Here is a 43,320-nt window from a genome sequence, read left to right as displayed (position 1 = left end):
CTGGTTTTTGCTCAGCAGGCTTTTGAGCTTCTGGCTTAGCTGTTGGTTGCTCAGTTACAACATTTTCAGTAGGTTGTTGACCAGGAATGAAGCAGTTTGGTTGGAAGTTTCCTTGTTGCCATTGTGCTAATGATTCAACTCCCATAGATTGTAAGAATGCTTGTAATTCTTGTTGGCTCATTTGCTTCATCATCATTTTTGAATGCTGAATATTTTGAACCTTTATGTTAGATGGTTGTACTGTTGCAGCTTGTGCATCTAGAGAAGATACTCCTAAAGTAAGAGCCGTTGCAGCAGCTACAGATAATAAAACACGCTTTTTCATGATGTGTGTCCCCCTATATAAAGTTTTAATTTGTTTTCACACGATTTGTTTTTGACAGCCTGTCTGACTGACAAATTCATCGTAGCATACAATTTGCAAGAAAAAAGATGGAAAAAAATTCATAGGCTTTAAAATTACCTAATTTATCCTAAGAGAAGAAGGGAGCAAAAATAAGAGAAATATAGAGTATAAAAGGAATTTATAGTGTTTTTATACTTGGTTTTAAGAGGGTGTTTTTGGATAAAGTTACCTAAATAGAAAATGAAGAATCCTATTGTATCAATGGTTTGAGCGATTTTTTGAGGAATATAATGGATTGATTTTTACAAAACTGTAATGTTTCTGTTGTTCTTTTTTATAATAAAGTAACATATTTTTAATGTTGTAGCAGACAAAAAGCGGCTATCTCTTTACATAGACGAAGGAGATAGCCGTTTTCCTATTATTACGTATGTTACGAGTTATTACGAGTTAGTTTCAATTGCTTCTAATAATAAATCCACAATGTGAATTCCTCTCATTTTATGAGAAAGCCCTTCTCGCTCAATGCCCAATTTCATTTGTAATAAACAACCTGGATTTGCAGTAACAATGGTTGCTGCGTCTGTTTCATGCACACGGTCCATTTTGTAATCTAGAAATTCCATTGATAACTCTGAATGAACAATATTGTAAATACCAGCAGAGCCACAGCAGCGGTCCGCATCTTTCATTTCTCGATATGTTGCACCTTGGATAGCCTCTAGTAACATACGAGGTTCAGAAGATGTGCGCATAACATTGCGTAAATGACAAGAGTCTTGATACGTAATAACCTGCGGCGTGAGTCGTAAGTCAGTTCGCTTATGGAAGTCTAGTTCTACTAGTATAGCAGTAATATCTTTAATCTTAGAAACAAACTGCTTAGCACGTTCAGCCCAATCCGGATCATCCTTTAAAAGATAATCATAGTCTACGAGGTAAGCTCCGCAACCTCCTGCATTCGTAATAATATAGTCGATGTTTAAATCTTCGAATGCTTTTATATTTCGCTTTGCTAATTCTTTTGCTCCACTCTTTTCACCAGCATGTCCATGCAATGCACCGCAGCAACTTTGTGTTTTCGGAATAACAATATCACAACCAGCTAATTGGAGAAGTTTCATCGTTGCGTTATTTGTTTCTAAAAACATCGTATCCATTAAGCAGCCTGTGAAGAATGCAACTTGTTTTTTCTTTGTACTTTCTGCAGGTAAAAATGAAGGACGATCTTTCATTGCTTTCATTTTAGGGACTTTTGGTAAAACGAGATCCATCGTTGCAAGTGTTTCAGGGAATAACTTCATAATACCTGTTTTATGTGTTAGCGTTTGTAAACCAGAACGTTGATAAAATCCGATTAGTCCGGTTAATGTTCGCATTCGATTTTGATGGGGGAATAATCCTTCAAAAACGACTTTTCGAACAGCTTTCACTGGCATTGAGAATTTTTTATTTTGATTAATAATATCTCGAGCTTCTTCTAATAAATGTCCATAATTTACACCAGATGGACAAACAGGCTCACAAGCACGGCAACCAAGACAAACGTTTAATGTATTTTCAACATCTTCATCTGGTTCGATTAAACCATCAACGACTGCTTTCATTAATGCGATACGTCCGCGCGGTGAATGTGACTCTTTATATCCGGATTGAATGTAGGTAGGACAAGTAGGTAAACAAAAACCGCATCGCATACAGTTTAGTAGCTCATCTTCACTTAATCGTTCTTTAAATTCTTTTTGAATATTTTCTTTATTTAATGTGGTCATCGCTCAACCACCACTCTTTTTCGAGTGTCTTTCGCGAACATTTTTCCAGGATTCATAATGTTATTTGGATCAAAAGCTTGCTTTATTCCTTGCATAGCTGCAATACCTTCTTTACCTAATTTCATTTCTAAATATGGAGCTTTCATCGCACCAACACCGTGTTCACCAGTAATTGTGCCACCAAGTTCAATTGCTTTTGCAAATATTTCAGCAAAAGCTTGTTCAGCTCGGTGCATTTCTTCTGCATTACGAGCATCTGTCATACAAGTTGGATGTAAGTTACCATCACCAGCGTGTCCAAACGTACAAATAGGAATATTATATTTTTTTGCAATGGCATTAATTGCTTCAACCATCGGAGCGATTTGTGAACGTGGTACAGTCGCATCTTCTAATATTGTAGTAGGTTTTAATCGTGCGAGCGCTGATAGAGCACTACGGCGAGCAGTACGAAGCGCATCTGCTTCTGTTTCATCTTTTGCAATGCGAACATCAACTGCATTCATAGAGCGGCAAACGTTAGCCATGTTTTCAATATCTCGATTGACTACTTCGGGCGGGCCGTCTTGTTCGATTAATAAAATTGCTTTTACATCTGTAGGTAAACCGATTTGCGCAAACTCTTCTACTACTTCAATTGTCGGTTGGTCTAAAAACTCCAGGGTTGCTGGAATGATTTTATTTGCAATAATAGAAGAAACAGCACGTGCAGCTTCATTAATATCTTCATATAATGCAAGCATTGTTTTCTTTGTTTCAGGTATAGGAACAAGTTTTAATATAGCTTCTGTTACCACACCAAGTGTTCCTTCAGAACCGATAAATAAACGAGTTAAATCGTAACCTGCTACATCTTTTGCTAATTTACCGCCAGTGCAAATAATATCACCATTTGGTAAGACAAGTTCAAGCCCCATTACATAATCACGTGTTACGCCATATTTCAAACCGCGTAATCCACCTGAGTTTTCATTAATATTGCCGCCGATTGTAGAAATTTTCATCGAGCTTGGATCTGGTGGATAAAATAAACCTTTTTCTTCTACCGCTTTAATAATATCAAGTGTAATGACACCAGCTTGTACAGTAATTGTTAAGTTTTCTTCATCAATTTCTAAAATATTGTTCATATGGCGGAAAATAAGGACGATACCGCCTTCAAGTGGACATGTACCTGCGCAAAGGTTTGTTCCAGACCCGCGCACATATACAGGAATTTTGTGAGTGTTACATATTTTTAACACTTCAGCTACTTCATTTGTATTACGAGGAGCAATGACTGCATCAGGCATTGCTTGGAAGTTTGGAGTGGCATCATAACTATAAGTTAAACGACCCATATTGGATGTATCTACATTATCTTCGCCAACAATAGATACGAATGAATGAATAATTTGCTTTTCTAACATTGGAAATCCCCCTCAAACTGTTAACGTTTTTAGTTATAATAAACAACGTGGTAACAGTGCTTTCATTATAATGATAAAAAAGTCGAGGGATTCTTTCTATGTGTAATCATCTGAAGATTAATCTGTTTTATCCTTCTTTTTTGTATGATTATCTAATAGGAGGAGTGCGAAGTATAAAACGTTTAAGTCTTTGAATTGCTTTGGATCAAGTCCTGTATGTTCTTCAATCTTTTTTAGCCTGTAATGTAATGTGTTAATGTGTATATGTAATTGTTTAGCCGTCTGTTTATAAGATTGGTTATAATCGATAAACAAGCGTAAAGTGTGCATAAGCTCAGGAAATGATAGTAAGTTCGCGATGGTACGCTCTAGAAATTGTTCGCGCGTTTCGGCAGAAATATCTTGTAAACACATTTCTAAACGTAAATCTTCATTAAATACAATTTTTTTCGTTTCCAATGATACAGAAAGAGCACGTAATGCTTGTTCGTAACATATGTTCATATTGTTTGGGGTAACTGTTTGTCCAATCCCAATATATAAAGGAATCGAAAATAAAGTTTCGCAGTCTTGTTTTAACCGTTTTAAAAATTGATAAGTTTGCTCTTTGGAGCTCATCGCTGTAAATAAAATAAAACGATCATTTCCCCAGCGAACAAATAGATGCTCTTTTGTTAAAATATTACGTACATGTTGCCATATTTTACGCTGGAGCATCGTGTCATTTTTGCCAATAGAAAACAAAATAAGTTGTTTCTTCTTATATAAATCAATGCCAAGTGTTTTGGCGCGATCGAGAAAACTCGGGGACCACTCTGTATTTTGAAGCCAATCAAAGACGAAAGCTTCATAGGAGCGGTGCTCAAGTTCTAGTTGCTCTAAAAAGTAGTTTTCATGAATTAATAATTCGGTCATCTTACGCAATATTTCTCCGTAGCGTGAAATATTTTCAGGTTCTCCTGTAATTCCAATGACACCAATTACTTCATCATGAAATAATAAAGGAAGATTCATCCCAGCCTTTACACCTTGCAATCGCCTTTCATCTTCTTTTGTAATTATGACGGTTTTCTTTTGTTTGGCGCAGCGGAGTGCACCTTCATGAAATTGACCAATTCTTTCTGTATCTGTACTTGCGATAATAACGCCTTCTATATTAATGATAATAATATTTTCTGTAATTAGTCTGCGTACTTCTCGTACAATTTTATTCGCTAAATCAGGAAATAGCATAATTGACACACCTCAAATTCTATTTGTTGTACATTATATATGTAAATGCAGTAAGAAAGGAAAATTTCACACTTTCCACACATTTATTTGTTATTTTACAATTATAACGAAATCATCCGAAGATGGAGGGAATCTTTTGAGAAAGTATGTTTTTCTTCTCTGTTTTTTATTTCTATTAGTAGGGTGTCAAGGAAGTTCATATACACCAATTGCTAAAGATAAAAATGTTATTATAACAACGAATATAAAAGAAGGCAGTATTAGTTTTATTGATAAAAAAGATAAAAAGTTAATCACGACATGGGAACTAAATGAGCCAATGGCCGGAATCACACTGCTTCCAAACGGTGAGGAAATACTTGTATACGGTAAGCAATTAGAATATATGTATGTATATTCACTAGCGGAAGGAAGGCAAGTAGGAAAATATAAAACTGGAAAGGGCATTGTAAATGTGGTCGTATCAGAAGATAAAAAACAATTATTTGCTGCCGATCAAAATGTTCAAAAGGTAAGGTTCTTTACGATAAATGGGAAAGAGACAGGAAATGTTTCAACAGGCAAAGGACCTATAACGATGGTAGAGTATCATAATCGGTTATCTGTATTAAACTTTTATGATACGAAACTAACGACAATTGATACGAAGAAAAAAGAGGTTGTTCAATCCTTTATGATTCCACCAGCATCAACAGGAGCAACGATTAGTCCTGATGGGAAAGAAATATGGATTGGCGGACATGGTGATGGAAATCAAGTAAATGAGAAAGTGTTAGTGTATTCTTTGCAGGATGGAGAAATGGTACGTTCTTTACATGCTCCATTTATGCCTGTGAATATAACGAAGGATAGTAAGTACGTATATGCATTAAGTCATGGGTCGAATACACTTAGAAAGTTTGATATTAGCACATATAAAGAAATAGCTTCTGTAGAAGTAGGGTCGAATCCATTTGCATTTTTGGAGAGCGGAGCAGAAGGATATGTAGCAAGTTATGATAGTGATGAAGTGTGCGTTATGGATATGAAGAATTTAAAAATAAAACAAACAATTAAAGTCGGAAAAGGACCGTTTCAACTCATAGAGAGGGAAGGGAAGGACAATGAATAAATATAGAGTGCTAGTTGTAGATGATGAAAGTGATATGAGGCAGCTTGTTGGAATGTATTTGGATAACTTCGGATATGAGTGGGGAGAAGCTGAAAATGGAAAAGAGGCTCTTAAAAAAATAGAAACGGATCATTATGATTTCGTTGTATTAGATATTATGATGCCAGAAATGGATGGCCTTTCAGTTTGTAAAGAAATTAGAAAAACGTCAGATGTGCCGATTATATTTTTAACCGCAAAAGGTGAAGAGTGGAATAGGGTGAACGGCTTACGTATGGGAGCAGATGATTATATTGTAAAACCGTTTAGTCCTGGTGAATTGGTTGCCCGTATGGAAGCTGTGTTAAGAAGATATACAAAGCAAGAACAGCAAGAAGAGATTCAATTCGGACCAATTCTTATCAATGAAAAAAGTAGACGAATCGAGGCGGATGGTGAGTCGATTTCTCTTACTGTAAAAGAGTTTGATTTACTATATTTTCTTTGCCAGCATACAGGACAAGTATTTAGCCGGGAGCAATTACTTGAAAAGGTATGGGGATATGATTATGCCGGAAGTACAAGAACAGTAGATACGCACGTGAAAACGATGCGCTTGAAGCTTGGAGAAAGTGGAAACTACATTCAAACTGTTTGGGGTGTAGGCTATAAATTCGAGGTGTAACGTATGTTTACGATGGTACAAAAACTTTGGCTTACAGTAGTATGTGCAGTATGTGTAACAGTGTCCTTTCTTTATTTCGTATCTTTATACTCGTATGAAAAACTATACGTTGATAATTTAAAAGGCTCATTAGTAATGGAAGGAAAAAATCTTGCTGCTCAATATGATAAGCACGAAGGAATATCAACTTTTGAAGAGAAAGTAAGGTCGTTTGATCAAATATCTAGTTCAGACGTTATTTTCGTGTCTAATCCGCGTGATTTAAGCGCATGTTTGCCTTTTGATGTGCATCATCATTCCCTTATAAGTGAAGGAGATAGGCAAACACTATTAGATGGGAAAACTGTGACAAAAATAGGATATGAAGAACATTTTGACCGTAATATTATGGGGGTTGTCATCCCTGTATTGGAAAATAAAAAATTAGTCGGAATTGTCTATTCGTATATTCCTTTAAAAAGTATAAAAGACTTAATTTATGATATGGGTCTTATTTTAGCACCATTAGCAATTGCTATGATTTTAATTACTATATGGGTTGGAAGAAAAATTATAATTGCAATTACGAAGCCACTTTCGCAAATGGAACGGGTTGCAAATCATTTGGCTACGGGAGATTTCTCGGAGCGGATTACAGTTTCTTCAGAGGATGAAATTGGACGATTAGGAAAAGCATTTAATAAAATGGCCAATTCATTAGAAACAGAAGATGTAAAGCGTAAGGAATTTTTAGCAAATGTTTCGCATGAACTTAGAACACCACTTAGTTATATAAAAGGGTATAGCGAGGCTATTTTAGATGGCGTTGCCAAGGGACCGCAGCAGGAAAAAGTAACGCAGCTAATTCATAAAGAAGCAGGTCGTATGCAGCGTCTCGTTCATGACTTGTTAGACTTAGCACAATTAGAAGGTGAGCACTTTCCGTTAAAGAAGCAACCTATCGTTTTTTCACAGCTGATTGAAGACGTATTAGATACGTATGAGATTAAGTTTATAGAAAAGGAAATTCATATTTCAACCAATTTAAATCCAGAGGTCATTGTCATGATTGATGAGGATCGTATGCAACAAGTGCTTCATAATGTGTTAGATAATGCGATACGGTATACAAACGAAAACGGAAATATCGTTATAACTTTAGAGCAAATCGATGATTACTGTGAATTGAAAATACAAGATACAGGAATTGGAATTGATATAGAGCATTTAGAAAATCTTGGAGAGCGCTTTTACCGAGTTGATAAAGCGAGAAGTCGTCAACATGGTGGAACAGGCTTAGGCCTTGCTATTGTGAGACAAATTGTCCATATACATGGTGGACAGTGGCGAATTGAAAGTGAAAAAGATAAAGGAACAACGGTTATTATTAAACTGAATGTACAGGATGAGGTGGGCATGTTCTAATTTTTAGGACATGTTCTTTATATTGAAGGGAATATTCCTCTCGCTATTTGCCGAGCAGTAAGATCCCCACCTCAAAATTCAGCGGAAGCAAAGAAGTTAGGTGGGGAATGAACAAGACCCCTACTGATTAAAGTTTCACTTTATACGTAAAAATATAAATTAATATGTAATAAATATCAAAAATTTGACTATTTTATGAACAAAACATTTGTACTTCTTATCAATTCGGTCTAAAATAGTTATGATGCAAAGTTCTTATAAATCGTTTCAATTGTTGTTTGGAAGATACTGAGGTGATTTAACTGGAGTACAAATCTATTAAACCGAAAAAAATTTACGAAGAAGTATCTGAAGCTATTTTAACAATGATTAAAAATGGTACGTTAAAACCTGGTGACAAACTACTCCCTGTGCATCAATTAGCTGAGCAGTTTCAAGTTGGCAGATCTGCTGTTCGTGAAGCGCTAAGTGCGCTAAGAGCGATGGGCTTAATTGAGATGAAACAAGGAGAAGGTACATATGTGAAGAACTTCGATTCTTCTTCATTAACGAAATCATTAAACAATAGATTATTAATGAAGAAAGAAGATATTTTGAATTTATTAGAAGTGCGAAAGGTGCTTGAAGTGGGGGCAGTTCGAGTAGCGGCGGCAAAACGTACGGAAGATAATTTACAAAATATGAAACATTGGTTAGATGAAATGGCAAAGAGCATTGGAGATGAAAAGGCTGGCGAAAAAGCCGATTTTCAATTCCATATGGGAATTGCAGAGTCTTCGCATAATAACATTTTGCTTGAACTCATGAATCATGTTTCAGAGATGATTGCTGAAACGATTGGTGAATCAAGACGCATTATTTTATATGGTGAACAAACGACATCAGAACGACTTATAGAAGAGCATCAAGTTATATATGATGCGGTGTTAAAACAAGATGTAGAATTAGCGCAGCAAGCAATGCTAGATCATTTAACAAATGTAGAACATATTGTCACAGGTAAAAACGATATAAATTCGTAATTTAATCTTTTAAAAATTTAATTTTCTGATAAAATAGAGAAAGATTAAGTAAGCGTTTTCTTTAGAAGAGGGAGAGGATAGGCCATGGTTGAGCCTATTTCTTCTCTACTCAGTCATCTGATGACCATATGTTTGTTGGTGAAGTTGTAAAAAGGGGGAGTAATAGTTATGAAAGTTACTTTATTTGTTACTTGTTTAGTCGATATGTTTGAAACAAATGTCGGCAAAGCAACAGTTGAAGTGTTGGAGCGTTTAGGTTGTGAAATTGAATTTCCAGAAGCACAAGTTTGTTGTGGCCAGCCTGCTTATAATAGTGGCCATGTAGAAGCAGCAAAAGAAGCGATGAAACATATGATTGAAACTTTCGAAGATGCAGAATATATTGTTACGCCATCTGGTTCGTGTGCGACAATGTTTCATGAGTATCCGCATGTTTTCAAAGATGATCCAAAGTGGGCTAAACGTGCACAAAAAGTTGCTGATAAAACTTATGAATTTACACAGTTTATTGTAGATGTTTTAAAAGTTACAGATGTTGGTGCAAGTTTACCAGGGATAGCTACTATTCATAAATCATGTCATATGACACGTATGCTCGGGATAAAAGAAGCACCAGGAATTTTATTATCAAATGTAAAAGGATTAACTGTGAGAGATTTGCCAAACGTGCAAAATTGTTGCGGGTTTGGGGGAACGTTTTCAGTTAAGATGACTCCAATTTCTGAGCAAATGGTAGACGAAAAAGTAGATAGTGTAATGGAAACAGGTGCAGATTATTTAATCGGTGCAGATTGTGGGTGTTTGTTAAACATTGGCGGACGTATTGAGCGTTTAGGAAAAGAAGTAAAAGTAATGCATATTGCTGAGGTACTGAATAGTCGCTCATGAAGGGGGAACATAAGCTATGTCTATGAAAATCAGTGAGAAAAAATTTAATGATCGCGTTGGTGATGGAATTCAAGATTCGTTTATGCGCGGAGCAGTTTCTTCTGCACAAACGCGTTTATATACGAATCGCTTAAAAGCCGCAGATGAATTAGGAAACTGGGAAGAGTGGCGAGAACTAGGTGAACAAATTCGTCAACATACATTAGAAAATCTTGATTATTATTTAATGCAGTTAAGTGAAAATGTATCAAAAAGAGGCGGACACGTGTACTTTGCGAAGACGAAAGAGGAAGCAGCAAAGTATATTCAAGACGTTGCCAAAAAGAAACAAGCGAAAAAAGTAGTAAAATCAAAGTCGATGGTAACAGAAGAAATCAGTATGAACCATGCGCTTGAAGAGATTGGCTGTGAAGTGTTAGAGAGTGACTTAGGAGAGTATATCTTGCAAGTAGATAACGATCCACCTTCACATATTATTGCACCTGCACTTCATAAAAATAGAACGCAAATTCGCGATGTATTTAAAGAAAAACTAGGATATGAAAATTCTGATGACCCGTATGAAATGACAAAGTTTGTTCGTAAACAACTTCGTGAGAAATTTATGGATGCAGAAATTGGTGTAACTGGTTGTAACTTTGCTGTTGCAAATACTGGCTCTCTTTGTTTAGTAACGAATGAAGGTAATGCAGATCTTGTTATGTCAATTCCGAAAACACAAATTGCGGTAATGGGTATGGAACGTATGGTTCCGACAATGGAAGAATTAGATGTTTTAGTTGGTTTACTATGTCGTAGTGCAGTAGGCCAAAAATTAACAAGTTATGTTACAGTAGCAGGACCAATTCAAGAAGAGGAAGTTGATGGACCTGAAGAATTCCATTTAGTTGTTGTTGATAATGGTCGCTCTCAAATTCTTGGATCTGAATTCCGTTCAGTATTACAATGTATTCGTTGCGCTGCTTGTGTTAACGTATGTCCTGTATATCGTCACGTTGGTGGACATTCATATGGATCGATTTACTCAGGGCCAATCGGTGCGGTATTAACACCGCTTCTAGGTGGATATGATGATTACAAAGAGCTTCCTTATGCATCTAGTTTATGCGGAGCATGTACAGAAGCTTGTCCAGTAAAAATTCCATTGCATGATTTATTATTAAAACATCGTCAAGTCATCGTTGAGCAAGAAGGTCGTGCACCACTTGCAGAAAAACTAGCGATGAAAATGTTTAGTATGGGTGCTTCTTCAGCTGCTTTATATAAAATGGGTTCAAAAATGGCACCAGCGGCAATGAGTCCATTTACATCTGGTAATCGTGTATCAAAAGGTGTTGGACCACTTAAAAACTGGACGGATATTCGTGAATTTCCAGCTCCAAGTAAAGAACGATTCCGTGATTGGTATAAAGATCATAAGAAAGGCGGGGATAAATAATGACAGGATTAATTCAAAACCGTGATGCCTTTCTAGATAACATTGCAAAAGAACTTGGACGCGCGCGTAAAACAGAAGGTGTAGAGCGTCCAGTATGGAAAAGTAATGTGAATATAGAAACGTTAAAAGATTATTCACAAGAAGAATTACTAGAAGTGTTTAAAAAGCAATGTACAAACATTCATACAACTGTAGTAGAAACGACAAATGACCGTTTAGGTGAAGACCTTCAAAAAGTAATCATGGAAAACGGCGGGGGACCTATTTTATTATCAGCAGATGAGCGTTTTGATGCATATGGTTTAACATCTTTATTTAAAGAAGAACTTCCAAAGCGAGACATTGAAGTAAACGTATGGGATCCAGAGAGAAAAGACGAAAATATGCGTTTAGCTGAAAAAGCGAATATTGGTATTGCATTTAGTGATTATACATTAGCTGAATCTGGTACAATTGTTGTACAAAGCCATAAAGGGCAAGGACGTTCTTTACACTTTTTACCGACTGTATATTTTGCTATTATTCCACGTGAAACACTTGTGCCTCGTATTACACAAGCGGTTCAGGATATGAACTCACGTGTAGAAAATGGGGAGACAGCGGCATCTTGTATTAACTTTATTACAGGGCCAAGTAACTCGGCTGATATTGAGATGAATCTTGTTGTCGGAGTACATGGACCATTAAAAGCAGTATATTTCATCGTATAAAAGAGGGGAAAGCAGGCCGGAAAATGGCCTGCTTTTTTAGTAGAATAAAGGATAATATGAAGTAGAAGTTCTCTCCTTTTTTTGCTATGTTTTTTGGGAAAGGAGAGGAAGGGATGTTCACTTATTTATATGCACTGTTAGCAGGGATGGTGTTTGGTTCTTTTTTTATGTTAGTTGCGATGAGGATTCCATTAGGTGCGTCTATCATTACCCCGCGTTCACATTGTTATTATTGCAAATATGTGCTAAGGCCAAAAGAATTAATCCCCATCATTTCATTTTATATACAAAGAGGCTGTTGTACGAATTGTAAGAGAAAAATTCCAATTATGTATGTAGTATTTGAATGTATAACAGGAAGTATATTTCTTCTTACCGTGTATATGATTGGAATAGAACGAGAGCTTATTATCATTTTATCCCTTTTTTCGCTACTTCTTATTATTTCAGTTACAGATTACTTATATATGTTAATTCCTGATTGTATTTTAATTTCGTTTGCCGTTTTACTCATTCTTGAAAGTGTTTTTGTACAATTAGTTACTTGGACAGATAGTATAGTTGGTAGTGGTGTTATATTCATTTTGTTATATTGCATGCAAAAGATATATCCAGAAGGGCTTGGCGGAGGCGATATAAAACTACTTTCGTTACTTGGGTTTATAGTAGGAGTGAAGGGAGTTTTTATCGTTTTATTTTTAGCGTCTTGTTTCAGTCTTTGTTTTTTCGGAATTGGTATCGTATTAAAACGTATAGAAGTAAGAAAGCCAATTCCATTTGGTCCTTTTATTAGTCTTGCGGCAATATGTTATGTATTGGCCGCGTATTCAAATTAGAGAGGGAATAGAAAATGAACGTATATATGGATGATCAAAGAAGTTGCCCGTTCGGGTATGTGCCCGCAACTACAGTAGAATGTGCCTTGCAAATGGTTCAGGATTATGATGTGAATATTCTTTCCCTTGATTTTAATATGGGGTGGGGAGCAAAAAATGGACTGGATTTTGTAGAAGCTTTTTGTACAGAGGGGTTATATGTAAATGAAATTCACCTTCATACGAATGATATCATCGGTATGCACAAGATGAAACAGAGAATGGATAAGGGAAAGGAAGAAGGAGAAATTAATCCTCACCTTGTTGTTAAATACGTGGGAAGCTAAAAACTCCAAAGTAAAACTTTGGAGTTTTTAATGTTTCATATGTGCTTGTAAAGGAATAATCTCTTCTTGTTGAGTTGCTGCGATTTCAGTTTCTTCCTGTTGAACTTCAGGTGTTTTCTTTGTTAAGTAGTGGTATACCATACCGACAAATACTGATCCGCCAATAATGTTACCGATTGTAACAGGAATTAAGTTATGAATAGCACCTGAAAAAGAAATTGTCTCAGGATGCGGTGAAACTAAAGATAAAGCAAAGAGTGACAAGTTTGCAATACTATGTTCGTAACCAGATAAGAAGAATGTGAAAACAAGTAGCATCATGACCATTATTTTTGCTGTGTCGCCTTTAACCTGAGATGGTAAGAAGCAAGCAAGACATACGAGCCAGTTACATAAAATGGCTTTAAAGAATAGCTGCATTGTAGGTGTGTTCATCTTTCCTTCAACGACTTTATTCATTAAGTGACCGTGATCAATTGCTTCAAAAATTCCAGTTGCGTAAAATAGTAAGGCAAAGAATAACGCGCCGGCTAAGTTACCTGCATAACAAGCAACCCAGTTACGAAGTGTATCAGAAATCGTTGTTTCTTTCCTTAAAGTTGCTACAGTAAAGTACATTGTGTTTCCAGTAAACAATTCAGCACCGCCATATATAATAAGTACGAGAGCAATCCCGAAAAACATAGAAGCAGCTAAATAAGTTGCTGGTGAATCTGCAATGTGAAAAAAGTTACCTAATTTAAAACATAGTACAATAATAAAACCGATATAAATACCCGCAAGTGCAGCACGAATGAAATATTGCATTGGGTTTGTATCTAGCATTTTCTTTTTGCTTTTAGCCAGTTTGACAACATAATCTAGTCCTTGTTCTAGCATGAGTAATACGCTCCTTTAGTAAATCTTCTATAAATACTCCTTATATGAATAAAGTACATGGAATTGTTCTCACTTTCAATAAGTTTGTGCAATGTTTCACAAAAAGGACATACATATGTTAAGAAAACGTTTACAAAAGATAGTATAATGGAATTTTTTCTGGACATTGAGAGGAAGAAAGGAAAAAGAAAAAGCGCTGTAATTACAGCGCTTTTTCGTCTAAATTCTTTTCTACTTTTACTTCTACTTCTTTTGAGAAGAACCAACCACCAACTGCGATTCCGACTAATACAATCCAGAATGTAAGCTTCCACGGAGTGGATTCTGGGAATGAATGTGGAATTACATTTAATGCAGGGTGTGCTAATGTATAAACTGCTAGCTTCACACCAACCCAACCTACAATTAAGAATGCTGCAGTTTCAAGTCCTGGTTTACGTTTTAAGATTTGTACGAAAGCAGTTGCTGCAAATCGCATAATGATTAATCCGATAAGTCCACCTACAAAGATAACAACGAATTGCCCAGTATCTAGACTACCAATTGTACCTAATCCTGTTTTTGGTAAAGTCATTGCTAGTGCAACCGCAGCTAAAATTGAATCAACTGCGAAGGCGATATCAGCAACTTCAACTTTAAATACAGTCCACCAAAAGTTCTCTTGTTTTTTCTTTGCTTCTTTTTCTTCTGTTTCTTCATCTGTATTCTTTTTAACATATGTTTTAAATAAGTGATTACCAGCGATAAACATAAGGTAGATGGCACCGATTGCTTGCACTTGCCATACATCGACTAAGAACGAAATCATAAATAACGATCCAAATCGGAAAACAAATGCCCCCGCTAATCCGTAAAATAGTGCTTTCTTTCGTTTTTCTTCTGGTAAATGTTTTACCATAATTGCAAGAACAAGAGCGTTATCAGCCGCTAAAATCCCTTCAAGTGCAATTAGGATGAGTAATACCCAACCATACTCCAATAATAATGATACATCCATGTACATTCTCCTCTCATCTCTATAAGTTCTAAATAAGTGAAGAATTTCCCCACTATTTAGTTTCCCCATACTCCTGCCTATTAACTTTGGAAGAATTTGGAAATGAATACAAAAAAGACCTCTGCCGTTAATAGGCAAAGGTCTTGCTAGACATATGTAATAAAAATGCCAACAAAGCCGGAAGAACTAAGTTCTACGTAATGACGACTTTGTTTCCAAGAAATATTCTTGGACGCTACTCCCCTTTGGAGATATGTTATTGTATTCTCATTATATGGATAATTTATACGGTTGTCAACCTGTTAAAATATCTTCATTAGGATATTTTATTTTCCGGTTCTTTTTACGAGCAAATGAAAAAGCCAATGTTAAAGGACCCATTTTCCCAAAAAACATCATAAAGATAATAATAGCTTTTCCGATTATAGTTAAGTGAGGTGTTAAGTTCATACTGAGGCCAACAGTCCCAAATGCTGAAAATACTTCGAAAGCACTCATCAATAGAGGAACTCGCTCAGTAATACTCAAAATTAAAATAGCAAAAAAGATAAATGAAATGGAAATAATAGTAATGGTTAATGATTTGACAATGAGAGTATCTTTAATGGATTTTTTAAATACGACAATATCCTCTTGTTCTTGTAAAAATTTAAATACGCCAAAAAATATGATTAAAAATGTTGTTAACTTAATCCCACCACCCGTTGAAGCACTACCAGCACCAATAAACATAAGGAGCATCATTAATAGGAGGGAAGGTTTTGACAATGTAGAAATATCAACAGTATTAAACCCGGCAGTTCGTGTTGAAATTGCTTGAAAATAAGAGGCCATTCCTTCTTCAAATGGGGTAAAACCTCTCATAGAAAGGGAGTTATGGAACTCGAATATAAAAATAAAAAGGGTAGCAATAATGTTGACGATTAGAGTAGAAGTGAGCATAAGTTTTGAATGTAGTGTAAGGTTTTTAAAGTTTTTCTTTCTTTTTATGTCTACAATTACTGTAAAACCAATTCCACCTAAAATGATGAGAGAGGAAATGACGAAATTGACAAGAATGCTATGAGAATGGGACATTAAATTATCGCTCCACACAGAAAAACCAGCATTGTTAAAGGCTGAGATTGAATGGAAAAAACTATAATAGATCCCTTTGGCAACCCCATATTTTGGTACCCATTCAAAAGAAAGAATTAAAGTAGCGATACATTCGACTGTAAAAGAGAATAAAAATAATGCTTTGGCAAGACGGATAACGCCGCCGATATTCGTTTGATTTAATGCTTGTTGCAATAAAATACGGTTTTGAAGACCGATTTTTCTTCCGAGCATAATGGCAATTAAGACCGCAAAGCTCATAATGCCAAGCCCGCCAACTTGTATAAGCGTTAAAATGACACATTGTCCAAATAAAGTAAACACTTTTCCAGTATCCACAACACCAAGCCCAGTAACAGTACAAGCGGAAACGGTTGTAAATAAGGCATCGAGCCATGAAATGGACGTTGTCGTAGCAATTGGCAGTTTTAATAAGCATGTGCCGACAACTGATAATACAATAAAAGATAAAGTAAGAACGCGGGGAGGGCTCATGCTAATATTAATCCGTTTCATGTCACATATTGCTCCTTTCGTTTTGCTTTGATTAGTATGTGAAAAAGCACTGTTATGTATGTTGAAAATAGAAAGAGGCAGATAATATCTGCCTCTAAGCCATATGTTATATTATTATCCACGTAATTGTTGTTGAGCTAAAGCAACAAGACGTTTTGTTACTTCACCGCCAACTGAACCGTTAGAACGAGATGCTGTATTAGAACCTAAGCTTACACCAAATTCTTGTGCAATTTCATATTTAAATTGTTCAAGCGCTTGTTCTGCACCTGGAACTAATAATTTGTTTGTTTTTACCATGTTGATACACATCCTTATGAGTAGTCCAGTTGAGCTAAGTTCTTATCTAAACTGGTAACGTTATTTTATGTGGAAACGACATACTCATACGCGGAAGTAATCGGTGCGATTAGAAGTTCTTGGATAGAAAAAAAGAGTAGCAAATTTGCTACTCTTTTTTCAGTATTGTCGCTGTACCTTCCACGACAATATCATCCGATTGATTATATATGTTTGTTTGCAACGTAATGATTTTTTTATCGTCACGCTTCTTAATAACCTCTGCCACAACGCGAAGTGTATCACCGATTTTGACAGGGGCACGGAATGAAACGTTTTGGGATAAATAAATCGTATTTTTGCCCGGGAGTTTCGTTCCAAGGATGGTAGAAATAAAACTCGAAACGAGCATACCGTGAGCAATACGTTCTTTAAACATTGTCGTTTTTGCAAAAGAATCTAAAATATGAATAGGATTCACATCTCCAGTCAATTTTGCAAAATTGATAACATCTTCATCTGTAATTGTTTTTGTAAGGGATGCTTGATCACCGACTTGAATCTCATCATAACGAAGCTCCGGAACAGTTTGTGCTTCTTGAAATGGATTCATTTTGTCCTCCTTCTTTTCCATATCGAAAAATGTTAGCCATCTTGATGTAGTAGGAGGAAGAAAGAGTTTTGTTTGTGCTGCAGTTAGCTCCCACATTTTTCTTACTTGATGGAAGTAAATAGATTTTTTGAGTTTTCCTCGAACTTTTTTGCGAGTTCCAACTGTTTTGACTTGAACTCTTCCAAAAAACCCTCTAACTGTTTTTGAGCCTCTTCACGTTGTAATTGTTGTTGCTCAATAAATTGTTTTGTTGTTTCTTCAAATTGACCGCTTGTTTGTGTAAGAATTGACAAAGATGTTTTTGTAGGAGAAACAGTAAGCTGCTGCATATGAGCAGAAAGTTCCTTCCACTTGTCTTGCCACTCGTTAATTTGATCATTTAAGGAGTTACCAGTTAATTGTTTCACGTAATCTGTATATTGGTTATTGAACTGAGCAGTGATTTGTTGTAGTTCTTTTTCTAGTTCATCTACTCCTGATGTTAATTTATGCAAAGCGTCTTGTTGTTGTTTTAATGTTTCTAAAGTAAGTTGCTCTAATTGTTTCCCAGCTGAAGAGAAAAGGGAAAGTGATTGAGACCAGTTTTTCCAAAATGCATCGACTAATTCGTATGGTTTAGTTTCCATTGTTTGACCCCCAAATGTTTTTTTGCATATTGTGAACGCAGATTACTCTGCTGTACCACCAGGTGAAGATGAAGAATCCTTTTCATCCTTTTCTGGAGAAGTAGAAAATGGAAAGAATGCATTGGTGTATAACGTGAAAAACGTTCGCAACATATTTTGATAATGTTCAAAAGAAGTCGCACATGTTGTTAAATATTGCTCTCCATATTCAGTTAAAGAATAAATTCTTTTTGCCGGCCCTCCATCGCTTGTATCCCAAGTAGAAGAAATAAGGTTTTCTTTTTCTAATTTGCGTAGTGTTCTATAAACATTACCTTGGTCAACAGAAGAAAAGCCGATATCCATTAGCATTTGAATAAGTTTGTAACCATGAAGACTCCAGTCTTTTAGACAGAGAAGTAAGAAGGGAACTAAGAAGTTTTTTGGCATGGAGTTTGGTTGTTTCGCTTGGTTGTTCTCCAAACTTTCGCGTTGTTCTGGTTCATTTTGTAGCATGATTGTGCATCACCTCATGAATCAGTTAGATGGAATTTTTTGCTTATAAGTGCAATTTACACCTATCTGTTTTTAAAGTCAACACATTTGTTAGAAAATAGAAAAAAATAAAATATAGACTTGAAGTTTTATTCAGAATATTAGAAAATAGTGAATAGGTTGAATTGTTTCAAAAACGAAAAAGGGAGTGTAGGTAAAGTGATTGATCAAAAATTCGATCCACTACAAGCATGGAAAAATGCTTATGAACAAACCGAAACATTTTGGGGAAAAGCGCTCAATGAAACAATTAAAACAGAAGAATATTCTGCTTGGATGGGCAGCGTTCTAGATTTGAATTTGTTTTATCAAAAAGCATTAAATGATACGACAAAAAACTATTTAGAACAAGTAAATGTGCCGACGAAAGAGGATATCGCAAGAGTGGCTACGCTTGTTATTAACTTAGAAAATAAAGTAGATAACATTGAGGAGTTTCTAGAGGAGAAAGTAGATTCTTTAGGACAAGCTCCTACATTAAAGCGTGATGTGACGAAAGTGAAACAAGATATTCGTACGCTTGAAACAAAAGTAGATCAAATTTTAGAATTGCTAGAAAAGCAAAATGCAGTACTAGCTAAACTACAAGTACCTGTAAAAGAAGAGATAAAGCCTGCGAATAAGCCGGAAAATAAAAAATGATAAAAGCGCTTGTTTATAACAGGTAAAAGAGAGAGGGAGAATCTCTTTTCACGTGTAAACAGCGAAACATAATTATATAGGGACTCTACAGTATGAGTGCCAAAATGATTCATAACAATCGTTCACAAATTCATTTAAGGGGGAAAAGAAATGGTTCAATTAAATGGCAAAGTAGCAATCGTAACAGGTGGAGCAAAAGGGATTGGAAAAGCAATTACAGTAGCATTAGCACAAGAGGGAGCGAAAGTAGTTATTAACTATAATAGCAGTAAAGAAGCAGCTGAAAACTTAGTAAATGAACTAGGAAAAGACGGACATGACGTTTATGCAGTGCAAGCGGATGTTTCTAAAGTAGAAGATGCAAACCGACTTGTAGAAGAAGCTGTGAATCATTTTGGTAAAGTTGATATTCTTGTTAATAATGCTGGTATTACAAGAGATCGTACATTCAAAAAGTTAAATCGTGAAGATTGGGAGCGCGTAATTGACGTGAATTTAAGTAGCGTATTTAATACGACAAGCGCGGTTCTTCCATACATAACGGAAGCGGAAGAAGGAAGAATTATTAGCATTTCTTCTATTATTGGTCAAGCAGGTGGATTTGGCCAAACAAACTATTCAGCAGCAAAAGCGGGTATGTTAGGATTTACAAAATCATTAGCGTTAGAACTTGCAAAAACAAATGTCACTGTAAATGCAATTTGCCCAGGGTTTATTGATACTGAAATGGTAGCAGAAGTACCAGAAGAAGTACGTCAAAAAATCGTTGCAAAAATCCCGAAAAAACGTTTTGGTCAAGCTGATGAAATTGCAAAAGGTGTAGTATACCTATGCCGTGACGGTGCGTATATCACAGGTCAGCAATTAAACATTAACGGCGGATTATATATGTAATGAAGTAAGAAAAAAGTGCATATCCATAGCAGGAATGCACTTCTTTTTTTAAGAAGGAAATCGACCAAAAAGGAGATAAAAAAATGACTACATTCGCAACAGAATGGGAAAAGCAATTAGAGCTATACCCAGAAGAGTACCGAAAAGCATACCGCCGAGTGAAAAGGGCGAGTGAGATTTTATTACGTGAACCAGAGCCGCAAGTAGGATTAACGCCGAAAGAGGTTATTTGGACGAAGAATAAGACGAAGCTTTATCGCTACATTCCAAAACAAGAAAAAACACAAAGAGTTCCAATCCTTTTAATATACGCTCTTATTAATAAACCATATATTATGGATTTAACTCCTGGAAATAGTTTAGTGGAATATCTAGTGGATCGTGGTTTTGATGTGTATATGCTTGATTGGGGCACATTTGGTTTAGAAGATAGTCATTTGAAATTTGATGATTTCGTGTTTGATTATATTGCAAAAGCAGTAAAAAAAGTAATGCGAACTGCAAAATCGGACGAGATTTCTTTACTTGGTTATTGCATGGGTGGAACGCTAACTTCTATTTATGCAGCACTTCATCCGCACATGCCAATTCGTAATTTAATTTTCATGACAAGTCCTTTTGATTTCTCTGAAACAGGATTGTATGGTCCTTTATTAGATGAGAAATACTTCAATTTAGATAAAGCGGTTGATACATTTGGAAATATTCCGCCAGAAATGATTGATTTCGGAAACAAAATGTTAAAACCAATTACAAACTTTGTCGGTCCATATGTTGCTTTAGTAGATCGTTCAGAGAATGAGCGCTTCGTCGAAAGCTGGAGATTGGTTCAAAAGTGGGTTGGTGATGGTATTCCGTTCCCAGGTGAATCATACAGACAGTGGATTCGTGATTTTTATCAAAATAATAAACTGGTTAAGGGTGAACTCGTTATTCGCGGACAAAAGGTAGACCTTGCAAATATTAAGGCGAATGTCTTAAATATTTCCGGGAAACGTGATCATATCGCTTTACCATGTCAAGTAGAAGCATTACTAGACCATATTTCTAGCACAGATAAACAATATGTATGTTTACCGACAGGGCATATGTCTATCGTTTACGGTGGAACAGCTGTAAAACAAACATATCCGACGATTGGAAATTGGCTTGAAGAGCGTTCTAATTAAAAATAAAAAATCCAACTAGCCTATGTTAGTTGGATTTTTTTATGGAAAATAACAAAACATAGAAAGGAGAAATTTATATTTTAGGAGTATAATTATGAAACTTATGACTGGTAAGTTGTTTTGGAATACAGGGGTTTCTGTACCTTGTTATCAACTGTTAGAAAATGATATGATATGTGATGTGCTTGTAGTCGGGAGCGGCGAAGCCGGTGCTCATATAGCGCATTCATTAGCGAAAATTGGCATGAGTGTTACACTTATTGAAAAAAGAGCAATTGCGTGTGGTAGCACAGCTGCTAATACAGGCTTACTACAATTTCTTCATGATAAATCGTTAACCTCTCTTACCCATACATTTGGTAAAGACAAAGGGGTACGAGCATATAAACTTTGTTATGAAGCGCTAAGAACAATGGAAGAGGCTATACCGACTCTTGATATTGATCCCCATTTTATTCCGCGAAATAGTTTATATTATGCAAGTAAAAGTGAGGATGTCTCATTTTTACAAGAGGAATATAATACGTTACAGAATTATGGATTTCCAGTTGAATATTTTACAGAAGCTGATATTAAGAAACGTTATTCTTTTGTAAAACAAGCAGCGTTATATACGCAAGGTGATGCTGAGGTGAATCCGTATTTATTAGCGCATAGTTTTTTGCATAAAGCAAACCAAATGGGAGCTAATATATATGAACATACAGAGGCAATACATATAAAAAAACGCCAAAATGATTTAATTTGTTACACGAAAACAGGAAATCAAATTGTAGCAAAGAATATTATTATGGCGACAGGTTATGAAGCGCTTTTTGGAAAAAAAGAAAAAAATACAACAGTAGAAACTTCTTATGCAATTGTAACAAATGAAATAGATCAGTTTGAAGGCTGGCATGAGCAATCGTTAATTTGGGAAACGGCACGGCCCTACTTATATTTTCGAACGTATCAAAACCGCATTATTGTAGGCGGATTAGATGAAGCGATGCAAATTCAAACAATCGGTGATACGAAATTATTGCATAAGCGTGATATCCTTATTAATATTGTAAAAGAGATGTTCCCGCAGTATAAAAATATACAGGCAGACTACTATTGGGCAGCAGCATTTGGTGGTACTCATGATGGTCTCCCCATTTTAAAAGAAGACGAAAAGATACATAATTTATTTTACGCATTGCCGTATGGGGGTAATGGAACTGTATATGGAATGGTCTTTGCCAAATTATTTGAACAGTTATTTACAAATAAAGAAAGGGAAGATTTTTCTTTATTTAATCGATAGAAAAAAGGTAGCGAAGTGATGGAATGAGAGATATAAAAAAGTTTTTACAAAAATTACGTCCAGTACAACTCATTGTTTTATTTTATTTATTAGCAGTAGTTGTATCGGTAATCTTGCTTAGTTTACCGTTTGTTACGAAACCTGGTGTGAAATGGACATTTATAGATGCCCTTTTTACATCGGTTAGTGCGGTAAGTGTTACGGGACTGTCTGTTATTACGATTTCAGATACGTTTACTACAGCAGGAATTATTGTTTTAGCCCTTATTTTACAATTAGGCGGCTTAGGAATTATGGCGCTTGGTACATTTGTTTGGATCATTACGGGGAAAAAGATTGGTTTGCAAAGAAGAAGATTAATTATGGCAGACCATAATCAAGGAAATTTATCGGGTCTTGTAGAATTGATGCGTTCTATTTTAATTGTAATTATTTCGATAGAACTTATTGGAGCAATCCTATTAGGTACAAGATTTTTACTTTACTTTCCGACTTGGCAAGAAGCTTATTTTCACGGTTTCTTTGCAGCAGTTAGTGCGACTACGAACGGCGGATTTGATTTAACAGGACAATCGTTAATTCCGTATAAAAAAGATTATATTGTTCAAATGATTCATATGCTACTAATTATTTTAGGAGCGATTGGTTTCCCTGTGCTAATGGAAGTGAAACAATTCCTTAGTAAAAGAGGACAACAATTATTTCGTTTTTCATTATTTACAAAATTGACGACAACAACATTTTTTGCACTCGTTGTTGTTGGTACAATTATGATTTTTTTACTGGAGAGAAATCACTTTTTAGTAGGAAAGTCATGGCATGAAACGGTATTTTATACATTATTCCAATCTGTGACGACGCGAAGTGGTGGACTTGCTACGATGGATATACGTGAATTGTCACAACCGACGCTTTTATTTATGAGTATATTAATGTTTATAGGGGCATCTCCAAGTTCGGTTGGGGGCGGAATACGTACAACAACATTTGCTGTTAGTATATTGTCACTATACACCTTTGCAAGAGGCGGTAGAACAGTTAGAGTCTTCAAACGTCAGCTACATGAAGAGGATGTACTAAAAGCATCTGTCGTTATGACGATGGGGATTTTGTTATGTGCTACTGCGCTATTCATTTTATCTATTACGGAAAATGTACCGCTTATGAGCTTAATTGTTGAAGTTTGTTCTGCTTTCGGAACGACGGGATTATCAACAGGTGTTACGCCTGATTTAACAACTGTTGGGAAACTTGTACTCATTGTGCTTATGTTCATCGGACGCGTTGGTATTTTAACATTTATTTTAGCTAGTGGTGGAAGGGAACAACCACCTCGCTATAAATACCCGAAAGAGCGGATTATTATTGGATAGTATGAAACCATTCTACCTACGTTAGGTAGAATGGTTTTTTAGTCGTTAATTCCAAATTGTGGATGCATAAAAGCTTCATTTTTATTATCTGATTCGTTTTTTAGCAACTCTTGATTTTCTTCTGAAATCCACCCAATATCATTTGTAGGATGGATCCACTCATCGCCAGCCATAATGGCAGGATCTACTTCATCACTCCAATTGTTAAGCGGACTGTTCTCGGAATTATATTTACTGTCTCCAATTACAACATCATATTGATTCACAAAAGGTTGTTGCATCGTTTTTCCTGTTCCTTTAAAAGATGGAAAATTCATTTGATGCGGGAGCGTTTCGTCTAAAATTGGTGATTGAATCTTTTCTTTTTTCTTCAAAATCATCGCTCCTTTTTATAATGATTTCTTCATACGTAGTATTTCCATCGAACGCCTCTTATGTACTTGTTAACACTTGCCAGTAATAATTATTTTAAGTTGTTTCAAACTAGAGTAGAAAGTGATTTCTTGAGAGCAGGTGAATGTATTGGTAAAAAGAAAAGTGAAACAAAATGCGGCAATCAATAATAATAAAACTCCGAAAGAAAGCTTACCAGATGCAGAATTTGCATTAGAGTATGAAGGAGAAAATAGCGCAAAGTATGCTAATCGTAATTCGAAAAAAGGGAAACAAAAATGAGGCGTTTTTTACAAACGCCTCATTTTTTTGTGGGATTATAAAGGTTTTTTTAATTATTTGTAAATTTAGTGTTTTCTATTAGCAGAAAAATGCGAAAAAACATAGAAGTAGCAACGTATTACACAAAAACAAACAACAAACAAAAGATTAATGTTGGTTTAATACTGCTTTTACACTAGTTGTTTATATTTGAGTTGTACATAAGATTTGTAAAAGGAGAGAGAGACAGTGAAAAAAACAATCTTTAAAGCTGTAGCAACTGGAATGGTATTTTCGTTATTAATGGGGTGTGGTGCAAAGAAGGAGGAAAGTGCTGGAGCGAAAGTGAAAGATGACAAATTATCTGGATCATTAACTGTTTACACAGCAATTGAAGAAGAGCTTGTACCAATTTATCTTGATTCCTTTAAAAAGAAATATCCTGATGTGAAATTGAACATTGTACGTGATTCAACAGGAGTTATTACTGCGAAATTGCTAGCTGAAGGGAAAAATACACAAGCAGATGTTGTATGGGGAACTGCGGCATCAAGTCTATTAGCTTTAGATAAAAAAGATATGTTAAAAGGATACTCTCCAAAAGGAGCAGATCGTGTTCTTCCGCAATTTAAAGATGATAAGCAACCTGAAAAATGGGTAGGAAATACTGCATTTATGACGGGGATTGCTGTAAATAAAGAAGAGTTAAAGAAGAAAAATTTACCGATGCCAGAATCATATGAAGATTTAACGAAACCAGAGTATAAAGGAACACTTGTTATGCCACATCCAGCATCATCTGGAACAGGATTTTTAACAGTTTCTGCATGGCTACAAATCATGGGTGAAGATAAAGGCTGGGATTACATGAAGAAACTTCATGATAATATGGCAAGTTATACGCATTCAGGATCAAAACCAGCGAAATTAGCAGGAGCAGGTGAATATCCAGTCGGTGTATCAATGGTTTATAGTGCTTTAAAAGAGAAACAAAAAGGTGCACCAGTTGAAGTTGTACTGCCGAAAGAAGGATTAGGCTGGGAAGTAGAAGCGAACGCACTTATTAAGAAAGATAATGCGAAAAATGATAAAATAGCGCAAGCATTTTTAGATTGGGCAATTACTGATGATGTAATGAAGTTATACTTTGAGAAAAATGGATTTGCGACAATTAAAAATGATTATAAACTTCCAGAGGGGTTCCCGAAAGATGTTACTGAAAAATTATATAAAAAGAATGACTTTAAATGGGCAGCAGAAAATCGTGACAAAATTTTAGAAAAATGGGAAAAAGAGTTTGGCCAAAAAGCAGAACCGAAAAAGTAAGTGAGTGGGAGAGAGAAAAATGAGCGAATATTTATCAATTCAACACATTCAAAAACAGTTTGATGCATTTACAGCGTTAAAAGATATTTCTTTTACTGTGAACAAAAATGAGTTTGTTTGTTTATTAGGCCCGAGTGGCTGTGGGAAAACGACGTTGCTTCGCATTTTAGCGGGACTAGAGGAACCAACGACTGGCAGTATAGCTGTGAATGGAAAAGATATTACAGCATTGCCTCCTGGAAAGAGAAACTTCGGAATGGTTTTCCAATCGTATGCTTTATTTCCGAATTTAACAGCACTTGAAAATATTGAATACGGCTTAAAGACAAAAAAATATGGGAAAGCAGAAGTGAAAGAGAAAGCGCTAGATGCGTTAAAACTTGTAGATTTGCTGAATGTAAAAGATAAATATCCTGCTCAAATGTCTGGTGGACAACAGCAGCGAGTAGCACTTGCACGTGCGCTCGCTCTGTCTCCAAATATTTTGTTACTCGATGAGCCGTTATCAGCTTTAGATGCAAAAGTGCGTGAAAAATTACGTAGGGAAATGCGTGATTTGCAAGAGAAAATAGGAATAACGACGATTATGGTAACGCATGATCAAGAAGAGGCATTAACGATGGCTGATAAAATTGTTGTAATGAATCATGCGGAAATTATGCAGATTGGAACACCAGAGGAGATTTATCAAAGACCAGCCAATCCGTTTGTGGCAGATTTTATTGGTTCTATTAATTTCTTTTCGAAAAATAACGAAGAACATGCAATTCGTCCTGAACATGTAACAATTGTACAAAAGGACGGTATTAAAACAGTTGTGGAAAGTATGGAATTTCGCGGATCTGTATATCGGACGGAAGTTCGAGTCGTAGAAGAAAACACACACCTTTATAATGAGAAAATTGTAGTGGATATATTAGCATTAGAAGTAGAAGCAACGGCTATTAGAAAAGGAAAGCCGATTCAAATCTCTTTCTCAGAAAATCATATGTTGTCATATGGAAAGAAGGTCATTGTATAGATGGAGATGTTAGAAAACTATAAGGTAGAAAGTACGAAAAAAAAGATTAAGAGAAGTATAGGGAAAGAGGAATGGATCCAAAGGCTCGTAATTATCGGTATGATTCTTTGCTTCCTTATCATACTTGTACTACCGCTATTACAACTATTTACACAAGCTTTTTATAATAAAGATGGAGTTTTCATTGGTTTAGCGAATTTCAGTAAATATTTCACAACACCAACTTTAGTGCAGTCTTTACAAAATACAGTATGGATTTCGGGCGCAACAACAATTATTTCAGTTGCAATCGCATTTGTTTACGCATATGCAATTGCCCGTACGAATGTTTTTGGAAAGCGCGTATTTCAGTATGTAGCGTTATTACCATTGTTCGCACCAACGATGATGCACGGTATAGCACTTACATATTTATTTGGTAATCAAGGGCTAGTAACGAAAGGAATGTTTGGTTTATTTGAAGGTATACAAATCCCTTTATATGGACCAGTAGGAATTGTAATAGCTGAAGTTATGTATACATTTCCGCAAGCCTTTCTCATATTGCTAATTGCCTTTCAAGGATCTGATTATCGTTTATATGAAGCTTCTAATATGTTAGGGGCGAGTAAAACAAAGCAATTTTTCACAGTTACTTTACCTAGTGTAAAGTACGGATTAATTAGTGCAATGTTTGTTGTGTTTACACTTAGTTTTACTGATTTTGGGGCACCAAAAATTGTTGGTGGGCAATATAATGTGCTTGCTACTGACGTATACAAACAAGTGATTGGACAACAAAATATGCCGATGGGTGCAACTGTCGGAATGATTTTATTAATCCCAGCTATATTCGCATTTGTAGTTGATCGTATTACGCAAAGAAAGCAGGCGAATTTCTTATCTTCAAAGGCAGTACCATACAGAATAATAGCTAATAAGAAAAGAGATGTAATCTCATTCATATATTGTAGTGTGATTACCCTTATGATCATTCTATTATTTGTTGCAGTTGGTATTGCTGCAAGTGTGAAAGTATGGCCATATAATATGAGTTTTACATTTGAGCATTTTAATTTTTCAAGTTTAACAGGAGATGGACTTGAAGCATTTAAAAATAGCGTAATTGTTTCAGCAGTTACAGCAGTTATCGGGGCGATTTTAACATTTGTATTCGCATATGCAATTGAGAAAATAGACCAGCTACAATTTTTCAGAAAAACAGGTTACTTTTTCTCTATAGTGCCGTTAGCGATACCAGGTTTAGTACTCGGATTAGGATATGTCTTTTTCTTTAGTCAACCAACGATTCAAATTCTTGGACTATCAGTAACGAATCCGTTTCATTCTTTATACGGAACAATTGCTGTATTAGTACTAGTAAATATCATTCATTTTTATTCTGTAACATTTGTTACGGCAACGACTGCCTTAAAGAAATTAGACCGAGAGTTTGAGCTTGTTTCGCAGTCGATGGGTATTCCGTTTTATAAAACATTCTTCCGAGTAACAGTACCAATGTGTTTACCAGCAATTTTAGAAATGGTAATGTACTACTTCGTAAATTCAATGGTAACTGTATCGGCAGTTGTGTTCCTATATGCAGCTGATTTTAAACTAGCTGCCGTATCAATCGTAAATATGGATGATGCAGGAAATGTAGCGCCAGCAGCTGCAATGAGTGTACTTATTGTTGTTACAAATATTGTAGTGAGAGTTGTATATGAATGGGGAACGAAAGCACTTCGTAACCGAACTTCACAATGGCAAAAAAGATAAGTAAGAAGGGTGATGGACAGAATGAAAATTGAAGCAGTTATTTTTGATTGGGCAGGTACGACGGTTGATTACGGATGTTTTGCACCACTAGAAGTATTCATGAAGATTTTTCATAAACGCGGCGTTGAAATTACAGCAGAAGAAGCACGTAAGCCAATGGGATTATTAAAAATAGATCATGTAAGGGCACTAACAGAAATGCCTCGTATTGCGGATGAGTGGAAGCGTGTCTTCGGTCAATTACCAACAGAAGCAGACATTCATGAGATGTATGAAGAGTTTGAAGAAATTCTCTTTTCTATTTTGCCAAATTATGCCACGCCGATTAATGGGGTAAAAGAAGTAATCGCTTCTTTACGTGAGAGAGGCATTAAAATCGGTTCAACAACTGGTTATACGAGAGAAATGATGGATATTGTAGCAAAGGAAGCAGCGTTACAAGGATATAAACCTGATTTTCTTGTTACGCCAGATGATGTTCCAGCAGGCCGCCCATACCCATGGATGTGCTATAAAAATGCAATGGAACTTGGTGTGTATCCGATGAACCATATGATAAAAGTAGGGGACACAGTATCAGATATGAAAGAAGGTAGAAATGCTGGAATGTGGACAGTTGGTGTAATTCTTGGAAGTAGTGAGCTTGGTTTAACGGAAGAGGAAGTGGAGAGTATGGATTCGGTAGAGCTTCGTGAAAAAATAGAAATAATTCGTAATCGGTTTGTTGAAAATGGGGCTCATTTTACGATTGAAACGATGCAGGAGCTCGAAAACGTAATGGAACATATCGAGAAACAAGAACTTATTATTTCATAAAAGGGGTACGGGATCATGAATGAAAATCACTACTTATTATTAACACCAGGACCATTAACGACAACAAAATCAGTAAAAGAAGTTATGCTATACGATTGGTGTACGTGGGATGTTGAATATAATACGATGGTGCAAGAAGTAAGAGCTAAACTTGTATCGCTAGCGACGAAGGAAGAAGAGAAATATACAACAGTGTTAATGCAAGGAAGCGGTACGTTTTCAGTTGAAGCAGTAATTGGTTCTGTTATTAAGGAAAATGGGAAGCTTCTCGTTTGTACAAATGGTGCGTACGGTAAGCGCATTGTACAAATAGCAGAGATGTTACAGATTGATGTAGTGGTCAGTCAAACAGAAGAGTGGGAACCTACTAATATTGTAGAAGTAGAAAAGTTATTGGAAGAAGATAAAGAGATTACACATATTGCAGTTGTTCATTGTGAAACAACGACAGGCATTATAAATCCAATTGTAGATGTATGTAAATTAGGAAAGCAGTATGGAAAGGTTACAATTGTTGATGCGATGAGTAGTTTCGGCGGGATTGAAATAGACATTGCTGATTTACAAATTGATTTTTTAATTAGTAGTGCGAATAAGTGTATTCAAGGGGTTCCTGGATTCGGATTTGTAATCGCAAAACGTGATGAATTATTGAAGTGTAAAGGGCAAGGACGCTCTTTATCTCTTGATTTATATGATCAATGGGAAACGATGGAAAAACAAAATGGGAAATGGCGTTTTACTTCACCTACACATGTTGTACATGCTTTTTATCAAGCACTACTTGAACTAGAAAAAGAGGGTGGAGTAAGAGCGCGTTACAATCGATATTACAACAATCAAAAACTACTAGTGAATAGAATGGGAGAAATCGGATTTAAGGCACTAGTAGATGAGAAATATCAATCTCCTATTATTACATCTTTTATTTATCCAAAAGAGGAGTTCGAGTTTCAACAGTTATATAACGAATTAAAGCGTTATGGATTTGTTATTTACCCTGGTAAAATTTCGAAAGTAGATACGTTCCGCATTGGAAATATCGGTGATGTACATGAAGAAGATATTAATCGCTTAGTTGATAGTATTGCTAAAGGAGCTGTTATTAGATGAAAGTATTTTGCTTAGGTGGAGCAGGTAAAATTTGTCGTGAAGCTATTTTGGATTTAGTTCAATTTTCATCTTTTGAGACGATTACAGTAGCTGATTTTAACGAGGAAGAGGGCCGTAAAGTAGTAGAATGGCTCAATGATCCTCGTGTTGATTTTGTAAAAGTAGATGTAACGAATCACGAGGATACGGTTGCAAAAATGAAAGATTATGACATTGTAATGGACGGTACGACGATAAATCTAAACGGTTTGTCGACCCGCTGTATTGCAGAAGCAGGCTGTCACGGTGTGAACTTAAATGGATTTGGTGAAGAAAATGAATCGCATGCTATATTTGTTCAAAATGAAAAAACATGTTTACCTGGATTTGGCATGACGCCAGGTGTAACGCAAATGATGGCAATGCATGCAGCAAATCAACTGGATACTGTAGAGTCCGTCCGTGTAAGTCATGGTTCGTATCGTCCGATTGCTTTTTCTGCATCAATTACAGAGACAACGACATATGAATATGATCCACATTTACCATCGCGTACAGTGTATGAAGATGGTGAATTTAAGCAAGTACTTCCGTTTGCGCGTCCGAGAGAAATAGAATTGCCAGCGCCTTATGGTAAGGCAACGCAGTATATCATTCCGCATTCTGAAACGATTACGTTAGCAAAGGCATTAGAAAATAAAGGTGTTAAACTGATAGAGACGAGAGGAACTTGGCCGAAGCAAAATATGCAACTTGTACGTGCTTTATATGATTACGGCATATTGCGTAATGATCAGATTGAAATAAACGGGAAAGAAATAGGCATTATGGATTGTATTTCGCAGTATTTATTGCAATCGAAAGAAGGACAAGAAACAGAGCTTTATGGTTATGCACTTCATGTAGAAGTAATAGGTATGAAAAATAATGAGAAGCAAAGACATGTGTTATATCATACACACCCGTTATCTGATGGTTCTGTTGTAGGATGGGAAAAATTAAGAGCGTATACGAGAAACGTCGGTATTCCATTTGGGATTGCTGCAGAGTTAATTGCAAATGGAAATGTAAATAGGGTGGGTGTTGTTACGCCGGAAGAAGCTTTTGAAAATCCACAATTGATTTTTGATGAGCTAGCAAAGCGCGGTATTCATATTCATGAAGAAGTTTTCACTTACAAAGAAAAGTATAACTTTGTATAAGTAAGTTTATGAGGGAGATATAAATGAGGTGAAGCTATGTCTGTAGTAGGAGAAGAAAGAAAGCGAACCATTCTTGAAAAGGTAGAATTTAAAGGGAAAGTAAAGGTTTCAGAATTAGCGAGAGAATTTGCTGTATCAACAGAAACGATTCGTCGATATTTAGAAGAATTAGATCGTGAAAAGAAGCTGAAGAAAGTGTATGGTGGAGCTGTTCAACTTCCAGGCGCTGGGATAGAGGCACCAATGTTAGAAAGAGAAATGCTACATATAGAAGAGAAGAAAAGAATTGGTTATAAAGCAGCGACATTTGTAGAAGATGGTGATGTCATTGCAATTGATGATGGAAGTACACCGCTTCAAATGGTTCCATATCTTGTTCATCGTAAAAACTTAACGATTGTAACGAGTTCATTTCCGGTCGCAACACAATTAATTTCTTCTATTAATAAAAAGATGTTTCATGGTGAAGTTTTATTTATAGGTGGAAAAGTGTCTCCAAAGCATTCGCGTGTATCGGGATCTATTTCGCAGCAAGTAATACAGCAATTCCATTTTCATAAAGCGTTTGTTTCGATTGATGGGCTATTACCTAGTTTTGGAGTTTCCAGCTTTGAATTAGAGAAAGCGAAATTGTCAGAGGCGATGATGAAATTAGCTGAGAAGACATATATTTTATGTGATCATACGAAGGTAGGCGTGAAAGGGAATTATCGTATAGCAGCATTTTCACGTATTCAACATGTAATTTGTGATAAAAAAATGCCATATAGTTTTGAAGAAGAACTTATGAAGCATAATATTCAGTGGACAGTTTGTTAAATAAAGTGAAAGTACCTAAACTCCCGCCTAATTTTTAGGAGGGAGTTTTATTGTCTACAAATCGTAAAATAAAAGATTTGCATTTATGCAAAAAGTGGACACATTTTCTCATCTCTTTCATATAATTTACCAATACAAAAAAAGTTGGTCGAAGGAAAGAAGGGAGAACATGTCAGAACGAATATATAATAAACTTGTATTGTACGCGAATATTTTGCAAAAAATTGGTGTCATCAATGAGAAGGAAAAAAGTGAAATTCTTCATACGATAGGTAAAAAAGCCCTTTGAATAAAGGGCTTTTTATTTTTTATCTTTAAAAATATAAATTTAATGTAATATTCTCATTGACAATGATAATGAGATTCATTATCATTTATTTGTGAGTAATTGATAAGGATTATCAATTATAAAAATTATATATGATAGGGGATATTATTTTGAAAAAAAATTATATGAAGGCGCTAGTAGTAGCCACAACATTAGCAATTCCATTTGCTACGTATTCTACTCCAGCATTAGCGGCATTAAAAGTTGAAGCAAATCAATCGGTAGCAGCAGCGAGTGATCGCAAGTATGATACTGAAATTAAAATATATAAGGACCAAAAAGACGAGCCATCTATGGTTTCTCAATATATAAAAGATCCTAAAGTAACGATTGCAGCTGGCAAAAAAATTGTCACTGTAACAATGCAAGATAGCGATTATTTTCAATATCTTAGAATAGAAGATAGAAACCAGCCTGGTGTATTTCATGATGTGAAGGTTTTATCAGAAGATAAGAGGAAGAACGGAACGAAAGTAGTCCAATTTGAAATTGGCGAGTTTGAGAAGAAGCACAATATGCAAATGCATATACTTATTCCGGCTATTGGATATGATCACAAATATCAAGTTCAATTTGAAATTAAAGATCCAACTGTAGGTAACAAAGAAACAGAGAAACCAGATGATAACTCTAATTCAGGCAATACGGAAACGGATAATCCAGTTGATAATCAAAATATGATAACAGATAACAAATTAAGAGAACTTGTTAATAAAAAAGTATTTAATAGAAAAGATTTAAATACACCAATTACGAAAGAAGAGTTATTACAAGTAAAGGATTTATTTTTAAATACAAATGAGATACTTGATTATAGTGCATTAAAATATATGCCAAATTTAAAATCTTTAACAGTTGCGAATGCGAAGATAAAAGACCCGTCGTTCTTTGCGAACTTAAAGCAATTAAATCATTTAGCTTTGCGTGGTAATGAATTTGCAGATGTAACGCCACTTGTTAAGATGGATAATTTAGAATCTCTTGATTTAAGTAATAATAAAATTACAAATGTTGCACCACTAACTGAAATGAAAAATGTAAAAAGTTTATATCTATCAGGCAACCAAATAGAAGATGTAACAGCATTAGCGAAAATGGAACAACTAGATTACTTGAATTTAGCAAATAATAAAATTACGAACGTTGCTTCATTAAGCGCTTTGAAAAATGTAACATACTTAACTTTAGCAGGTAATCAAATTGAAGATATTAAACCGTTATATTCATTACCTTTAACAGACTTAGTAGTAACACGTAATAAAGTTAAAGATTTATCCGGCATTGAGCAAATGAAGCAATTAGAAGAATTGTGGATCGGGAAAAATGAAATAAAAGATGTTACTCCTCTAAGTAAGATGACACAGTTAAAACAATTACACTTACCTAACAATGAGTTAAAGGATATTACGCCACTATCAAGTCTAGTAAACTTACAAAAACTTGATTTAGAAGCGAATTATATTTCAGACTTATCACCCGTCAGCAATTTGAAAAAATTAGTATTTCTAAGTTTTGTTGCAAATGAAATCCGTGATGTCCGACCAGTTATAGAACTAAGTAAGACGGCTTATATTAATGTCCAAAATCAAAAAGTATTTTTAGAGGAAACAGAAGTAAATAAAGAAGTAAAAGTACCTATATATGAAAAAGATGGTGAGGTTTCTACGAAAATCCGTCTGAAGAGCGATAATGGTACGTATAGTAATGGTGTAGTGAAATGGAGTACATCAGGTGAGAAAGTATATGAATTTGGTGTGAAAGATCCATTTGCGGATACAGGAATCTTCTTTACAGGGTCTGTTATTCAAAATGTAGTAGAAAGTAAAGAAGGTAATACATCTAAAGAAGATGAGAAAACAGAAGTGGTAGAATTTAAAGATGTACCAAAAGGACATTGGTCAGAAGAAGCAATTAATTACTTAGCGAAAGAAAAGTTATTTATAGGCTATGGAAATGGTGAATTTGGATTTGGGGATAACATTACTCGTGGACAAGTAGCGCTTCTAATACAAAGGTATTTAAAATTAGAAAATAATCTAGAACCAAAAACGGCATTTACAGATACGAAAGGGAATATGTATGAAACGGCTATTGATGCAGTGGTTCAAGCTGGTATTATGACAGGGTATGGAAATGATATATTCCGTCCAGATGGAGTATTAACTCGATATGAAATGTCAGTGGTACTACAAAGAGTATTTCAGTTAAAAGAAAATGAAAATAGTGCAGAGAATTTTAAAGATATACCAAATGGTCATTGGGCGAAAGGATATGTGAAAGCTTTAGTAGATAATAAAATATCAAAAGGTGACGGAGAAGGGAATTTTTTAGGAGATAATTTCGTAACACGTGAACAATATGCACAGTTTTTATATAATGCAATAAAGAAATAAAGTGAAACTTTAATCAGTGGGGGTTTTGTTCATCCCCCCACCAAACGGGATTTTACGGGCAGCCCGACCCCGACCTAACTTCTTTGCGTTCGCTGAATTTTGAGGTGGGGGTCTTACTGCCCGGCAAATAGCGGGATAAAAAATGAGGAAAATGCGTTATTCTTTAAGTAAAGAATAGCGCATTTTTTATGTACAAAATGAAATAGGCAATAGACAGGAGTATAGATATATGAATAGCCTATTTTAAAGAAGAACCGCGAAACTATATTGACAAAAAAGCGTTCTCATGTGATAATTCAATTAAATTTTTAGAATAATCAAAAAATATTCCTTTTTACATAGAAAGGATTCGAACCTTATATGAATATTATGCCGGGGGTGACGAAATGTTATTTTTTCTGAAGAAATGGAATGAATTAAAAGATGTGAAATCTGAATTGGCACTTCGTGATTGGTTTTATGGTACCAAAATTAGTTTATCGCTATGTACTTCAAAAGAGCCGTTAACATTCTTAGTAAATGTTGAGGGAAGAGATAAAGGGCTATTTTCGGAAGAAGATTTTATTGTCGTAAATTGCATGTGCGAGTCAGTATTTGAAAATGAAGAAAAACCAGCTGCAGAGTCATTTATGCATGCGGATATTTATAAAAAAAGTAGTGCAGGATGTATTTTACAAGTGCAGACTGTAGATAGTCATTTAATATCAGAGTTATATGGAGAAGAAGGAGAAGTAACGTTCGATAAACGCAGTGTGGAGCGTGTTTTCGGAAAAGAAGGTATAACAGAAATGACAATTCCAATTGTAGAAGATGAAAAAAAATTCGCTGATTTATTAGAAAGCAATGTTCCAAATTTCATTGAAGGTGGAGGAGTAGTTCTTGTTCATAATTACGGCATGATTGTGTGGGGGAAGACGCCAGAAGAAGCGAAAAAATGGCTAGAGGGTATAGAATATTTAATGAACTATCATGTAAAGTTATTAATGATTAAGGGTGCAAGGAGCTCTGTTATATAAAAATGTATGTGATATGGCTACAAGCTAATAAATAAATGAAAGCGTTTTAAAAATAATTTCACTCATAAAATATAGGTCTCCTTATTATATATAGATTACATGTTGACATGTAAGGAGGAACATATTTTGCGAGTTAAATATCATTTTCTGCCAAAGCAGCAAGTAACATTTTGTAAAATAAATGATTCTGGTGAAGAGGCACTGCAAATGATGAACGAAACGGGATTTCGAGCCATCCCGGTATTAGCAGAAGATGAGAAGAAATTCACGGGGATTATTTATAAAGTAGATTTATTAGAAAAAAAATGCAATAGCGGATTAGATCATGTAAGTGCAGGAGATATGCTTGACAATTCCAATGCATTTATTTTTGAAAAGGATTCCTTCTTCAGAGCCTTTTATGTAATTCGTCGACTTCCGTTTTTAGCCGTGCTAAATGATTATAATGAATTTGTCGGTATGTTAACGCATTCGAATATATTTGATGTTATTGAAGATTCATTTGGTATGCGAACAGGTGGTTACATATTAACAATTGCAACACAAGATTGTAAGGGAACGATTAAAGAGCTTGGGACATTGTTAAAAGCATATAATATCGGTGGGTTGTTTACACTCGATAACGGTGATCAATATATCCGCCGCGTTATTGTAAATATATCAGATGAGTTAGATGAAAGAAGATTAAAGCAATTAATCGGAAAAATAGAGAAAAAAGGATTCAGAGTGAGTCATGTAGATTATATTTAAGTTAAAAAAGTACCTATCTGTTATATACAGATAGGTACTTTTTTGTCCCGCTATTTGTGGGCAGTAAGATCCCCGCCTCAAAATTCAGCGAAAGAAATGGGGGCCCGTAAAAGCTCGATTGGTGAGGGCTGATTATATGTGAGTAATGAACTTTATTTTGAAACAGGAGGCGGAGATAATGCTAGATCAGATAAAAAAATAAAGTCTGCATGCTCACGAATTTTAGGGATAGAAGTTTCGATAACGCGTGATGTAATTTCACCTGGGGGGCCCACATGCCCGATAGCTACCATAATAGGTTTTTCTTGAATTTTTTTGATGAGTAATTGGGCTTGTTTTGAAATATGTCCTGCTGTATACACATCATCAAAAAATAGTTGGTTCTCAATAATAGGAACTCCTAATTCTTTTCCGATTTTTGGGACGACACTATTAGGATTGGTTTTACTATCTAAGTAAAATAAACCGTGTTTTTTACAAGCAGCAAGTATAAGGCGAACAATTCGTTCATCCGCTGTTACTTTTGAACCCATATGATTGTTCATTCCAATTGCATGCGGTACTTCTTGAATCGCTTGTTCAAGTCGGTTGTTTATTTCTTCATCGCTTAAATCAGTTGTAATTGCTTTCGGTCCAAGCCATTCTTTTTTACCTTTTATGGGTTCCATTGGCATATGTATAATAACTTCATGGCCTTTCTTATGGGCAGCTATTGCATCTTCTTTTGTGGAAGGAAGAAAAGGCATAACAGCAACAGTGAGTGGAATGGGAAGTGATAACATTTGATTAGTCCCCTTCATGTTATTGCCGAAATCATCAATGACAATAGCAACTTTATTCGTATGAGCATTTGCTTGAATAGGAAATAAGAAGGACGGTAAAAACAAAACAATGATGAACAATGCAATCGTATATTTTCGCATATAAATATTTCCTTTCTATTGTTATCCTGCTATTTGTGGGTAGTAAGACTCCCACCTCAACATTGGGCTGGATAGGTGGGAGATTCACTGCCTATAAATGCCCGATTGATAAATGTTAATAATCAGTGGGGGCTGAACAAAAAACACTGATTAAAGTTTCACTTTATCAATCATCATTATGTTTTGCTTTTTTATATAAATTAAACAAAAAATGTCGAAGAAAAGTAGTTGGAAAATTAAGAATCCCCGGTTTACGTAGAATTTGTAAAAAAAGAAGATGAAAAAAATGTCTATTATTGCGAATGTATTTACAAAGATAGAATAATTTGTAATAATTCTCAAAGTGAGGGTAAAGATTTGTAAATTACAGGGAGAAAATGTTAAATTTTCTGATTCTTCAAATTTGCATATGATTAAGTAGTTAAAAAAGTCAATGGAGAAGTGAAGTTGAGAGCATGGAAGTATAATAAGGGGGATATGGATGTTTACTGTAAAAAGGAAGTACACATTAGAAAAGCTTTCACGTGATATTCATATGAAACGTGAAGAAATGATTCAACTAGGATTAACAAGTGGGCTAAATAGTAGGGAGACAATTCAAGTTAGTCAAGAATTGGACAAGCTTATTTTACAATATCAGTGTTATAAAGAAAAACAAACACCGAAATGGTTTTCAATTATAAAAATACCTATTTTCCAAATCGGGTATGAAGGAAAATCAAATAATTTTTGGCGAATGCTTGTCGCTGGTTTTATGAAATAAGTATAATTACCCTTATAGGATAAGGATAATTATACTATGTGTAACGGAATTTCGATATGAACTGTCGTTCCTTCGTTTTCTGTACTGTCAATAAAAATATGCCCATTATACATCTCTACAATTCGTTTACATATGACAAGTCCAAGACCTGTTCCAGTATCTTTATTAGTAAAGAACGGATGAAAGAGGTGTTTTTGAATATGTTGTGGAATTCCTTTTCCAGTATCTATAATCTGCAATTGTGCGTGTGTTTCATTGTTTTTTACTACAATGGTTAGTGTATCACTAGAAGTCATAGCCTCAATTGCATTTTTTGTAATGTTTAAAACCACTTGTTTCATATGGTCTTTCGAACAACGGATATGAACAGGATGGTCTGGTAAATGTAAATGGAATATAATGTTATGTAAATTCGCCTCAGATTGAATAATTAATGCTACCTCATTGAGAATCGTTCTTACATCATATGTTTGTTCGATGATGGCGGTTGGCTTTCCAAGAATAAGAAATTCACTTACAATTTCATTGATTCGCTCTATTTCTTGTTCAATTACGGAAAAGTAGAACTGATCTTGTTCATCTTTATATTTCTCTTTTAATAGAGCGACGAGTCCTTTAATTCCAGTAAGAGGGTTACGGATTTCGTGTGCTGTACTCGCTGCAAAAGTTCCAACTAATTCAATTTTCTGTAGTTCATTTTGTTGTCTTTCAAGTTTTGTTTGACGTTTTAACAACATATATTGAGCAAGTAAAAATAAAATAGACATTAAAAATAAAGTAGCTACACACTCTATTGCAACCCACTGGTATAAGGTTTTTTGATGAATAGGTAATGGAGAAACAGAGACCTTCCAATTTAATCTTTGGAGTGGGGTAGTAAGCATATTAGAATGTGAATCACTTGTGTCGGTATTATCATCGGTTAGAAAAACTACATCATGTTTATCAGTTACCTCAAAATGGTATTGTGGTTTAATGGCATTTAAAGAAGATGAAATGTAATCAAAGCGTAAACTAGCTAATAATAATCCAGAGAGTTCCTTCTGTTTATTGAATATGGGGGCAGCAATCATAATAGCTTTATGTCCAAGAACGCGATCAGTAATGACTGATGATACAGTGGTTTTTTTAGTTTGTAGCACGTCTTGAATATATTTACGGTCTGAAACATCTATAGGCTTTGATTCATCTTCAGATGCGATTGTAATGACCCCTTCAGGTGTAGCGTAATATAGACCAGAAAAGCGTGCATCGTTTCCATCTGTATCATGTACAATTTGTTTAATGCCATTTATATTACCAGTCTCGGTGCCCACAACTTTTGTAAGCATGTCTAAAGCAGAAATTGCTTCACCAAGATGATGATCCAAATAATCTCTATATAAAAAGAGAACTGTATGAGCGGATAATTTGTTTTCCTGTTTCATTTTATATGTATGATACGAATAAAATGTAGCACCAATCCCTATTGTCGGTAGGATAACAAGCAATATATATATAATTATGCTTTGGAATTTGACTTTCAAATGTGGTACTCCTTCTTTTTTTATTATCATTATATATAAACTATGTTAAAATTGTCATGTTTTTATTCAAGAATGATTCTTAATATATTAGGGGAGAGGAAATGGATGAGTGAATGCTCATTCGGAATTCACATGAAGTATGAAGTGGCATTTTCTTTTTATTGCTGAGAATTTAAGTGAAGGGTTGAAAGTTGTATGACATCAAATAATGAACGAGAAGATATTTCTCAATCTTTAAAAGTATTTATTGCATTATCTCGTGTACATCGTTCTGTTATGGATACTACAAATAAATCTATACAAAGTAACGGGTTAAATCCAACTGAATTTGCTGTATTAGAACTGCTATATCATAAAGGCGGTCAACCACTCCAGCAAATTGGTGAGCGCATTTTAATAGCTAGTGGCAGCATTACATATGTTGTAGATAAGCTAGAGAAAAAAGGATTAGTAAAGAGAATCCCATGTCCGAATGACAGACGTGTTATTTACGCGCAATTAACTGAGTCTGGCGAGAACTTTATTGCTTCTATTTTTCCGGGGCATGAGAAAGTTATACATCAGTCTTTTGAAATGTTAACGAAAGATGAAAAAGATGAATTACTTGATCTATTAAAAAAAATTGGAAAGTATGAAAAATAATAATATGTTCCAAAGGAGCTTTGGATAAATAAATCCAAGGCTTTTTTGTTTGCAATGAACTCAGGGTAGTAACTGCCGAATTTTGTTGAAAATTAAGAGGGAATTCGAGAATACGTATTGAATTATAATAAAGGTATGTAATGGAGAGGAGGCTCGTTCATGTCATTTAAAGACTATGAATATAAACGCCCAAATATTGAAGAGTTAAAAGAGAAATTTACTGTTGCTTTAGAGAAGTTTGATAACGCAAAAACTGTAGAAGAACAAAAACAAGTCATTAATTCAATTAATGAAATTCGCAACGATTTTGGTACAATGGGAAACCTTTGTTACATTCGCCATTCTGTTGATACGACGGATACTTTTTATAAGGAGGAGCAGGATTTCTTTGATGAATTCTCTCCAGTTGTACAAGGATATGGTACAAAATATTATAAGGCACTTATTAATTCTCCATTTCGTGAAGAATTAGAGGCGTATTATGGAAAACAATTATTTGCTCTAGCAGAATGTGATTTAAAAACATATTCAGATGAAGTCGTGAAAGATTTACAATTAGAAAATAAATTATCGTCGCAATATACACAGTTATTAGCATCTGCAAAAATTGACTTTGCTGGAGAAGAAAGAACGTTATCGCAACTGATTCCGTTTATGCAAGGAAAAGAAAGAAGCGAACGTAAAGCAGCAAGTGAAGCATACTACGGATTTTTAGCTGGAAATGAGGAAGAACTAGATCGTATTTATGATGAGCTTGTTAAAGTGAGAACGAAAATCGCAAAATCTTTAGGTTTCAAAAACTTTGTTGAACTTGGATATGCAAGAATGTACCGTACAGATTATAATGCGGAGATGGTGGCTAATTACCGTCAGCAAGTGCTGGATTATATCGTTCCCGTTACAACGGAATTAAGAAAGCGACAACAAGCACGTATCGGTGTAGAGAAGTTAGCTTATTACGACGAAAACTTTGAGTTTGCTACAGGTAACCCAACTCCAAAAGGAGATGCGGATTGGATTGTTGATCATGGAAAGACGATGTATAAAGAGTTATCGGCTGAAACAGATGAATTTTTCAATTTCATGCTAGATAACGATTTATTAGATTTAGTTGCGAAAAAAGGAAAAGCTGGTGGCGGATATTGTACATATATTGAGAATTATAAAGCGCCATTTATTTTCTCAAACTTCAATGGAACATCTGGTGACATTGATGTATTAACACATGAAGCAGGTCATGCTTTCCAAGTATATGAAAGTCGTAAATTTGAAATTCCAGAATATAATTGGCCAACATATGAAGCATGTGAAATCCACTCTATGAGTATGGAATTCTTTACATGGCCATGGATGAAGCTATTCTTTGAAGAAGATGCAGATAAATATTACTTCTCTCACTTAAGTTCAGCACTTCTGTTTTTACCTTATGGTGTATCTGTTGATGAATATCAACATTATGTATATGAAAATCCTGAAGCATCACCGAAAGAGCGTAAGACAGCATGGCGTAACATAGAGAAGAAATACTTACCGCATCGTGATTATGAGGATAATGACTATTTAGAGCGCGGTGGTTTTTGGCAACGTCAAGGGCATATTTATAGCTCACCTTTCTATTATATTGATTACACGCTTGCTCAAATTTGTGCGCTACAATTTTGGAAACGTGCAAGAGATAATAGACAAGAGGCGTGGGAAGATTATGTGAATCTATGCCAACAAGGTGGAAGTAAATCGTTCTTAGAATTAGTAGAAGTTGCAAATTTAACATCACCATTTGCTGAAGGCTGTGTGAAAAGTGTTATTACAGAAATTGAAGCATGGTTACATGCAATTGACGACACAAAATTGTAAAAAACATGCGCTTTTTTTCACATGTTTAACATCGACATAATGGGAAAATGATGAGATAATAAAAGAAAATTCAGAATACTAAAGAGGTGTTTCTAATAAGGAGCACCTCTTTTCACCAACAAAAAGGGGGGAAAGAAGTATGCTTCAATCTAATATGGATGTGAGTTTAGAAAGTTTAGTAAGCTCATTACAGTCTACTCGAAGCACGCTATTATCAGAAATTGAAATGTTAAATGATACAGAAGTGAATGTAAAGCCACGCCGTGATAAATGGAGTATTATTCAAATTTTACACCACTTGCATTTAGTTGAACAATCTGTCACGTCTGCCCTTGTATATGCTTTACAAAAAAATGAAAGAAACATGACT

42 protein-coding genes, 1 pseudogene and 1 riboswitch are annotated in these 43,320 nt (G+C 35.2%); of the genes and pseudogenes, 29 read left to right on the top strand and 14 right to left on the bottom strand.

Annotated elements, in window-relative coordinates; genetic code table 11:
* The 4 genes and pseudogenes from MR170_RS17705 to MR170_RS17690 form a co-directional block, all read right to left on the bottom strand.
* Positions 1-325: pseudogene (locus MR170_RS17705) on the bottom strand (CAP domain-containing protein); the annotation flags it as partial.
* A 464-nt stretch (positions 326-789) separates the two neighbouring features.
* A complete protein-coding gene (locus MR170_RS17700; protein ID WP_043936070.1) occupies positions 790-2,118 on the bottom strand; it encodes a (Fe-S)-binding protein in 1,329 nt (442 codons plus the stop codon).
* Positions 2,115-3,527: a glycolate oxidase subunit GlcD gene (gene glcD, locus MR170_RS17695; RefSeq protein WP_242308795.1), complete on the bottom strand. Its 1,413-nt coding sequence runs from the start codon at positions 3,525-3,527 to the stop codon at positions 2,115-2,117. Before glcD ends, MR170_RS17700 begins: the two co-directional genes overlap by 4 nt.
* A 117-nt stretch (positions 3,528-3,644) precedes the next feature.
* Entirely contained in the window at positions 3,645-4,760 is a 1,116-nt protein-coding gene (locus MR170_RS17690) for a CdaR family transcriptional regulator (RefSeq protein WP_242308794.1), read from the bottom strand.
* A gap of 136 nt (positions 4,761-4,896) precedes the next feature.
* On the opposite strand from MR170_RS17690, the gene MR170_RS17685 reads away from it, so the two are divergent.
* The 9 genes from MR170_RS17685 to MR170_RS17645 all read left to right on the top strand — a co-directional run bounded on the left by MR170_RS17685 (position 4,897) and on the right by MR170_RS17645 (position 13,159).
* On the top strand, positions 4,897-5,871 hold the full coding sequence (locus MR170_RS17685) for a YncE family protein (protein ID WP_001234155.1): 975 nt from the start codon (positions 4,897-4,899) through the stop codon (positions 5,869-5,871).
* Positions 5,864-6,535 carry a response regulator transcription factor gene (locus MR170_RS17680; RefSeq protein ID WP_016082390.1) on the top strand — a complete coding sequence of 224 codons (672 nt, stop codon included), beginning with the start codon at positions 5,864-5,866 and terminating at the stop codon, positions 6,533-6,535. Before MR170_RS17685 ends, MR170_RS17680 begins: the two co-directional genes overlap by 8 nt.
* Positions 6,536-6,538: 3 nt before the next feature.
* Positions 6,539-7,939 carry a sensor histidine kinase gene (locus tag MR170_RS17675; protein ID WP_016082389.1) on the top strand — a complete coding sequence of 467 codons (1,401 nt, stop codon included), beginning with the start codon at positions 6,539-6,541 and terminating at the stop codon, positions 7,937-7,939.
* Between the two features lie 332 nt (positions 7,940-8,271).
* Positions 8,272-8,961 (top strand): FadR/GntR family transcriptional regulator, encoded by a 690-nt coding sequence (locus MR170_RS17670; protein ID WP_254904515.1) that lies wholly within the window; start codon positions 8,272-8,274, stop codon positions 8,959-8,961.
* Between the two features lie 168 nt (positions 8,962-9,129).
* Positions 9,130-9,849 carry a (Fe-S)-binding protein gene (locus tag MR170_RS17665; protein WP_000869147.1) on the top strand — a complete coding sequence of 240 codons (720 nt, stop codon included), beginning with the start codon at positions 9,130-9,132 and terminating at the stop codon, positions 9,847-9,849.
* Positions 9,850-9,865: 16 nt separating this feature from the next.
* On the top strand, positions 9,866-11,287 hold the full coding sequence (locus tag MR170_RS17660; protein ID WP_000061930.1) for a LutB/LldF family L-lactate oxidation iron-sulfur protein: 1,422 nt from the start codon (positions 9,866-9,868) through the stop codon (positions 11,285-11,287).
* Positions 11,287-11,997 carry a LutC/YkgG family protein gene (locus tag MR170_RS17655; protein WP_016082387.1) on the top strand — a complete coding sequence of 237 codons (711 nt, stop codon included), beginning with the start codon at positions 11,287-11,289 and terminating at the stop codon, positions 11,995-11,997. The genes MR170_RS17660 and MR170_RS17655 overlap by 1 nt, the downstream gene beginning before the upstream one ends.
* 113 nt (positions 11,998-12,110) lie before the next feature.
* The gene (locus MR170_RS17650; RefSeq protein WP_242308792.1) at positions 12,111-12,833 is read left to right on the top strand and encodes a prepilin peptidase; all 723 of its coding nucleotides are present in this window, start codon (positions 12,111-12,113) and stop codon (positions 12,831-12,833) included.
* 14 nt (positions 12,834-12,847) lie between these two features.
* Positions 12,848-13,159, top strand: coding sequence for a cyclic-phosphate processing receiver domain-containing protein (locus MR170_RS17645; protein WP_048564835.1), 312 nt, complete (start codon positions 12,848-12,850; stop codon positions 13,157-13,159).
* 27 nt (positions 13,160-13,186) lie between these two features.
* Here MR170_RS17645 and MR170_RS17640 read toward each other — a convergent pair whose 3' ends face one another.
* From MR170_RS17640 to phaQ, 7 genes are all read right to left on the bottom strand, one after another.
* Positions 13,187-14,038 carry a formate/nitrite transporter family protein gene (locus tag MR170_RS17640; RefSeq protein ID WP_016082385.1) on the bottom strand — a complete coding sequence of 284 codons (852 nt, stop codon included), beginning with the start codon at positions 14,036-14,038 and terminating at the stop codon, positions 13,187-13,189.
* A gap of 202 nt (positions 14,039-14,240) precedes the next feature.
* The gene (locus MR170_RS17635) at positions 14,241-15,035 is read right to left on the bottom strand and encodes a TerC family protein (RefSeq protein WP_000383326.1); all 795 of its coding nucleotides are present in this window, start codon (positions 15,033-15,035) and stop codon (positions 14,241-14,243) included.
* A gap of 90 nt (positions 15,036-15,125) precedes the next feature.
* A riboswitch (yybP-ykoY riboswitch) is annotated at positions 15,126-15,291 on the bottom strand.
* 38 nt (positions 15,292-15,329) lie between these two features.
* Positions 15,330-16,649 (bottom strand): TrkH family potassium uptake protein, encoded by a 1,320-nt coding sequence (locus tag MR170_RS17630; protein ID WP_000822356.1) that lies wholly within the window; start codon positions 16,647-16,649, stop codon positions 15,330-15,332.
* A gap of 114 nt (positions 16,650-16,763) precedes the next feature.
* Positions 16,764-16,949, bottom strand: a complete 186-nt coding sequence (locus MR170_RS17625) for an alpha/beta-type small acid-soluble spore protein (protein ID WP_000241212.1) — start codon at positions 16,947-16,949, stop codon at positions 16,764-16,766.
* Between the two features lie 148 nt (positions 16,950-17,097).
* Positions 17,098-17,541, bottom strand: a complete 444-nt coding sequence (locus MR170_RS17620) for a MaoC family dehydratase (RefSeq protein ID WP_001067916.1) — start codon at positions 17,539-17,541, stop codon at positions 17,098-17,100.
* 101 nt (positions 17,542-17,642) lie between these two features.
* Positions 17,643-18,167 (bottom strand): polyhydroxyalkanoic acid inclusion protein PhaP, encoded by a 525-nt coding sequence (gene phaP, locus MR170_RS17615; RefSeq protein WP_000448592.1) that lies wholly within the window; start codon positions 18,165-18,167, stop codon positions 17,643-17,645.
* 42 nt (positions 18,168-18,209) lie between these two features.
* Positions 18,210-18,662 carry a poly-beta-hydroxybutyrate-responsive repressor gene (gene phaQ / locus MR170_RS17610; protein ID WP_000939954.1) on the bottom strand — a complete coding sequence of 151 codons (453 nt, stop codon included), beginning with the start codon at positions 18,660-18,662 and terminating at the stop codon, positions 18,210-18,212.
* A 198-nt stretch (positions 18,663-18,860) separates the two neighbouring features.
* Here phaQ and phaR point away from each other — a divergent pair, with 198 nt between their 5' ends.
* The 5 genes from phaR to MR170_RS17585 all read left to right on the top strand — a co-directional run bounded on the left by phaR (position 18,861) and on the right by MR170_RS17585 (position 24,067).
* A complete protein-coding gene (gene phaR, locus MR170_RS17605) occupies positions 18,861-19,343 on the top strand; it encodes a polyhydroxyalkanoic acid synthase subunit PhaR (RefSeq protein ID WP_000566941.1) in 483 nt (160 codons plus the stop codon).
* Positions 19,344-19,493: 150 nt separating this feature from the next.
* On the top strand, positions 19,494-20,237 hold the full coding sequence (locus MR170_RS17600; protein WP_000250407.1) for an acetoacetyl-CoA reductase: 744 nt from the start codon (positions 19,494-19,496) through the stop codon (positions 20,235-20,237).
* Between the two features lie 83 nt (positions 20,238-20,320).
* On the top strand, positions 20,321-21,406 hold the full coding sequence (phaC, locus tag MR170_RS17595) for a class III poly(R)-hydroxyalkanoic acid synthase subunit PhaC (protein WP_000206336.1): 1,086 nt from the start codon (positions 20,321-20,323) through the stop codon (positions 21,404-21,406).
* Positions 21,407-21,500: 94 nt separating this feature from the next.
* Positions 21,501-22,694, top strand: coding sequence for an NAD(P)/FAD-dependent oxidoreductase (locus MR170_RS17590; RefSeq protein WP_242308791.1), 1,194 nt, complete (start codon positions 21,501-21,503; stop codon positions 22,692-22,694).
* A 23-nt stretch (positions 22,695-22,717) separates the two neighbouring features.
* Positions 22,718-24,067 carry a TrkH family potassium uptake protein gene (locus MR170_RS17585; RefSeq protein WP_001204706.1) on the top strand — a complete coding sequence of 450 codons (1,350 nt, stop codon included), beginning with the start codon at positions 22,718-22,720 and terminating at the stop codon, positions 24,065-24,067.
* Positions 24,068-24,105: 38 nt separating this feature from the next.
* Here the strand turns inward: MR170_RS17585 and MR170_RS17580 are convergent, their stop codons facing one another.
* Complete coding sequence (locus MR170_RS17580; RefSeq protein WP_029441778.1) at positions 24,106-24,441, bottom strand: DUF3905 domain-containing protein; 336 nt, start codon at positions 24,439-24,441, stop codon at positions 24,106-24,108.
* 148 nt (positions 24,442-24,589) lie between these two features.
* Between MR170_RS17580 and MR170_RS17575 the strand changes: the two genes are divergently transcribed.
* From MR170_RS17575 to cbpA, 11 genes are all read left to right on the top strand, one after another.
* Entirely contained in the window at positions 24,590-24,742 is a 153-nt protein-coding gene (locus tag MR170_RS17575; protein WP_000240799.1) for a hypothetical protein, read from the top strand.
* Between the two features lie 228 nt (positions 24,743-24,970).
* Positions 24,971-26,047 carry a putative 2-aminoethylphosphonate ABC transporter substrate-binding protein gene (locus tag MR170_RS17570; protein ID WP_016082381.1) on the top strand — a complete coding sequence of 359 codons (1,077 nt, stop codon included), beginning with the start codon at positions 24,971-24,973 and terminating at the stop codon, positions 26,045-26,047.
* Positions 26,048-26,066: 19 nt separating this feature from the next.
* Positions 26,067-27,068 carry a putative 2-aminoethylphosphonate ABC transporter ATP-binding protein gene (locus MR170_RS17565; protein WP_242308790.1) on the top strand — a complete coding sequence of 334 codons (1,002 nt, stop codon included), beginning with the start codon at positions 26,067-26,069 and terminating at the stop codon, positions 27,066-27,068.
* Positions 27,069-28,826, top strand: a complete 1,758-nt coding sequence (locus MR170_RS17560; RefSeq protein ID WP_242308789.1) for a putative 2-aminoethylphosphonate ABC transporter permease subunit — start codon at positions 27,069-27,071, stop codon at positions 28,824-28,826.
* A 21-nt stretch (positions 28,827-28,847) separates the two neighbouring features.
* A complete protein-coding gene (gene phnX / locus MR170_RS17555; RefSeq protein WP_242308788.1) occupies positions 28,848-29,642 on the top strand; it encodes a phosphonoacetaldehyde hydrolase in 795 nt (264 codons plus the stop codon).
* Between the two features lie 15 nt (positions 29,643-29,657).
* The gene (gene phnW, locus MR170_RS17550) at positions 29,658-30,755 is read left to right on the top strand and encodes a 2-aminoethylphosphonate--pyruvate transaminase (RefSeq protein ID WP_242308787.1); all 1,098 of its coding nucleotides are present in this window, start codon (positions 29,658-29,660) and stop codon (positions 30,753-30,755) included.
* A complete protein-coding gene (locus MR170_RS17545; protein WP_029441781.1) occupies positions 30,752-31,936 on the top strand; it encodes a saccharopine dehydrogenase family protein in 1,185 nt (394 codons plus the stop codon). Before phnW ends, MR170_RS17545 begins: the two co-directional genes overlap by 4 nt.
* Before the next feature lie 36 nt (positions 31,937-31,972).
* Positions 31,973-32,755 carry a DeoR/GlpR family DNA-binding transcription regulator gene (locus MR170_RS17540; protein WP_016082375.1) on the top strand — a complete coding sequence of 261 codons (783 nt, stop codon included), beginning with the start codon at positions 31,973-31,975 and terminating at the stop codon, positions 32,753-32,755.
* A 420-nt stretch (positions 32,756-33,175) separates the two neighbouring features.
* Positions 33,176-35,476 carry an NEAT domain-containing leucine-rich repeat protein gene (locus tag MR170_RS17535; RefSeq protein ID WP_242308786.1) on the top strand — a complete coding sequence of 767 codons (2,301 nt, stop codon included), beginning with the start codon at positions 33,176-33,178 and terminating at the stop codon, positions 35,474-35,476.
* Positions 35,477-35,862: 386 nt separating this feature from the next.
* Entirely contained in the window at positions 35,863-36,492 is a 630-nt protein-coding gene (locus MR170_RS17530; RefSeq protein ID WP_000896006.1) for a class II aldolase/adducin family protein, read from the top strand.
* Between the two features lie 126 nt (positions 36,493-36,618).
* A complete protein-coding gene (cbpA, locus tag MR170_RS17525; RefSeq protein ID WP_016082373.1) occupies positions 36,619-37,242 on the top strand; it encodes a cyclic di-AMP binding protein CbpA in 624 nt (207 codons plus the stop codon).
* A 152-nt stretch (positions 37,243-37,394) separates the two neighbouring features.
* Here the strand turns inward: cbpA and MR170_RS17520 are convergent, their stop codons facing one another.
* Positions 37,395-38,165: a divergent polysaccharide deacetylase family protein gene (locus MR170_RS17520; RefSeq protein WP_001234107.1), complete on the bottom strand. Its 771-nt coding sequence runs from the start codon at positions 38,163-38,165 to the stop codon at positions 37,395-37,397.
* 481 nt (positions 38,166-38,646) lie between these two features.
* Between MR170_RS17520 and MR170_RS17515 the strand changes: the two genes are divergently transcribed.
* Positions 38,647-38,928, top strand: coding sequence for an aspartyl-phosphate phosphatase Spo0E family protein (locus tag MR170_RS17515; RefSeq protein WP_000495536.1), 282 nt, complete (start codon positions 38,647-38,649; stop codon positions 38,926-38,928).
* Between the two features lie 29 nt (positions 38,929-38,957).
* Here MR170_RS17515 and MR170_RS17510 read toward each other — a convergent pair whose 3' ends face one another.
* Positions 38,958-40,454: a DUF3149 domain-containing protein gene (locus tag MR170_RS17510; RefSeq protein WP_242308785.1), complete on the bottom strand. Its 1,497-nt coding sequence runs from the start codon at positions 40,452-40,454 to the stop codon at positions 38,958-38,960.
* 195 nt (positions 40,455-40,649) lie between these two features.
* Between MR170_RS17510 and MR170_RS17505 the strand changes: the two genes are divergently transcribed.
* The 3 genes from MR170_RS17505 to MR170_RS17495 form a co-directional block, all read left to right on the top strand.
* On the top strand, positions 40,650-41,096 hold the full coding sequence (locus MR170_RS17505; RefSeq protein WP_000203336.1) for a MarR family winged helix-turn-helix transcriptional regulator: 447 nt from the start codon (positions 40,650-40,652) through the stop codon (positions 41,094-41,096).
* A gap of 159 nt (positions 41,097-41,255) precedes the next feature.
* The gene (locus MR170_RS17500; protein ID WP_016082370.1) at positions 41,256-42,950 is read left to right on the top strand and encodes a M3 family oligoendopeptidase; all 1,695 of its coding nucleotides are present in this window, start codon (positions 41,256-41,258) and stop codon (positions 42,948-42,950) included.
* Positions 42,951-43,089: 139 nt separating this feature from the next.
* A partial coding sequence (locus MR170_RS17495) for a DinB family protein (protein ID WP_242308784.1) occupies positions 43,090-43,320 on the top strand: 231 nt, incomplete at its 3' end.

The sequence above is a fragment of the Bacillus cereus group sp. BfR-BA-01524 genome (assembly GCF_022662595.1).
Taxonomy (GTDB): domain Bacteria; phylum Bacillota; class Bacilli; order Bacillales; family Bacillaceae_G; genus Bacillus_A; species Bacillus_A thuringiensis_S.
Note: the sequence above shows the minus strand (reverse complement) of the source record. Positions and strands in the feature narration are given on the sequence as shown.

Bases quoted from the DNA above. Each gene is read 5' to 3' on its own strand.
- MR170_RS17700 (WP_043936070.1), bottom strand. From the start codon at position 2,118: ATGACCACATTAAATAAAGAAAATATTCAAAAAGAATTTAAAGAACGA.
- glcD (WP_242308795.1), bottom strand. From the start codon at position 3,527: ATGTTAGAAAAGCAAATTATTCATTCATTCGTATCTATTGTTGGCGAA.
- MR170_RS17690 (WP_242308794.1), bottom strand. From the start codon at position 4,760: ATGCTATTTCCTGATTTAGCGAATAAAATTGTACGAGAAGTACGCAGA.
- MR170_RS17680 (WP_016082390.1), top strand. From the start codon at position 5,864: ATGAATAAATATAGAGTGCTAGTTGTAGATGATGAAAGTGATATGAGG.
- MR170_RS17675 (WP_016082389.1), top strand. From the start codon at position 6,539: ATGTTTACGATGGTACAAAAACTTTGGCTTACAGTAGTATGTGCAGTA.
- MR170_RS17665 (WP_000869147.1), top strand. From the start codon at position 9,130: ATGAAAGTTACTTTATTTGTTACTTGTTTAGTCGATATGTTTGAAACA.
- MR170_RS17660 (WP_000061930.1), top strand. From the start codon at position 9,866: ATGTCTATGAAAATCAGTGAGAAAAAATTTAATGATCGCGTTGGTGAT.
- MR170_RS17655 (WP_016082387.1), top strand. From the start codon at position 11,287: ATGACAGGATTAATTCAAAACCGTGATGCCTTTCTAGATAACATTGCA.
- MR170_RS17650 (WP_242308792.1), top strand. From the start codon at position 12,111: ATGTTCACTTATTTATATGCACTGTTAGCAGGGATGGTGTTTGGTTCT.
- MR170_RS17645 (WP_048564835.1), top strand. From the start codon at position 12,848: ATGAACGTATATATGGATGATCAAAGAAGTTGCCCGTTCGGGTATGTG.
- MR170_RS17640 (WP_016082385.1), bottom strand. From the start codon at position 14,038: ATGCTAGAACAAGGACTAGATTATGTTGTCAAACTGGCTAAAAGCAAA.
- MR170_RS17635 (WP_000383326.1), bottom strand. From the start codon at position 15,035: ATGGATGTATCATTATTATTGGAGTATGGTTGGGTATTACTCATCCTA.
- MR170_RS17630 (WP_000822356.1), bottom strand. From the start codon at position 16,649: ATGAAACGGATTAATATTAGCATGAGCCCTCCCCGCGTTCTTACTTTA.
- MR170_RS17625 (WP_000241212.1), bottom strand. From the start codon at position 16,949: ATGGTAAAAACAAACAAATTATTAGTTCCAGGTGCAGAACAAGCGCTT.
- MR170_RS17620 (WP_001067916.1), bottom strand. From the start codon at position 17,541: ATGAATCCATTTCAAGAAGCACAAACTGTTCCGGAGCTTCGTTATGAT.
- phaP (WP_000448592.1), bottom strand. From the start codon at position 18,167: ATGGAAACTAAACCATACGAATTAGTCGATGCATTTTGGAAAAACTGG.
- phaQ (WP_000939954.1), bottom strand. From the start codon at position 18,662: ATGCTACAAAATGAACCAGAACAACGCGAAAGTTTGGAGAACAACCAA.
- MR170_RS17600 (WP_000250407.1), top strand. From the start codon at position 19,494: ATGGTTCAATTAAATGGCAAAGTAGCAATCGTAACAGGTGGAGCAAAA.
- phaC (WP_000206336.1), top strand. From the start codon at position 20,321: ATGACTACATTCGCAACAGAATGGGAAAAGCAATTAGAGCTATACCCA.
- MR170_RS17590 (WP_242308791.1), top strand. From the start codon at position 21,501: ATGAAACTTATGACTGGTAAGTTGTTTTGGAATACAGGGGTTTCTGTA.
- MR170_RS17585 (WP_001204706.1), top strand. From the start codon at position 22,718: ATGAGAGATATAAAAAAGTTTTTACAAAAATTACGTCCAGTACAACTC.
- MR170_RS17565 (WP_242308790.1), top strand. From the start codon at position 26,067: ATGAGCGAATATTTATCAATTCAACACATTCAAAAACAGTTTGATGCA.
- MR170_RS17560 (WP_242308789.1), top strand. From the start codon at position 27,069: ATGGAGATGTTAGAAAACTATAAGGTAGAAAGTACGAAAAAAAAGATT.
- phnX (WP_242308788.1), top strand. From the start codon at position 28,848: ATGAAAATTGAAGCAGTTATTTTTGATTGGGCAGGTACGACGGTTGAT.
- phnW (WP_242308787.1), top strand. From the start codon at position 29,658: ATGAATGAAAATCACTACTTATTATTAACACCAGGACCATTAACGACA.
- MR170_RS17545 (WP_029441781.1), top strand. From the start codon at position 30,752: ATGAAAGTATTTTGCTTAGGTGGAGCAGGTAAAATTTGTCGTGAAGCT.
- MR170_RS17540 (WP_016082375.1), top strand. From the start codon at position 31,973: ATGTCTGTAGTAGGAGAAGAAAGAAAGCGAACCATTCTTGAAAAGGTA.
- MR170_RS17535 (WP_242308786.1), top strand. From the start codon at position 33,176: ATGATAGGGGATATTATTTTGAAAAAAAATTATATGAAGGCGCTAGTA.
- MR170_RS17530 (WP_000896006.1), top strand. From the start codon at position 35,863: ATGTTATTTTTTCTGAAGAAATGGAATGAATTAAAAGATGTGAAATCT.
- MR170_RS17520 (WP_001234107.1), bottom strand. From the start codon at position 38,165: ATGCGAAAATATACGATTGCATTGTTCATCATTGTTTTGTTTTTACCG.
- MR170_RS17515 (WP_000495536.1), top strand. From the start codon at position 38,647: ATGTTTACTGTAAAAAGGAAGTACACATTAGAAAAGCTTTCACGTGAT.
- MR170_RS17505 (WP_000203336.1), top strand. From the start codon at position 40,650: ATGACATCAAATAATGAACGAGAAGATATTTCTCAATCTTTAAAAGTA.
- MR170_RS17500 (WP_016082370.1), top strand. From the start codon at position 41,256: ATGTCATTTAAAGACTATGAATATAAACGCCCAAATATTGAAGAGTTA.